The organism is Streptomyces sp. NPDC002104, assembly GCF_053593795.1.
The window spans coordinates 1-55,512 of the sequence record NZ_JBSFDF010000041.1; the positions used below are offsets into that span (position 1 = coordinate 1).

Sequence of the window (55,512 nt, forward strand, 5' to 3'; positions counted from 1 at the left end):
GACGATGTCGGGGGTGACCGCGGTCAGATCCTGCCAGAGCGGCTGGGATCGTGCGGGCCCGGCGAGATCCGAAAGGGACGGCCCGGGCCGCAGCGGCCGGTCCCGGTCCCGGTCCCGGTCCCGGTCCCGGTCCCGGTCCCGGTCCCGGTCCCGGGTCCGGGTCCGGGTCCGGTGTCAGCCGGTCACGTTCGCCACGCCCTTCTTCGCCGTCGCCCACGCCGTCTCCGACGAGACTCCCTTGCGCTCGACCTCGCTCAGCGCGTTCGTCAGCTGTTGCATCACGTTCTGGTCGTGCACGCCCAGCACCTGGACCGGTGACTCCTTGGCCGCGTCACCGAAGATCCGGCCGATGGGGGCGCCCGAGAAGTACGGGTCCTTCGCGTCGGCGATCTTGGCGATGGCGCCCGTCGAGGAGGGGAAGTTGCCCTGCTTCTGGAAGACCTTCGCCTGCTGCTCGGGTGCGGTGAGCCACTCGATCAGTGCGTACGCCTCCTTCTTGTGCTTGGCCGCACGCGGGATGGTGAGGTAGGAGCCGCCCCAGTTGCCCGCGCCCCCGGGCAGCTTGGCGACGTCCCACTTGCCCTGGCCCGCGTCGCCGGCCTGGCCCTTGACGTAGCCGAGCATCCAGGCCGGGCACGGGATGGTGGCGAACGAACCGGCGGCGAAGGCCTGGTTCCACTGGGGGGACCACTGGTCGAGCTTGGCGCTCAGGCCGGCCTCGGCCGCCTTCACGGAGGTGTCCCAGGCCGTCCTGACCGCCGGGTTCGTCTCGTAGATCATCTCGCCGGCGGCGTTGTAGTACCGCTCCTTCTCCTGGCCGATCATGACCCCGTAGAGGGAGCCGACGCTGTCCAGCCAGGCGCTCTGGGCGGGGGCCTTCTTCTTGTACTCCTTGCCCAGCTCCAGATAGCCGTCCCACGTCGACCACCTCTTCGCGAGCTCCTCGCGGTCGGTGGGGAGGCCGGCCTGCTGGAAGAGGTCGGTGCGGAAGCACATGGCCTCGGGCCCCACGTCCGTGCCGAGGCCGAGGACCTTGCCGTCCTTCGTGGTCGCCGCGGACCACTTGGCCTCGGCGAACTGGCCCTTGAGCTTGTCGGCCCCGTACGCCGTCAGGTCCTGGAACTTGTCGGCCTGCTGCTGGGCGACGGACGCGATCCGGCCCACCTCGACGCCCTGCACGTCCGCGAGTCCGCCGCCGCCCGCGAGGCGGGTCTGGAAGGACTTCCAGTAGTCCGCCTCGTCCTGGGTGTCGCTCTGCTTGACCGTCACACCGGGGTGCAGCTTCTGGTACTCCTCGTACAGCCCGGCCTCCTTGTAGCCGAAGGATCCGAAGAGGTCGACCGTGAGGGTGACTTCTCCGCCCGCGCCGTCCGAGGAGTCCGGCGAGGCGCCGGATCCGCAGGCTGCGAGGAGGGCCCCGGTGAGAACGACGGCGCCGAGGCGGGCCGTGGCCCTCCTGGCGGCTCGGGCGATGGGCATGGGAAGCCTCCCTTGACTTCGGGATAGACGCCGGCGACGGCGTCCGAGCGCTTGAGAGCGCTCTCAATTCGTGCGTCTGGAGCGTCCCCCACCGCCCCCTCCCCGTCAAGACTCGAACACATAACAGCTTGGTGCCTGGCCCAATTGGCCTGCGAGCATGCTCCCTTGACACTGAGGTTTCAGGAGATTTACGTTCCATGGCACTTGAGAGCGCTCTCGAACGCGCTCTTCCCCCCACGTGATCGAGGTGCAGTTCCGTGCGAACCTCCCTCTCCAGACCCGCCGCGGCGACCCTCCTGGCCCTCGGCCTGGCCGCCCTCGGCCTGGGCCCCGCCGCCGCGCCCGCGGCCGCCGCCACCATCCCCGCGGGGTCCGGCAGTTACACCGATGTGCGACCCGCCGGTACGTCAGGACCCACGACGAACACCGGTGCCCCCGTCACCCCCAAACTCACCGCCGCCGCCCGGGACAAGCCGGTCCCGACCAACGACTGGTGGACCTCGCTCGCCTACCAGCGCTACGGCGACAACCCCTACTCCACCCCCATGTACGGCCACCCCCTCACCTACCAGGCCAAGGCCTCCGGCCTGGAGGTCGGCTACCCCACCACGCCCGCGATCGTCGGCGACGGACGGCAGTACGAGTACGCCCACAAGGCCGACCTCACCGTCGGCCTCACCGGCCTCAACTCTCCCGACACCAAGGCCGACGCCTGGTCGGACTGGACGGTCACCCCGTACTGGGCGGACGGCACCCGCACGTTCCGGGCCACCATCGGCCACGGCATGCCGTTCGTGTACGCCAAGGGCTCCGGCGGCGACGCCCGCATCACGACCGCCTCCACGCCCACCGTCTTCGCGGACAACGGCAACGTCCTCGGCATCACGGTCGCCGGTCACCACTACGCCCTCTTCGCCCCGACCGGCGCCGACTGGACCGTAAACGGGACCACGATCACCGCCGGACTCGCGGGCAAGGACTACTTCTCGCTCGCCGTCCTGCCCTCCGCGGACGCGCTCGCGACCTACCGCAGGTACGCGTTCAGCTTCGTCACCGGCTCCCAGGTGGCCTGGCAGAACGCCGGCGGCGACGTCCGGGCGACCTACACGCTGACCACCGAGGCGAAGGAGGGCACCGAACGCGGCACGCTCCAGGCCCTCTACCGCCACCAGTGGCTGCACACCACCGACGCGCTCACCCCGTACACGTACGTCTCACCGCGCGGCACCATGAAGGTGCGCGAGTCCGCCTCCTTCACCACCAGCCAGAAGAACAACGGCGTGCTGCCCGCCCTGCCCGCCTCCAGCGGCGTCGACCGGGCCCGGCTGACCGGCTATCTCAACGAGGTCGCGAACGCCTCCGACCCCTTCTCCGGGGCCGTCGACACCTACTGGACCGGCAAGGCGCTCGGCCGTCTCGCCCAACTGGTGCCCGTGGCCGACCAGATCGGCCAGAGCGCCACCCGCGACAAGCTCCTCGGCCTGATGAAGGGCCGGCTCCAGGAGTGGTTCACGGCGGGCGGGGCGAGCGGGTTCAGTTACGACAAGGACTGGAAGACCCTCACCGGCTACCCGGCCTCGTACGGCAGCGACACCGAACTCAACGACCACCACTTCCACTACGGCTACTACGTGTACGCCGCGGCGATCGTCGCCCAGTACGACCCGGCCTGGGCGGCGGACTCGGCCTGGGGCGCGATGACCAGGCACCTGATCCGCGACACCGCCAACCCGAGCCGCACCGACTCGGCCTACCCCTTCCTGCGCGGCTTCGACGTGTACGCCGGCCACAGCTGGGCCTCCGGCCACCAGGGCTTCGCGGCGGGCAACAACCAGGAGTCCTCGTCGGAGTCGGTCAACCTCAGCGCCGCTCTCGTGCTCTGGGGCGCGGCGACCGGCGACACCTCGCTCCGCGACCTCGGCAGCTACCTGCTGACGACGGAGTCCGAGGCGATCACCCAGTACTGGTTCGACGCGAACGAGCAGGTCTTCCCCGCCTCCTACACGTACGGCACGGTCGGCATGGTCTGGGGCAGCGGCGCCGCGTACTCCACCTGGTGGACCGCCAACCCGGAGGAGATCCACGGCATCAACGTCCTTCCCGTGACCGGAGGTTCGCTCCACCTGGCCCGCGAGAAGGCCGCCATCGCGCGGAACATCGCCGAGATGGAGCGCCAGAACGGCGGGCCGGCCCAGGAGTGGCGCGACCTGCTCTGGGAGTTCGAGGCACTGAGCGATCCGGCTTCGGCGAAGGCCAAGTGGGACGGGGCGAACGGCAATTACACGCCCGAACAAGGGGAGTCCAAGGCGCACACCTACCACTGGATCAGTACGCTCGGCGCGCTCGGCGCACCGGACATGACGATCAGCGGTGACCTGCCCACCTCCGCCGTCTTCACCAAGAGCGGCACCCGCACCTACGTCGCGCACAACCACGGAGCCACCGCCCGTACGGTGACCTTCTCGGACGGCAAGTCCCTGTCCGTGCCCGCCCGTTCGACGGCCACGGGCACCGGTGCCGGAAACCCGGACCCGGACCCGGATCCGGAGGAGCCGGGCCCGTCCACCGGCAACACCTTCCGCCTCAAGAGCGGCGGCGTCCTCACCACCTCCACCACCGACCCGGCCGGCGCGGACACCCTGGCCTCCGCCGACGGCGTCAACCGGGACGGCGCCCCCTACCGGCCCACCGTCTACGAGGCGAAGCAGGTCACCGGCAAGCTCTCCGCCGGGGGCGCCACCGCGTTCCGCCTCCGGGTGGACGCCGGCACCACGGTCGGGCTCGCCCCGCAGGTCCGGGTCAGCTACGACCTGACCGGCGACGGCACCTTCGACCGCACCGAAACCTTCCGCTACTTCGCGACCGACCCGGTCGCCGGCTGGGAGGAGTACACGCAGGCGGTCGGCGCGCAGGCCGTCACCGGCAGCCTGGGCGAACTCAAGAACGGCACCGTCCGCCTGGAGATCTGGAACGCGCTGGGCAACAGCACGTCGCAGGTGCAGACGGGCACCGACGCGGCGGTGCTGAGGATCCCGTACGTGTAGCACGGGCGGGCACGACCGGTGCGGCGGGTCTCAGGCCGAGGCCCGCCGCACCAGCATGGTCGGGGTGATCACCGAGTCGGGTCCCGCACCGTTCGAGCCGTTCGAGCCGTTCCCCGTACGGTCGAGACCGCGCAGCAGCAGCCGTGCCATCAGCCGCCCCTGGCCCTCGATGTCCTGCCTGACGGTGGTCAGCGGCGGGTCGGTCTCCTTGGCGACCGGATCCATGTCGTCGAACCCGACGACCGCCACCTGCCCGGGCACCGCGATCCCGCGCTCCCGCAGGACCCGTAGGGCCCCCGAGGCCATCAGGTCGTTCGCGACGAACACCGCGTCCAGGTCGGGCCGCCGTTCCAGCAGCTCCGCCATCGCCCGCGCCCCGCTCTCCACCGTGAAGGCGCCTTCGGTGACCAGCGTCGGGTCCATGTCCAGCAGCACGTCCCGGTAGCCGTCGAGGCGGTCGATCGCCGACGTCTGGTCGGCCGGCCCGGAGATGTGTGCGATCCGCTGCCGCCCGAGGTCCCGCAGGTACTGCACGGCGACCCGGGCCCCGCCCCGGTTGTCGGCGTCGACGTACGGCACGGCCCGTTCACCGGGGCCGGCGGTCCAGCCGGGCCGGCCCCCGAACACGGTGGGGATCCCCGCTCGCCGGGCGATCGCGGGCAGCGGGTCGTCCGTGTGCAGGGAGAAGGCGAGCGCGCCGTCCACGTGCCCGCCGGACAGGTACCGGGTGATCCGGTCGAAGTCGCCCGGGCCGTCCACCAGCAGCAGCACGAGCTGGGTGTCGTGGGCGGTCAGCTCCTTGCTGATGCCGCGGATCTGCTGGGAGAAGAAGGGGTCAGAGAAGATCCGCACCTCCGGCTCCGCGATCACGACGGCCACCGCCCCCGTCCGCCGTGTCACCAGCGTCCGGGCCGCGTGGTTGGGGACGTAACCGAGCTCGTCCACCGCCCGGAGCACCTTGTCGACCAGCGGTTTGCGGACTCCGTCGCCCCCGTTGACGACCCGCGAGGCGGTGGCCCGGGAGACCCCCGCGCGCGCCGCGACGGCTTCCAGGGTGGGGCGGGACCCGGGGGACTGCTCGGGCAAGGCGGTCGCTCCTCGTCGACGGGGGCGGCGACGCGCAAGGTGGTGCGGACCTGCGCCGTCGCCGGATCGTCTACAGCCTAGCGCCGGGACGGCCGGACGGCTGAGAGCGCTTCCAATTGGCTGCCGCCCAGCTCACCGCGGGCAGGGCGCCGCCGACGGCGGCCTGGGAATGCGGCCCGCTCAACCGGTGTAGGGCTGCCACATTCTGACCGTCGTCGCCGGATTGCTCGCGGAATTCGACTTGTGCGTCACCAGGCACCGGTACTGCCTGCCGAAGTGAACGACACGGTCGTTCTCCGCGTACTGCCGGTTGACCTTCCACTCCGAAAATCCTGCTGCCATGGAACGCCACCTCTCATCGGGCCGGCCGACTGCCGCCCGCATGAAGCATCGCACCCTCCTGAGCAGGGCGGACACCAGATGGTGTCGGCCGGCCCGATTCCGGATGCGGCAGACCCGTAGCGCACGCGGACAGGTCTGGACCAAGCTCGGGGCATGGATCTGGAGTTGAGGCACCTCAAGATCGTCAGTGCCGTCGCCGACGCCGGCAGCCTGACCCGCGCGGCCACCGTGCTGGGGCTGACCCAGCCCGCGCTCAGCACCCAGCTCAAGCGGATCGAGCGGGCGCTGGACGGGCCGCTCTTCGTCCGGGGACGGGAAGGAGTACGCGCCACCGCGCTCGGGGAGCTGGTACTGGAACGGGCGCGCGTGCTGCTCCCGGCCGTGTGCGCGCTCCAGGAGGAGGCGGTGCGCTTCGCCCGGCAGCCGACGGCCGGCTACCGGCTCGGGGGAACGCACGGGCCGCTGCTGGGCGGGCTAGTGGACCGGATCGTCCGGCAGGAGCCCGGCGTGCCGGTCACCACGTACACCTCCTGGTCGGAACGGGAGGTGGCCGACGGCGTGGCCGCCGGCAGGCTGGACTTCGCCCTGGTCGGGGTGTGCGGGGAGAGCGCCCCGCCGGGGCGGGGGCTGCTCGCCTGGAGGGAGGTCGCGCGCGATCCGGTGCACGTGATGCTGGCCGAGGACCACCCGCTGGCCCAGCGGCCGTGGATCGAGCTCGCGGAACTGGCCGCCGAGGCCTGGACCGACGTACCGGGCGACGGGTGCTTCGGCGACTGCTTCGCGGCGGCGTGCGTGCGGGCCGGGTTCACCCCGGCCTGCGTGTACGAGACGGACACGGCTTCGTGCGTGCACCTCGTCCAGGTCGGGCGGGCCGTGGGGCTGTGCCGGGCGACCTTCCATGCGACCCCCGGGCTGGTGACCCGGCCGCTCGCCGGGAACCCGCTGGTCTGGCGGCACCTGCTCGGCTGGCACCCGGCGGCGCAGCCGGCCGCCCGCACGGCGGCGGTGCTGCGCCGCGCGCGCGACGCGCACACGCAGGCACTGGCCCGGTCCTCGGCGGCCGTGGTGCCCGCCGCGCGGCCATAACGCCGGGGGAGGGGCCAACCGGCATCTCCCGCCGGAGCGTTCGGATTCCTACGGTGTCGCTGACCCCCACCGAACCGAGGAGATCCCGCATGCTCACACGACACGCCCGCGCGGCGTGTACCGCCCTGGCCGCCGCCGGGCTGCTGCTGGCCGCCACCGGCGCCGTCGCCACCGCCGCCCCCGCCCACTCCGCCGGCTCCGTGCGCCCGCAGAAGTCGGCCGCCGCCACCCTGCGCGCCGCCGACGCTCCTCCCGAACTGCTCGCCGCCATGCGGCGCGACCTCGGCCTGACCCCCACGCAGGCCGAGGCGCGGCTGGCCCACGAGGCCGAGGCGGGAGCGACGGCCGCCCGGCTCCAGGCCCGGCTGGGCGCGGCCTTCGCCGGAGCCTGGCTGGACGGCGCCGACGCGAGCACGCTGACCGTGGCCACCACCCGGGCCGCCGACACCGCGGCGATACGGGCCACCGGAGCCCGGGCGAAGCTCGTCGGCCGCTCCCTCGCCGACCTGGACACCGCGAAGGCCGTCCTGGACCGGGCGGCCACGGCCGGGACCCCGGTCCGCTACGTCGACCCGCGCGGCAACACCCTGGTCGTCGAGGAGACCCGGCCCGGGGCTGCGGCCGCCCTGCTGGCGGCCACCGGGACCGACGCGGCACTGGTCACGGTGGTCCGTACCGCCGGGGCCCCGCGCCCGCTGTACGACCTGCGCGGCGGGGACGCGTACTACATGAACGGCAGCGGCCGCTGCTCGGTGGGCTTCCCCGTCACCAAGGGAACGGTGAACGGCTTCGCCACGGCCGGCCACTGCGGTCGGGCGGGCACCACCACCAGCGGGTTCAACCAGGTGGCCCAGGGCTCCTTCCAGGCCTCCGTTTTCCCCGGGAACGACATGGCCTGGGTGGCGGCGAACGCCAACTGGGCCTCCACCCCCTACGTCAAGGGCAGCGGCGGGGCGAACGTGCAGGTCACCGGCTCGGTGCTGCAACCCGTCGGAGCCTCGGTGTGCCGCTCCGGATCGACCACGGGCTGGCACTGCGGGACCATCCAGCAGCACAACACCAGCGTCACCTACCCCGAGGGCACCATTTCCGGCGTCACCCGCACGACGGTCTGCGCCGAGCCCGGTGACTCCGGCGGCTCCTACCTCTCCGGCAGCCAGGCCCAGGGCGTGACCTCGGGCGGCTCCGGCGACTGCTCCAGCGGCGGGACCACCTTCTTCCAGCCGCTGAACCCGATTCTCTCCGCCTACGGGCTGACCCTCAAGGTCACCGGAACCGACCCGGGCCCCGGCCCCGGCCCGGGTGACCCGGAGCCCGGAGGCACCTGGAAGGCCGGCTCCGTCTACGCGGCCGGCGCCACCGTCACGTACGGCGGAGCCGGCTACCGCTGCATCCAGGGCCACCAGGCCCAGACGGGCTGGGAGCCGCCCGTGGTCCCGGCCCTCTGGCAGCGGCTGTAAACCACCCGGTACGAGAGCGGGCGCCGTGGCTGCCAAGGGGGGAGCCACGGCGCCACCCGTTCCGCCCGTGGTCCGTGACGCGACGGACCACGGGCGGAACGGGTCAGGGGCGGAACGGATCACAGCCGGAACAGGTCACGGGCAGAACGGACCACGGGCGGAACGGGTCAGGGGGCGCCGGGGCCGGTCCGCACGGTCGTCCAGCTGCCGCCCTTCACCGCGTACACCGTCAGTTGGCGGTTGACCGTGTCGCCGTACGCGTCGAAGGCCACCCGCCCGGTGACGCCGTCGAAGGACAGTCCCGACACGGCTCGCGGCATCTTCGCCCTGGCGTCCGCGGGGAGGGTCCCGCCGTGGGCCGCCACCACGGCCTTCACCGCCTCGATGACGGCCCAGGTCGCGTCGTACGCGTAGGGCCCGTACGAACCGGCCGCCTCCGGGTACCCCGCCTCCCGGTACCGCGCGAGGAAGTCCCGCCCCTTCTCCAGGGCCTCGGCAGGAACGCCGATGCCCGTCGCGAGGTCACCCTCGGCCTTCGGGTTCGCCGTCAGGTACTGCTGGTCGAAGATGCCGTCGCCGCCCATCAGGGGGACGGTCACCCCCGCCTGCCGCAACTGCCCGGAGAGCCGCCCGGCGGCGTCGTAGTAGCCGCCGAAGTACACGGCATCGGCGCCGGAGGCCCGGATCTGCGGGGCCAGGTAGGAGAAGTCGTCCTGCGCGGGATCGACCCGGTCCTTCCCCACGACGGTTCCGCCGAGCTTCGTGAACGCCGCTCCGAGCCCGGACGTGAGGCCGGTGCCGTAGGCGCTGCCGTCGTCGATGACGTAGAGCTTGCGCTTCCCGGCCTCGCCGTGGAGGTACCGCGCGGCGAACGGCCCCTGGTCCACGTCCGTGGCGACGGTCCGGAAGTAGGTGGTGTACGGGCGGGACTTGGAGCCCTTGGCCCAGTCCGGGCCCAGGGTCAGCACGGGGTCGGTATTGGACGGTGAGACGCTGACGAGGTTCGCCCGTCCGAGCGGCTGCGCCATGGTCTTGGCGACGGAGGAGGTGAGCGGCCCGACCACGCCGAGGACCTTCGCGTCGTCGACGAACCGCGAGGCGTTCGGCCCGCCCTTGGCGGGAGCGGCCTCGTCGTCCAGCGCCTTGATCTCGAAGTTCACGCCGGGTACGTGCCCGGTGCGGTTGGAGGTCCTGACCGCCAGGTCGGCGGAGTTCTTCATGCCGACGCCCATGGCCGACAGGCCGCCGCTGAGCGGTGCGTCGAGCCCGATGACCACGGTGACCGAGGAGGCCGCGGCACCGCTGCCGGACCCCCCGCCACCGGGCGGGGTGTCACGGGTCAGCTTCCAGGTCAGAACGGAGCCGGCGGCGAGCGTGACCAGGGCGACCCCCAGAACGGCGGAGCGCCGCGTCAGGGTGCGCCGCCGGGCGGACGCACCCCCGTCCCGCCCCCGCTGGTCCGCCCGGCCGAGCGAGATCAGATCCTCGGCCGGGGGCACGGCCACGGGCGGGCCGGTCGGCCGCTCCGGTACGGGCAGGCGGCGCGTCCCGGGCGCGGGCGCCGGTTCCTCGGCCGTGGGTGTCGGCGGGGAGGAAGGCACCTGGGAATGGGACGGGGACGGGGACGGGGACGGCAGGTCCGATTCCCGATCGGCCGGGGTCGCAGCGTCCTCGGTCGCCGCCTCCGTGGCGGGCGGCGGTACGGGCCCGCGCGCGACGGCCTTCGCGGTCGGGTCCGCCCGGGACCGGGAGGACCGCAGCGCCGACGCCAGCAGCTCCGCGGCCTCGACGGCGCCGACGCGTTGCGCCGGGTCCTTCGTGAGGAGCGCGTCCAGCACCGGTGCCAGCGGGCCGGCATGGGCCGGCGGCCGGTGGGGCCGGGTGAAGACGGCCACGGCAAGGGCGTGGAGCCCGTCGGCCTCGAACGGCGGGCGCCCCTCGATGGCGTGGTAAAGGGTGGCGCCCAGTGCCCACAAGTCGTTGGCGGGGGTCGGGCGCTTGCCCTCCAACTGCTCCGGGGGCATGTAGTGCGGGGTGCCGATGACGGTCCCGCTCTGACTGAGCTTCGTCGTGGCGTCCGCGAGGTGGGCGATGCCGAAGTCGGTGAGGACGACGCGGTCCTTGGACAGGAGCACGTTGTCGGGCTTGATGTCGCGGTGGATGATCCGTGCGCCGTGCGCCTCGGTGAGCGCGCCGAGCAGGGCTGCCCCTATCTCCGCCACGCGCCGCACGGGCAGCCGGCCCTGATGGCGGATGGCCGCGGCGAGGGACTGCCCCCGGATGAACTCCATGACGATGACGGGGGCGCCGTGGTGCTCGACGACGTCATGGATCGTGATGATCCCGGGATGGCTGAGAGTGACCGCCGCGCGGGCCTCCCCGGTGAAACGCCTCAGCAGCGTCGCGCGGTCCCCGTCGTCCAGCCCCGCGGGGAACAGGATCTCCTTGATGGCGACTTCGCGTCCGAAGAGCTGCTGGTCGAGGCCGCGCCAGACCCGGCCCATGCCCCCCTGGCCGATGGGTTCGACCCGTTGGTACCGGCCGGCGATGAGTTCGGAGTTCTGCTCGGTCACGCGCACACTCTAGGACCTGTTGGACCTATCGGGTGAGGGAACCGTGGCCTGATCCCGCACCCTGGACGGATGCGCACGAGGAGGCGGCCGGGGCGGCCGGAATCCTGGGACAGCGGCCCGCCCCGTGCGCCTGCCGACCCGGGATCAGACGGTGCGCCACCGTGCCATGGCCCAGGAGAACAGTCCGAAGAGCACCAGCCCCACGGCGACCGCCACCAGCAGCCACGGACCCGCCGGGGTCGTGGTGAACGACCGCAGGGTGTCGTCCACGCCCTTGGCCTGGGCGGGGTCGTAGCGCCGTGCCGCGTAGACGAGGAAGCAGCCGGCCGCGGTGCCCACGAGTCCCCGGGCCAGGCCACCGCTCACCCCGAGGAAGTCCACGGCCTTGCGCCACCGTGCGGAGGCACCTCCCATGGACAGGTGCTTGCGGAATTTGCGCCGCGCGGCCTGCACCGCGATGACCACGCCCGCGATCGCGATCGCGACCCCGGCAACGCCCACCAGCCATTGTCCGGCGGGCAGTTCCAGGGCCTTGGCCGTCATGTCGCGCGACTGTTCGTCCCCGGAGCGTCCGCCGCCCGTGGGGAAGGTCAGCACGGAGAAGGCCACCACGCCGTAGAACACGCACCGGCCGGCCGAGGCCAGCCGCTTCAGGGGCTTGTCACCGTCCGGTCCGGCGGCCCCGAACAGGGCCTCCGACAGACGCCACAGCGCCATGCCCACGAGGCCGAGGCCCACCGCCCAGACGAGGACGGCACCGAAGGGCTTGCTCGAGATCTCCTGGAGGGCTCCGTGCCGGTCGGCCTCCGAACCACCGCCTCCCAGGGCGATGCGCAGGGCCAGCGCTCCGATCAGTACGTACAGCACTCCGCGCGTCGCCAGCCCGCTGCGCGCGGTGATCTCCCGGCCCCGGCCGCCCTGCGAGGCGGTGCGTGCCGCCTTGGACGCGGCATCGGATCCTCCGCGCGCCGCCTGTTTTCCCATCACCGTTCCCGTCACCGTCAGATCTCGCCGCGCCAGGAACCCGTCGCGGTCCCCCGCGATTCGATGAAGAGCTTGAATCGTTTCAGATCACCCGCCACCTGACGTTTGACGAAGCCGAGCTTGTCGGCAGACTTCTCGGCGAGGCCTTCCGGCGCCCAGTTCATGTGCAGGACGACCTTGGTGGTGGTCGCGTCGATCGGCTGGAAGGTGACGAGCCCGGCCTGGCGGGCCTCCCCGTCGACCGTCATCCAGGCGACGCGCCGGTCCGGGAACTGCTCGGTGATCTGTGCGTCGAACTCGCGCTGCACGCCGTTCACGTTCGTCACCCAGTGGGTGAGCGTGTTCGTGCGCTGGTCGATCCGTTCGACCCCCTCCATGAAGGCGGGGAAGTCCTCGAACTGTGTCCACTGGTTGTAGGCCGTGCGTACAGGGACGTTGACCTCGACGTACTCCTCGACGTGCGACATGCGCACCCCTTCCGTGTCGTCAGCAGCCCGCACCCTCAGGTGCGGGTCGTCCGTCAGGACGCTCGAAGGGCGGTTACCCGGGCTTGACGTGCCCATGCGCGGACCGCGCACCCCGGGAAGGCTGCGCGGCCTTGCGCCACCTTGCGTGTACGGACGAGCACCCAGGGCACACGGGGGACATGACCGTACTCAAGACAAGCGTCCTCGTCCTGGACTGCGCCGAGCCCGAACCCCTGGCCAGGTTCTACGCCGAACTGCTCGGAGCGGAGGCCGGTCCGTGGACCGGGGACGGGGAGCTGATCCTCGTCACGGGCAGCTCCGGTGTGGCGCTCCTCGGGATCCGGCGCGATCCGAACCACCTGCCGCCGAGCTGGCCGGCGCCGGACGGCTCCCAGCAGGCCCATCTGCGGATCCTGGTCGCGGACGACGCCCTCGACGAGGCCGAGCGCGAGGCCGTGTCGCTCGGCGCGCGCCCGCTGGCGGCCGAGGAGGACGGCAGCGGGCCGGACGTCCGAACGACGCTGCGCCGGTTCAGTGATCCGGCGGGCCACGCGTTCGTCCTCGCGGCCGTACGGGAGGACCCTGCCGGCGGCGGCGCCGGCCGGTGACGTGCGGCGGGGTGCCCACCCCCTGACGGCGGCACGCTCAGGGGGACGCGGGCGGGTCCGCCGGCGCGGGTGCGCGCCACATGGGCCAGAGGGTGGGTCCGTCCTGCGGGAGGCGGAGTTCGCCGGTGACGCGGAAACCCAGCCGTTCGTAGAAGGGGACGTTGGCGGCCTTGCTCGACTCCAGGTAGGCGGGTTGCCCGAGCCTGTCGCAGTCGGCCAGTTGCTGGCGCAGCAGCGCCGACCCGACTCCCGTCCCCTGGAGCCCCGGGTCCGTTCCCACGGACGGCAGGTACCAGTGCGGGGTGTCCGGATGGGCCTCGTGCATGACGTTCTGGACCTCACCGGCGCGTGCCATCCCGCGGAGACCGAAGACGCGTACGTAGTGGGGGAGCGCCGCCAGCTCTCCCCGCGCGGAGGTCTTCCAGTGCCCGGGACCCGACCACAGCGCGGCCGCCAGCAGGCGCCCGTCGCCGGTGGCGGCGACCCGGACGCCCCCGGCGCGGGGGCGCTGCTGGCGCTGGGAGAGCTCGAAGTAGCGTGCGATCCGGCGCTCCCGGTCGTCAGACGCGGGGACCATCCACGCCATGACCGGGTCGTCGGAGAAGGCGCGGGCCAGCAGGGCGGCGACCGCCCCGGACTCGGAGGGCCGGGCGAACCGGATGCCGTACCCGGCGATGGGCGGTGTCGTACGGGTGCTCATGGGGCCACGCTAGGCAGCGGCCCGGTGCTTCCGCGGTCGCGCACGACGGACACGCCGCACGGACCACCCGACGACGCCACGGGCACGGCCACGGGCACCGCCACGGGCCGCTACGGCCAGGGCCACGGGCAGCTCGGCGCGACCCTGCTGAAAGCATTGCGGCGCGCGACGCGGAAAGCGGCGTTCGAGGCACCCGTGACCTTCGATCCAGGGGGCGTGAATGCTCCGAAACCTTCCCCCGAAAGGCGTACGAGCGGCCACGCAGGGTGAGTTCCGGGCCCCTGGCCGGTGACCCGCCCCACAGGACCTAGGTCACATACGAGGCGGGATAGTAGTCCTTAAACGTCCCCTACCCACCCCCGCGCACCACCCCCCACCTGCGAGGACATCCACCCGCCCCCTCGGGGGTCGTTGCGCCCCGGCTGCGAGGACCACTAGTAAGAGGGGTCGTTGCCAGGCGGGCTCTACCCCCGTAGAACTGGATGAGTCGCAAGACGGACGGAGGAGCCCCCGGGTTCACCCCCGAGACCTCCCGCCCGCCGACGATCCCCTCTCCTTCACGTGAGTGGTTCACGCACGCTTCCGGTGCGTATGCGACCGTCCCTGTCCCCGTTGAAAGGTCCGTCCGTGTCCAACGCCGTCATCCGCCGCATCGCCGCTTCGAAGAAGACCCTCGCGGGTACCGTCCTCGCCCTGGGTGTCGCCGGTTCCATGCTGGCCGCGGTTCCCGCGCAGGCCGCCCCGATGAGTGCCAAGGCGATCGCCCAGCAGATGATCAAGGACCCGGCACAGTTCGCGGCGTTCAACAACATCGTGTCCCGCGAGAGCGGCTGGAACCACACCGCCACCAACTCGGCCTCGGGCGCCTACGGCCTGGTCCAGGCCCTGCCGGCCTCGAAGATGGCCTCGGCGGGCTCGGACTGGAAGACCAACCCGGCCACCCAGATCAAGTGGGGCCTGGACTACATGAACTCCCGCTACGGCAGCCCCCAGGGCGCCTGGACCTTCTGGCAGAACCACCACTGGTACTAAACCACCAGCGGATCACGCGGACACACGACGCTCGGCCGGACATCCCGGCCGAGCGTTTTCGCATGCCTGGACGCCGATGGAGGCCTCAGGGCCGCGCTTCGCGCCTCTCGGCCCGGTCGACCAGACGCGAGAGCTCGGTCCGGGAGCGCACTCCGAGCAGGGCGAAGACGTTGCGCAGGTGGTGGTCCACGGTGCGCGGGCTGACCGAGAGGCTCAGCGCCACCTCGCGGTTGGTGGCGCCCTCGGCGACACGGCGCGCGATGCGCAGCTGCTGCGGAGTCAGGACGGCCAGTCCACCCGTGGGCACCGGGGCCGGGGCGTCACCGGTCGCCCGCAGTTCGCCGCGGGTCTGCTCGGCCCACGCCGGGGCCCCGCAGTGCTCGAAGGCGACCAGGGCGTCCCGCAGCCGGTTCTTCGCCTCGGCCGGACGGCGCCGGCGCCGCAGCCACTTTCCGTACAGCAATTGGGTACGGGCCCGCTCGAAGTCGCCGTGCACGGCCTCGTGACGGGTCAGCGCCAGGGTGAAGAACGCGTCGGCGGTGTCGTCCGGCGGGGCGATCAGTGCGCGGCACCGGGCCAGTTGCGCCGGCGCCTGCGGGTCGGCGCCCTGGGCCGCCCACAGGGCGAACGCCTCGACGGCCACCCTCGCCTCCACCGCGGCCCCGGACTGCACGGCGGCTTCGACGAAGCAGGGCAGGGCGAGCATGCGGACGGCGAAGTGGCCGCGCCCGGGCCCCGGCCGGGTCAGCGGGCCGAGCCGGGCGGCGGCTTCGAAGGGCCGGCCGCGGCACAGGTCCGCGCGCGCCGAGGCCCATTCGGCCAGCGTGACGGTTTGGAGCAGTCCGTGCGGGCGGGCGATCTCCACGGCGGCTCCCGCATGGGCGGCGACGGCCGCCGCGTCGTCCTCGACCGAGGCGACCAGGGCCAGGATGGCGTGCTGGCCGGCGGCCACGTTGCGCTGCCCGGCCCGGTGGGCGGCGCGCAGGCCCTCCTGCGCGTGGCTCCGGGCCCGTGCGTGCTGGCCGGCCCGTAGTTCCGCGTACGCGAGGTGTTCGAGGATCCGCGGGGTGAGCGAGGCCAGTCCCCGGGACCGGGACACGGCCAGCGCCCGCGCGTTGGCCCGGCAGGCCGCCGGTATGTCGCCGAGCACCAGCGCGGCCACCCCGGCCCGCATCAGACGGGTGGGATCGTCGTCGTCCCGCGCACGGTCGAGGACCCGCCGCAGGGGCGACGCGGCCTCGGCCAGGTGCCCGTCGAGCGCCGTACGCAGTCCGGCCCGGTAGTCGCGCCTCGGATCCTGCGGGGGAGAGGGGAGCGGGGGCCCGGCGAGGACGGGGGCCCCGGCGTGCTCCGGGGCTCCGGCGTGCTCCGTGGTTCCGGCGCGTTCCGGGGCTCCGGCGCGTTCCGGGGCCTCGGCGAGGGCGGCGAGGCAGGCCACGGCGTCGCCCGCGGCCCACGCCGCGTCCATCGCCTCCATCCTGGCTTCCAGGGCCGCCTCCGCGTCGGACGGGTCGAGCCGCTCGGCAGCCATGAGCAGCGCCTGATAGGCGTCGCCGACGGGCCCGTCCCGCAGGGCCATGCTGCCCCGGACGAGTTCCGTGCGCCCGTGCACCGTGTCGGGGGAGGCGCCCTCCCGGGTGGCGGCCAGCAGCCGGCGCGCCCTGCGGGTGTGCCCGGCCAGCCGGGCGTAGTCCGCCGCCGCGGTGAGACGGGCGGTACGGACGTCCTCCTGGGCGGTGAGTTCCGCGGCCCTGGACAGGGCGGCCGAGCGTTCCATGCCCGACGTCGGCGTGCCGGGAGCGGAGGCCGCGACGAGGCCGGCCGCGAGGGCGGCGTCGGGTCCCTGCGCGGCCAGGGCGAGGTGGAGCAGCCGGCGCAGCCGGTGGCGGTCGGCGTCGAGGGCCGAGGCGAGCAGCGCGTGGGCGGCCCGGCGCCGCGAGGACGGCGCGCCGGTGTAGACGGTCCGCCGCAGCAGGGACCCCGCGAAGGTGATGCGGTGCCCGTCGTGGTGCACCAGCCCGGCCGCCTCGGCCGGGTCCAGCGCGGCCGGGTCCAGTCCGGCCGCGCGGGCCGCGCGCAGGACCAGGGCGGCGTCGGCGTCCGCCGCGTCGGGGTCGGGTTCGTGCGCGGCCGCTGCCAGCAGCAGGAGCTGCCGGGTGGCGGACGGCAGCGGGGCGAGGCGGCCGCCGAAGGTGGCCCACAGGGCGCCGCCGTCCACGAGGGGGCGGGGCAGCCGCCGCCGGCCACCGAGCTGATCCGGTGTCAGGCGCCGGGTGAGGGCCGTCAGGACGGCGGGGTTGCCCTCGGCCTCGGCCAGCAGCTCCGAACGTACGGAAGGGTCCAGGACCCCACCCGTGAGGTCACGGAGCAGGGCGGCCCCCGCGCCGTCGTCGAGCGGGCCGAAGCGGAGCACGGGCAGCCCCGCGAGGCAGGGATCGGCCGCCCGGTGCTCCGCGGCCGAGAGCAGGAGCCCGATCGGGCGCGCGGGATCGGGGCGCCGCGCGGCCGTGCCGAGGACGGCCCGCGAGGGCGCGTCCCACAGGTGTACGTCGTCCACGCAGACGAGCAGCGGCTCGTCCCCGGGGACGTGCCGCCTCAACAGGTCGGGTAGATGAGGAGGTTCCGTCGGCCCGGCCGGACGGACCGTTCGGAACACGGTCGGCGCCGGCACCGAACCCCCTGCTTCGGCCGCCGCGCACAGCAGTGCGCGTACGCCGTCGTAGGGTCGGGGCTCGCGGGTCAGGGCCCGGGGGCGCAGGACCGGCCCGCGGGTGAACTCGTCGCCGGCCCAGGCGAGAAGAGCGCTCCGGCCCAGTCCCGGCTCGGCCACGAGCAGCAGCGCCCCGCCGTGTGGGGGCCGGAGCCGCTGCGACAGGGCGGCCACAGCCGCCAGTTCGGCCGTCCGGCCGTGGATCCGGCACGGACGTGCCCCAGTCGTGTGTCCGGTCACGCCGGTGAGGTTACTGCCGTGTAAACCATGGCGGAAGACCGGACGCGGCAGGTGGGAGACCGGAGCGGAACGGCCTCCCGCCTGCCGGGGGTGGATCAGGAGGTGTGGGGGCAGTTGCCCCGGTACTCCTCGATGGCCGGGTTCGGGGCCGGGAGCGGGCAGAGGAACTGCTCGTAGCGGGTGTCGTTGTCGATGAACCGCTTCAGCCACGCGACGCTGTACTTCGCGATGGTGGTGTCCGGGCTGTTCGGGGTGAAGTGCGTGGCGTTGTTGAGTTCCAGGTACGCCTTGTCGAGCGAGCCGGGCAGGCTCGTGTAGAAGGGCTCGGAGTGGGTGGCGACCGGTGCGACCGTGTCGCCGTCGGCCCCCACGATCAGGGTCGGGGTCTTGATCTCGGGCCAGGACTTGTCGGTGTTCCAGCCGGTGAGCGCGATCGCCGCCTGCAGCGAAGTCCGGCTCTTGGCGGCCTCCAGCGTCCCGCCGCCGCCCATGGAGTGGCCCATCACGCCGAGCCTGCCGCTGTCGATCCTGGTGCGGACGCTGCTGCGCTCCGTGAGGTAGTCCAGGGCGGACAGCAGCTGGCGTCCCCGGCTGTCGGGCTGGTCGAGGGTGGTGAGCGTGTCGATGGTCAGGACGACGAACCCCTGGGAGGCCAGCCGCGGGCCGAGCCAGGCGATCGACGACTGGTAGGCGGTGAAGCCGGGCGAGATCACCACGGCGCCGAAGGTTCCGTCCGCGGTGGACGTGGGGTAGTAGAGGGTGCCGCCGCCGAAGCCGGTGACGCTCAGGGAGGAGACGCTGGTCTGGGACACCGCGTAGGAGCCGCGGAGGGCCTCGATGCTCGCCTCGGTCGGCGCGGGGCCCCGCTCGTAGGGGTTGGCCGCCGAGGCGTGTGCCCCGGAAGCCGTGCCCGTGGCGATCGCGCCGATGGTCACGAGCGCCGCCAGTGCGGACACGAGCGAACGGAGCCGCCCCCCGCTGCCGGCGCGGCCTGCGCTGTTGAAGTGGTGGTGATGGTGCTGCTGCACGACGGAGTCGTCCTCTCGGTCGTGGCGGAGCCGGCCGGGCGCGGGTGGTGCCCGGCCTCGTGCCGAGGCCCGTACCGCCCGCCGATGAGCCGGCTCCGCCGCTTGAGCTGGCCGGACCACTGTCAGCGCGCACCCCACGGGCCCACATCGGCGGAATCACCGGCCTCTCACCGACACCCGCGACCACCGACCGTCGCCCGAGCCCCACGGCCGAGGCCGCCTTCCGGCGGGCGAGGTCGGCTCCGCGCGGGCCAGGCCGGCTTCGCGTGGGCCAGGCCGGCTGCTCCTTACCAGGCCGGCTCCCCACGGGAGATTCCGATTGCCCCGGGCACGGCTGGCTCCGCGCGGGTGAGGCTGGCATCCCGCAGGCGAGGTCCGTTCCCGCGAGCGAGGCCGGCTGCCTGCGTACCGGGCCGGCTCACCGCGCGCTATGCCCACTCCCCGCGTAGGAGGCGCGCTCCCCACGGAAGGTTCCGACTGCCCCCTCGGGTGAGGCCCGCTCCGCGCGGGTGAGGCCGGCGTCCAACCGGTGAGGCCCGTCCCCCGGAGTAGGCCGGCTGCCCGCGTAACAGGCCGGCTCACCGCGCGCTATGCCTACTCCCCGCGTAGGAGGCGCGCTCCCCACGGAAGATTCCGGCTGCCCCTCGGGTGAGGCCGACTGCCCCGGGGTGAGGCCCGCTCCGCGCGGGCGCGGCCGGCATACCTCAGGCGAGGCCCGCTCCCCTGGAGGAGGCCGGCTGCTCCCCGGCGTGGCCGGGCCCGGCCCCGTCGGTCAGCCGCCCGACAGGCGGTACGCGTCCCGCGCCAGGGTCAGGGCGATCAGGTCCCGGGGGCGGGAGAGCGACTTCGACGTCAGGTGCTCCAGCCGGCGCAGCCGGTTGAAGACCGTGTTGCGGTGGCAGTACAGCCGGCTCGCCGCGCGGCCCGCCGAACCCTCCGCCGACAGCCAGGCGTCGAGGGTCTCCAGGAGCATCGCCCGGTCCGCCGGGTCCAGGTCCAGCAGGGGACCGAGCACCGCCTGGACCAGCTCGGCCGACAGCTCGGGCTGGCGCACCACCAGGGCCGTGGGCAGCCGGTCGGCCAGCCGTACCAGTACCCGTTCGTCCTGCCCGCAGGTCCGCAGCGCCGTCTCCGCCAGCCGCCGGGCCCGCCCCAGCTCGGCCAGCCCGTCCACCACCGGGCTGATGCCGCCCGGCCCCGGGCAGCGGTCCGCGAGTTCCGCCGCCAGATCGGCCGGCGAGGAGTCGCCCAGCGCCACCACGGCCAGCTCCCGCTCCGTCCGCATCCGCCAGAACAGCCGCATCCCGCCCGCCGCCACCACCCGGTGCACCGCGTCCGCCCGGTCGGCCGGCAGCACGACCACCGCGTACCGCCCCTGCTCCGGGAGGTCCAGCGCCAGCGCCACCTGGGCCGCCAGGGCCGGCGCCGTGTCCCCCTCTAGCAGGGCGTCCAGCAGGGCCTGCGCCCGCTCGTCGCTGCGCCGGCGCATCTCCACCTCCGCGGTGCGGTACGCCTCCGCGGTGGCGGCCGCCTGCTGCTCGATCCCCGCCCACATGGCCCCGGCCGCGCGCGCCAGGACGGGCAGCGCCTCCGGCTCCTTCTCGGTGACGATGTCCAGCAGCGCGTCCCAGGTGAGCCGGCCCGCCCTGCGGTACGCGTAGAGCAACAGGTCCAGCGGGAGCCCCTGTTCGGCCCGGCGCCGGCCCAGTTCCTCGGCGTACGCGAGGTCCTTGCGCGGGACGGAGCGGGATGCGGCGAAGGCCTCGATCCCGTAGTGCATGGCCTCGCTGACCTGCTGCCAGTGCTCGTCCCGCGGAACGGCCAGGTCGAACAGCGGCGAGTGCTTCGCCAGATCCCTGATGAGCTGGTCGGTGAGGCCCGGGATGTCGGCGATGAGTACCTCCGCCGCCGACACCAGGACCGACCACTCCTGCTCCGTGCGCGTTCTGCGTCCACCCATGGCCGCTGAGGATGTCACCCCGCCTCCGCCGCCGTAAGGGGCGCGCGCGACAGGTCTGTGCGCGTGCACAACACGCTCCTGTCCGGGCTGGTCATCGGCAGCGATTCCGCTTCCGGCCGTGGACGCCCGCCCCGGGCCGGTGCTGGTCTGTGCGCCAGCACAAGGCCGCCCAGAGGAACCAGAGGAAGGAGAGGACGTGGGTTCGCTGCACGTGCGTGAGCTGTCCATCGGCTACGGGCCGGTCCGGGCACTGCGCTCCGTATCGCTCGACGTGCCCGCCGGCGCGGTGGTCGTCGTACTCGGAGGGAACGGCGCCGGGAAGTCCACGCTGCTGCGCGCGGTGTCCCGGACGCTCGGGTTCCACCGGGGAGCCGTCACGGGCGGGAGCATCGCCTTCGACGGCCGGCCGCTGGACGGACTCACCCCGGACCGGGTCGTCGCCGCCGGCGTGGTGCAAGTACCGGAGGGTCGCAAGGTGTTCACCCGGATGACCGTCGCCGACAACCTGCGCGCCGGGGCCCTGGGAGGGCGCGCGGGATCCCGCGCCGACACGGCCCGTTCCCTGGCCCGGGTGCACGAACTGTTCCCCGTACTGGCCCAGCGGGCGCGCCAGCGGGCCGGGCTGCTGTCCGGCGGCGAGCAGCAGATGCTCGCCCTGGGCCGGGCCCTGATGGCGCGCCCGCGGCTGCTGCTGCTCGACGAACCCACCCTCGGGCTCGCTCCCAAGATGGCCGCCACCATCGCCGAGACCATCACCGAGATCAACGCCTCCGGCGCCTCGGTGCTCCTCGTCGAGCAGAACGCCGCCCTGGCGCTGCGGCTCTCCTCCCACGCCTACGTCCTGGAGGTCGGCGAGGTCACCCTCGACGGCCCGGCCGCCGAGCTGGCCGCCTCGGACGAGGTACGGCGCCGCTACCTCGGCATCACCGACGAGTCCGCGCCCGAGGCGGCCGGCGCCGGGGCACGGCGGGAACTGCGCAGGTGGACGGCATGAACGCGAACGCCTCCCCGCCGCCGAACGCCTCTCCGCCGAACGCCTCCCCGCCCACGAAAGCATCCCCGCTGCCACACGGCTCCCCGCCCAGCAGCAGCTCTCCGCCGCCGCTCACCGTCACCGACGTCACCGTCCGCTTCGCCGGACTGACCGCGCTCGACGCGGTCTCCTTCACGGTGGACCCCGGCAGCGTGCACGCCGTCATCGGACCCAACGGAGCCGGCAAGTCCACCTGCTTCAACGTGCTGTCCGGGGTGTACCGGGCCACCGGCGGAAGCGTCCGCTTCGGCGCCGCCGAGCTCACCGGCCTCGCCCCGCACGCCGTCGCGGCCCTCGGCGTCGCCCGCACCTTCCAGAACCTGGCGCTGCCCCCGCACACCACCGTCGCCGACAGCCTCATGCTGGGGCGCCACCGGCTGATGCGGACCGGCTTCCTGGCCGCCGGCCTGCGGCTGCCCGCCGCCGCGCGCGAGGACCGCCGGCACCGCGAACGGGTCCGGGAGATCGCCGAGTTCGTCGGCCTGGAGGGCGACCTCGCGGCGCCCGCCGGCTCCCTCCCGTACGGAAAGCAGAAACTCGTCGAACTCGCCCGGGCCCTGTGCATGGAACCCCGGCTGCTGCTCCTCGACGAACCCGTCGCCGGCATGACCGCCGACGAGAGGCGGCGCACGGCCGCCGTCATCGCGGGCGTCCGCGACGGACTCGGCATCTCGATCGTGCTGGTCGAACACGACATGGGGGTGGTGATGCGGCTCGCGGACGCGGTGACCGTACTCGACTTCGGCAGGCGCATCGGCGGCGGGACACCGGCGCAGGTGCAGAACGACCCCGCGGTGGTCCGCGCGTACCTCGGAGAGGAGGAACCGGCCGCATGACCACCTTCCTCGAACTGCTCCTCGGCGGGCTCTCCATGGGCTCCGTCTACGCCCTGATCGCCCTCGGCTTCGTGGTCATCTTCAAGGCCACCGAAGTGGTCAACTTCGCCCACGCCTCCCTGCTCCTGGCCGGCGGGTACGTCACCGCGACCCTGCACGAGGAGCTCGGATTCTGGGGCGCGCTCCTGGCCGGCGCCCTCTCGGCGGCCGCGGTCGGGGCGGCGATCGAGTTCCTGGTGATGCGGCGCTACCGGGGCCAGGACCAGAGCGTGCTGGCCATCGTCACCATCGGCGTCGACATCCTCCTCATCACCGACCTCACCCGGCGCCTGGGCACCGACGTGCTCCCGCTCGGCGACCCGTGGGGCGACCGCGTGGTCCACCTCGGCGCCGTCACCGTGCCCCAGACCCGGATCGCCGCCATCCTCACCGCCGGACTGCTGATCACCGTGTTCCTGCTCGTGTTCCGGCACACCTCCTGGGGCGTCGCCATGCGCGCCGCCGCCGAACAGCCCGAAACGGCCGCGCTGATGGGCGTACGGCTGGGCCGGGTCTCGCTCGCGGCGTGGGCCGTGGCCGGGGCGCTGGCCGCCGTCGCCGCGCTGTTCCTGACCGTCTTCCCCACGCCGGGACTGGAGCGGGCCACGTCGCTCGCCGCCCTGAAGGCCTTCCCGGCCGCGATCCTCGGCGGTCTCGACTCCACCTCGGGCGCCCTGGCCGGCGGCCTCATCGTGGGCGTCACCGAGGCACTGGCCACCGGCTACCAAGGCCAGTTGACCTTCCTCGGCCGGGGCATCGGCGACCTGGCCCCGTACCTGGTGATGGTCGCGGTCCTGCTGATCCGTCCCGCCGGACTCCTCGGCACGAAGGAGCTCGCCCGTGTCTGACACCCGCAGCCCCGTGCTCCACCCCGAGGCCGTCGCCCCCGCGGCCGCCACCCGGCCGCGGCCGCTCACCGCCCGCAACGCGGCAGCGCTGGCCGCCTGCCTGGTGCTCCTCGCGCTGCCCTTCTACCTCGACCGGTTCTGGCTGCAGGCCGGACTGTTCGCCATCGCGGCCGCCATCGGGGCCATCGGGCTCAACCTGCTCACCGGAGCCACCGGCCAGCTGTCGATGGGCCACGCCTTCTTCCTCGCCGTGGGCGCCTACGGGTACTGCGCGCTCGCCGGGGACGGCAGCACGGCGGGCGGTCACACGCTGGTCGGACTCGGCCTGCCGAGCTGGCTCGCCGCGATCCTGGCCGTCGCCCTCGCCGGGGCGGCGGGCGGCCTCTTCAGCCCCATCGCCGGGCGCCTGCGCGGCGCGTACCTCGGCATCGCCACGCTCGCGCTGATCTTCATCGGCCAGCACGTGCTCTTCAACGCCACGAGCATCACCGGCGGCTTCAACGGCCGGGCCGTGGAGCCGCTGTCCCTCCTCGGGTTCACCTTCGACGACACCGAGACCGTCATCGCCGCCGTCCCGTTCCAGTCCGCCGAGAAGCTCTGGTACGTCGCCCTCGCCGCCCTCCTCGGCGGTGCGCTGTTCGCGCGCGGAGTCCTGCGGGGCCGGCCCGGCCGGGCCATGAACGCCCTGCGCGACCACAGCATCGCCGCCGGGGTGATGGGGGTGCCGGTCGCCCGGTACCGGGCCGCCGTCTTCGTCCTGTCGTCCATGTACGCGGGGCTCGCCGGCGTCCTGCTCGCCCTGGTCTTCCAGCGCACGGTGCCCGACTACTTCGGCATGGTGCTGTCCCTGGAGTACCTCGCGATGATCGTGATCGGCGGCCTGGGCACCGTCGCGGGCGCCGTCGTGGGCGCGGTCTTCGTCTCCCTGCTGCCCCAGCTCCTCACCCGCTACAGCGAAGCCCTCCCGCTGGTGTCCGCCCCCGGAACGGGCGGGGTCTCGCCGGGCGAGGCCTCCCGCTACCTGTACGGAGCGGCCGTCGTCGTGGCCGTCCTGTTCCTGCCGGGCGGTCTGACCGGCATCACCCGGACCCTCCGGACCCGAACCCGCACCACACCCCCGAAGGAGCGAACGTGAACAGCAGAAGGCACGCCGCCGCGGTCCTGGCGGCCGTACTCGTCCTGACCGGCGCCGCCGCCGGGTGCAGCAGCAAGGCCAAACCCGCCGGGGGAGCCGGCGGGGACAAGCCCGCCGCGGGCGGGGTCAAGGCCGGGGCCGGGGTGAGCGACAAGACCATCAAGCTCGGCGCGCTCACCGACATGACCGGGGTCTACGCCTCCCTCGGCAAGAGCGTCACCCAGGCCCAGCAGCTGTGGGTCAAGCAGACCAACGCGGCGGGCGGCATCTGCGGCCGCACCATCGAGCTGACGGTCCGCGACCACGGCTACGACCCGCAGAAGGCCCTCGCCGCCTACACCGAACTGGAGCCCTCGGTGCTGGGCTTCGCCCAGTTCATCGGCTCCCCGTTCGTCGCCGCCGTCAAGCAGCGGGTCGACGGCAAGGACAAGGGACTGGTCATCCCGCAGGCCTGGTCCGCCTCCCTGCTCGGCAGCCCGTACATCCGTACCGTGGGCGCGACGTACGACATCGAGACGATCAACGCCGTCGGTTTCCTCCTCGACCAGAAGCGGATCGCCTCGGGCGACAAGATCGGGCACGTCTACTTCGAGGGCGACTACGGCGAGAACGCCCTGACCGGTTCCAAGGCCATCGCCGCGGAGGCCGGCCTGACCGTCGTCGAGCAGAAGATCAAGCCGACCGACAACGACATGACCGCCCAGGTCGCCGCCCTCAAGCAGGCCGGGGTCAAGGCCGTGGTCATCAGCGCCGGCCCCCGCCAGGCGGCCTCGCTCGTCGGAGTCGCCGCGGCCGGCGGCTGGAACGTGCCCTTCGTCGGCAACAACTCGGCCTTCGCACCGCAGCTGCTGGCCACCCCGGCGGGCGCGGCCCTGCAGAAGGACTACTACGTTGCCTCCTCGGCCCTGCCGATCGGCTCGCCCGAGGCGGGCCCGGCCGCGCTGGCCGCCGCGTACAAGGCGGAGTACCCGGACGCCGGCCTGGACAACGGAGTGGTGGCCGGATTCAGCGCCGGCGCGCTGTTCGGGGAGGTGCTGAAGAAGGCATGCGCCGACAAGGACCTGACGCGCGAGGGGATCCGGGCGGCCCTGCTGAGCCTGAAGTCCTACGACAACGGCTTCGGCATCACGCACGACTTCTCGGACCCGAAGGCCCCCTCCACCCGGCAGAGCGTCATCCTGAAGCCCGATGCGACGGTCCCGGGCGGCATGAAGGTGGTCAAGGAGGCCACCGCGGCGCCCGCCGCGACGAAGTTCACGCCCGCTTCCTGAGGACGGGCGGGACACGGGCGCCGCCGCCCCGACCCCGACCGGTGTCGGGGCGGCGGCGTCCGTGCGCCGGCCGGCGACCGCTTCGTCTCCCGATGAAACGCTCGGGGCGCCTTCGCCCAAGTACTGGACGAGGGGACCGTCCGGGTTCCCGCACAGGGGAGGATCCGGGTGCTCAGCGCAGGACAGCGAAGGCCAGTTGGAGGAAGCCCGATGAACGAGAGGCCCAGTGGTATCGAAAGGCCCGGCGGTTTCGATAGGCCCAGCGGTTTCGAAGAGCGCCTCAAGGCGGCGCTCATCGCACGGCTACCGGAGGCGCAGCCCGCGCCCCCCGAGCCGCCCGGCCGGGGATCCGGCCGGCGATACGGCGTCCGCTGGCCGTGGGCACCGCGCAGCCAGAGGCGGTCGCCGTGACGGCCCCGCCGGCGGATTCCCTACGGGCGCGCCGTGAAGAGCGCTTCCGTGAATTCCGTGACCTCGCTGAAGCCGAGCCGGCGGTAGAGGCGAATGGCGGTGGCGTTGTCCGCACGGACGTTCAGCCCGATGTGGTCCACGGTCCTCGCCAGCCGTCGGCACAGCTCGGCGACGCAGGCGCCGCCGGCGCCCTGTCCGCGGACCCGCGGATGCGTGGTGACGTTCCCGACGGCGGCGACCCGGGACGCGGGCGAGTGCACGTGGACGCCGGCCACGGCGACCAACTGTCCGTCCTGCCGGGCACCGAGGTACTGGCCCGTGTCGAGCATGCGGTCGTCGAACCAGTTCCCCGGATACGCCTGCGCGAACAGTTCGAGCAGCTCGGGGAGGTCCTCGCGGCTCAGCGGGGCGGGCCGCCACGGTCCGGCGGGATACCCGTCGGCCAGGCCGGGCTCGGTGAGCGCCATGCGCAGCAGGGTGGTGCGTGACTGCGCGGTGTATCCGGATTCCAGTACCTTCGCGGCGTTTCCGGTCAGATGGCCGAGGAAGCGCCGGGGGAGTACCGGCAGCAGCGCCTCGGCCAGCTCCTCCAGGGCGGCCGCTTCCCCGGGCCGGGTGAACCCGAGCAACGTCGGTACGTCACCGACGGTGTAGAGCAGCGCCACCGGTCCGTCCGGGGAGACGGTGTACCAGCTGGTGTGGGACCACGGCAGGCCGTCGAGGTCGCCGAGTTCCATCAGGTTCATGGCCGGGTCCCGTTCGAAGCGGGCGGCGAGTTCCGATCGGTCGTGAAGGCTGTGCAGGATCACCCGCACAGAGTACGGCGGGCCCGGGCGCGCTTCGACGGCGAGGTGGGGGCGGGGCGCGTGGCGGTGGCGGACGCGGTGACGCCGGACGCGGCGACGCCCCGCACCGAGACGGTGCGGGGCGTCGGCCTGCGGTGGTTCAGAGGGGACGGATGTCCTCGGCCTGCGGGCCCTTCTGGCCCTGGGTGACCTGGAACTCGACCTTCTGGCCCTCCTGGAGCTCACGGAAGCCCTGGGCGTTGATGTTGGAGTAGTGGGCGAAGACGTCGGGGCCGCCGCCGTCCTGCTCGATGAAGCCGAAGCCCTTTTCCGAGTTGAACCACTTCACGGTTCCGGTAGCCATCATTTGCTCCCTGTCGGGGACGAGGGTCCTCGCTTGTGAGGACCCTTGGGTGTGGGTTGCTTGCCCTGGTCCTCCGACGCTTGGTGAAGCGGTACTTCGGACACACGACTGCCGATCACGAGGCATGATCTACCCACTTGCACGAGGAGGGCAAACCGATGATCGGTTTGCCCTGGATCGGGCACATCGGCTGCGGCCGATCGAGCCCGCCACCGCCGGACCGAGGATGATCAACAAGCCCGTGACCTCCTGCACATAGGCTGGTGCCCATGGAGTCGTACACGATGGGACAGGCCGCCGAGCTGCTGGGCGTGAGCGTCGACACGGTGCGGCGGTGGGCGGACGCGGGCCGCTTCCCGACCCACCGGGAGGGAACCCGGCGCATCGTGGAGGGGCCTGCCCTCGCCGCGTTCTGCGTGGAGGTCGCCCACGAGGGCGCCGATGACGAGGACACCCCGTACACCTCGGCGCGCAACGCCTTCCCGGGGATCGTCACGGCGATCACGCTGGGCGACGTGGCGGCGCAGGTGGAGGTCCAGGCGGGCCCGCACCGGGTGGTGTCGCTGCTGACGCGGGAGGCCGTGGAGGAGCTCGGCCTGCAGCCGGGCGTGACCGTCACCGCACGGGTGAAGTCGACCAGCGTGCACGTCGACCGCGACTGACCGGAGGCGCTGCCTCAGGCGCGGCGGACCCGCCAGAGCCATGCCGTGGTGCCGGCCAGCAGGACGAGTGTCGCCAGGTTGGCGAGGTGGGCCGCGGTGTCGCCCGTCGGTGCGGCGGCGAACAGCTTCCAGAGGGCGATGGCGAGGGTCGGCAGGACGGCCGTGAGCAGAACCCCGGTCCACTTGTGGGCCGGGGTCCAGTGCACCGAGGTGCACAGGAGCACCGCGCCGATGACGCGGAACAAGGTGCTCAGGAACGTCGTGGCGTCGCTGTAGGGGAGCACCGTGACGACGAGGAAGGGGACGGTCAGCATCAGGAGCGGGACCAGGGGGTGCACCCTGCCCTGCCGGACGGGCGTGCCGGCGTCGCTCCGGGCCGGGGCCCCGACGGCCCCGTGGCCCGCCTCGGCCAGTGCCGTCGCCGCGATCGTACGGGGGTCGCCCAGCTCCGCCAGCACCTCGCCGATCGTGACGTCCGGACGTTCGGCGCGCGTCACCTCGATGTGTTCGGCCAGGTCGGCGAGGAGTTCCCGGCGGCGGTCGGCGGGCAGCGCGGAGGCCTCGCGCTCGACGGCGCAGAGGTAGTCGCGTACGGGATCGGCCGAGGTCTTCATGCGGGGTCTCCGGTGGCGTGGTGCGGGATGGCGAGGAAGTCGTCGACGGCGTCGCGGAAGCCGGGCCAGACCCGGGCGAACTCGTCGAGCGCGGCCCGGCCGCTGTCGGTGAGCGCGTAGTAGCGACGGGGTGGTCCGGAGGCGGACTCCTGCCACGTGGTGGTGACCAGGTCGTCGCGGCGCAGCCGGGAGAGCAGCGGGTAGACCGTGCCCTGGCTGGTGGCCAGGGTGCCGGAGTCCTCCAGGGCCTGGAGGAGCTCCACGCCGTACCGGGGGCGGTCCCGCATCAGTGCGAGCACGCAGTACTCCAGGACACCCTTGCGCAGCTGGGCGGCGGCCCGGGCCTGCTTGGTCGAATCACCTGGTTCCATGCGATGCAAGATACCTGGCGAGGCAACCCGCTGAACAGGGGGGGTGAACTGGCGGGCCACGCGCCCGTGTGGCTGATACTTGATCACGTGACGGGGGGAAGCACGGCCGTGGGGCAACCGGTGAGGAGCTGGTTCACGGCCAGGTCGGAGGGTGTGGGTGATCGCATGGGCTCGTCGGTGACGTCGGGAGCCGTGGCGCGTGAGGACAGGTTCGACTGGTTCTGCGAGACGGTGTCCAGCGACGTGATGCCGGTCATGCTCAGCACCCGGCACACGGCCGACTTCCGGGCCACGATCACGGACCTGGACCTCGGCGTGGTGCGGCTGTCCTCTGTGGCGTGCTCACCGGTCGTCTCCCGCCGCACCCCGGCCCACGTCCGGCGCGGCGATCCCGAGCACCTGCAACTGGCCCTCGTCACCCAAGGTGCCTTCCGGATCTCCCAGCGGGGAAACGAGTCCGTCGTCGCCGGGGGACTCGTGCTCACGGACACCTCACGGCCGAGCGAAGGGCTCAGCGCGGGCGGGCAGGGCGGGGCGGTCGTGCTCCAGATGCCCCGCCCCGCCGTGGCGCTGCGCCCGGACCGGGTGGACCGCCTCCTCGCGCGGGGCCTGGCCGCGGACAAGGGGTCGGGGGCGGTCTTCGCCGACTTCCTGCGGACGCTGCTCGCCCAGGGCCCGCACTGCCGGCCGGAGGAACTGCGCCGGATGGGCTCCATCGCCCTCGACCTGGCCACCGCGTGCCTCGCGCAGCAGCTCGGTGACCTCGGTGAGGCGCCCGCCGAGGCGCGCGCACAGGAGACCCTGCAGCGGATCCACCGCTTCATCGGGGACAACCTCGGCGACCCGGACCTGACTCCTCAGGCCATCGCCGACCGGCACGCCATGTCCCTGCGGGGCCTTCACGCCCTCTTCGCCGGCCAACCCCGGAGCGTCGCGGCACACATCCGCGAAAGCCGGCTGGAACGCGCCCGCGCCGACCTCGCCCGCAGGGAGCGCGGTGCTCAGCCCGTCCAGGCGATCGCGGCACGCTGGGGATTCTCCAGCGCCACCGCGTTCAGCCGGGCCTTTCGCGAGGCCTACGGGATCACCCCCACCGAGCACCGCGCGGCCTGCCGGGCCGCCCCCGCGGGGTGCGATCTCCCGGGGTGTTAGCTTCCTCCCCATGAGGGACGATCAAGATCATCAAGCCGGGACCAGAGCTGCCTACGACGGGGTCGTCGAGCTGTACGCGTCGATGTTCGCCGACCGGCTGGAGACGCATCCCTTCTCGCGAGCCATGATCAACACCTTCGCCGAGCTGGCCCGCGCGACGGGGAACACGCGCGCGGCCGACGTCGGATGCGGCCCCGGACATCTGACCGCGATGCTGCACGAGCTGGGACTGGACGCCTTCGGGCTCGACCTCTCGCCGGCCATGGTCGACCACGCCCGCCGGGCCCACCCGGCGCTGCGGTTCGAGGAGGCGCGCATGGAGGCGCTGCCCGTCGAGGACGCCGCGCTCGGCGGCGTACTGTCCCACTACTCGATGATCCACACACCGCCCCCGGAACTGCCCGCGCTGCTCGCCGAGCAGGTGCGCGTCCTGGCGCCGGGAGGCCTGCTCCTGGCCTCGTTCTTCGGGACCGGCGGCCCGGAGCCCGTCCGCTTCGACCACAAGGTGACGCCCGCCTACAGCTGGCCGGTGGACCGCTTCGCCGATCTGCTGACCGGAGCCGGCCTCGTCCCCTTCGCCCGCCTGATCCACGACCCGGCCTCGGAGCGCGGATTCCTGGACGCCCACGTGCTGGCCCGCCGCCCGTGAAGCCCGCCGTCCGTGAAGCCCGCCGCCCGTGACGAGGGCGTGAGTTGGACCACAACGCCAAGGCCCCCAGCAGGCAGTTCCCGGTGTTAAGGTTTTGTTTGATCGATCTCGATCGCAGGATTGTTACTCCCCGAGGACATCATCTTCGTCGCCCCGCGACGTCAAGGCGGTGCGCCGCTTGAGGGGAGGCAAGGCCTGGGTGGCGCCGTTGGCGCGACCCGGGCCTTTTTTGTTGCCCGGATCCGGGCGGGAGAGATCGCGAACCGAAGCAGGATGGCAAGAGCCCCAGGATGCAAGGACGCATCATGAACACACCCGTAGCCGGACCCGGCACGCTCGCGGAGCAGATCCTCCGCGGCGTCGGCGGAGCCGAGAACATCGAGAGCCTCACGCACTGCGCGACGAGGCTGCGCTTCCAGCTCCACGACGGGGCGAAGGCCGACGCCGCAGGGCTCGACGCCCTCTCCGGCGTCATGGCCACCGTGCCGCAGTCCGGTGACCGCCTCCAGATCGTGATCGGCGGAGCCGTCGCACGCGTCTACTCCGAGATCATGAACCTGCCGTCGATGGCGGGCGGCGGCGCACCCCGCCCGCAGTCCGACGCCGACGTCAAGGCCTCGATGCGGGCCAAGAGCCGCGGCCGCTACGCCTGGGTCGACAACTTCTTCGAGTACCTCTCCGACTCGTTCCGCCCGCTCATGGGCGTCCTGCTCGGCTCCTCGCTGATCATCGCGATCGCCTCCGTCCTCGACGCCCTGGGCTTCGTCGACTTCCGGGCCGCGGACAAGTCCGCCACCTGGGTGTTCGTCGACGCCATGTGGCGCTCGGTGCTGTACTTCCTGCCGATCATGGTCGCGTACAACGCCGCCAAGAAGCTCAAGGTCGACCCCTGGGTGGGCGCCGCGGTGATGGCCGCGGTGATGACCCCGAACTTCACGGGCATGCTCAACCCCAAGTCCGGTATCCCGGGCATCACCTGCACCACCAACGGAACCCTGGGCACCCAGGAATGCGTGGCCCACGTGTTCGGGCTGCCGATGCAGCTGAACGACTACGGCGGCCAGGTCTTCGTGCCGCTGCTGATGGTGGCCGTGCTCGCCCTGGTCTACAAGGGACTGCAGCGCATCTTCCCGGAGACCGTGCACCTGGTCTTCGTGCCGTTCTTCAGCATGCTGATCATGATCCCGATCACGGCCTTCCTCATCGGTCCGATGGGCGTCTGGGCCGGCAACGGCCTCGGTTCGGGTCTGTCCTGGCTGAACGGCAACGCCCCGATCGTCTTCGCGATCATGATTCCGCTGCTGTACCCCTTCCTGGTCCCGCTGGGTCTGCACTGGCCGCTGAACGCGCTCATGCTCGTCAACATCAACACCCTCGGCTACGACTTCATCCAGGGCCCCATGGGCGCGTGGAACTTCGCCTGCTTCGGCGCGACCGCGGGTGTGCTGCTGCTCTCGATCCGTCACCGCGAGAAGGAGATGCGCCAGACCTCCGTCGGCGCCCTCGCCGCGGGTCTGCTCGGCGGCATCTCCGAGCCCTCGCTGTACGGCATCCACCTGCGCTTCAAGCGGATCTACCCGCGCATGCTCGTCGGCTGCCTCGTGGGCGGCGTGATCGTGGGCGTCCTGGGCGGCGTGGACACCAAGGCCTTCGCCTTCACCTCCCTGCTGACCATCCCGGTCTTCTCCCCGATGGGCACCTACGGCATCGCGATCACGGCGTCCTTCTTCGTCTCGATGGCGCTGGTGTACTTCTCCGACTTCCGCACCCCGCAGGACCGCATCCAGGCCAACGCCGAGCGCGACGCCGCAGAGGCGGCCGCCCGCGGCGAGGTCACGGTGGCCGATGAGCGCGAGCTCGTCACCGTCGGCGCGGCGGCGACCACCGCGGACGCCTCCACCGGCACCGCCGCCCCCGCAGCCGCGGCCGGTACCCCCGCCGCCGGCCCCACCGCCACCCCCGGCAAGGGGACCGAACTCGCCGCGCCGGTCGCGGGCCGCGTCGTCGGCCTCGACGAGGTCGGTGACCCCGTCTTCGCCTCCCGCGCACTCGGCGAGGGCGTGGGCATCGAGCCCGCGGACGGCCGCATCGTCGCCCCGGTCGACGGCGAGCTGATCATCGTCGCCGCCACCGGACACGCCTTCGGCATCCGTACCGCGGACGGCATCGAGGTGCTCATCCACATCGGCATCGACACGGTGCAGATGAAGGGGGAGGGCTTCGACGTCCGCGCCGAGGCCGGCCGGCAGGTCACCGTCGGCGACCTCCTCGTCGAGGTCGACCTCGACGCCGTACGCGCGGCGGAGCACCCGACGGTCACCCTCATGACCGTCACGAACACCGCCGACCTCACCTCCGTCGAGCCGCACACCGGGCGTACCGTCGCCGCCGGCGCCCCCGTGGTCACCGTAAGGCGCTGACCAACGGCCACCGGTCCGCCGCGGGCACGTGCCACCTCGTGGGGCACGTGCCCGCGCCGTACCGGTTCGGGGGAGAGGGCGGTGGCGCAGGGGTGGCGGACAATGCGGGATCATTGGGCAGTACCGGACCGCGAACGAGAAGGAGAGCAGGCGTTGAAGGCGCTGCGTGTCCTCAATAACAACGTGGTCCTCGCGCGCGACGACAAGGGCCAGGAGGTCATCCTCACCGGGCGCGGCATCGGCTTCAGCTCCCGTCAGGGCAAGCCCGTCGACCCCGCGCTGATCGTGCGCGTCTTCGTTCCGGCGGACGGCCGCGACCCCGACCACCTGAGCGAGGTCCTCGCCCTCATCGACGAGGAGGTCCTGCGGGCCGTCGTGATCGCCCTCGACGAAGCCGGCATCGAGGGCCGCGAGTCCACCCGGCCGACCCTCGCCATCGCCGTCGCCGACCACGTCGTCGGCGCTCTGGACCGGGCCGCCCGGGGCATCGTCATCGAGTACCCGCTGCGCGCGGAGGTGCAGGCCCTGTACTCCGAGGAGTACGCCCAGGCGCAGCGCCTGCTCGCCGCCATCAACGAGCGCGTCGACACCCGGCTGGAGGAGTCGGAGGCGATCGCACTCGCGCTGCACCTGGTCAACGCCGGGTTCGCCACGGGCGACCTGTCCTTCACCTACACGATGACCGGGGTCATCCAGCAGATGCTCGCCGTCGTGAGGGAACGGTACGGACTGTCCGTCTCCCAGGAGTCCATGAGCGCGGCACGGTTCATCACGCACGTGCGCTACCTCTTCGTACGGATCCAGCAGCACCGGCAGCTGAAGGGGCACGAGACCACGATCGGCGAGGGCATCCGCCGGCACTACCCGGAGGCGACCCGCACCGCGCAGCAGCTGGCGACGATCGTCGAGCTGCGGCTGGGGCAGCACCTGAGCGAGGACGAGGTCTCCTACCTCGCACTCCACGTGGCCCGCATGACCACGGAGCCGGACGGCACCGCCGCGTAGTCGGCGGACGGTGCCGGTCCGGCTCGGCCTCACCTCAGATGCCGGGTGAAGAACTGGGCCGCGACGTCCCCCGCGAACTGCGGGACGCCGGTGTGGCCGCCCATGTTGGCGTGCAGGGACTTCTCCTCGGAGCCGAAGGCGTCGAACAGGTCCAGTGCGGCCTGCCGGTCATTGCCCTCGTCGTCCCACTGGAGCAGGACGTGCAGGGGAACGGTGACCTGCCGGGCCTCCTCGAACAGGGCGCGGGGCACGAAGCTCCCCGCGAAGAGGCAGGCGGCCGCGATGCGCGGCTCGACCGCCGCCAGCCGGATGCCGATGGACATCACCCCTCCCGAGTATCCGACCGGGCCGCCGAGCCCGGGCAGCGACAGGAGGGCGTCGAGGGCGGCCTGCCATTCGGGGACCGCCTTGTCGACCAGGGGGAGGACGAGGGCGTCGACGATCTCGTCGCCGACGGGCTCGCCGGCCTCCATCGCCCGGCGCAGGTCGGCGCGGGCCTGCTCGACGGCCGGCCAGCGGGGCCGGTCACCGCTGCCGGGAAGTTCGATGGTGGCGGTGGCGAAGCCGTCCGCCGCGGAACGCCGGGCCCGGTCCACGAGCCGGGGGTACATCCTGCGCAGCCCGAGGGGAGGGTGGCCGAGCAGGATCAGGGGCGCCGGGGCGGCTGCCGGTGAGGCGGTGGGCGTCCACAGGATGCCGGGGATCTCACCGAGGGTGAATTCGCGTTCGAGGACGCCTTCGTCGAGGCGCCGCTCGGAAGTGACGTGCATGGTCGTGCCTTTCGGGAGTGCACTGGTTCGGCGCTCCCGGACGACCTGTCTACCGTCCGACCGTGACCCCGCAGGGGAGCACCCATGTCGATACTGCGTTCACGGGTACCACCTCCTCGATGCTTCACACGGTCTCCGGGAACGTACCAGTGGCCGCCCCCGGCCGCCAACGCCTTTTCGCGAGGCCGGCGCCCGCGCTCACGTCCGCCCGCAACGGCTCACTCCGGCGCCGGCGCCGGTGCGCCGCCGCGCCGCCGGAGGTCCCGTACCGCCAGGGCCGCGCCCCGGCCGTCGCCCACCATCGCCCAGAGCCCGAACGGGACGGCCAGCCACCGCCAGGCGGTGTGGAAGTGCGTGAGCACGGCGACGACGAAGACGGCCTGGGCCGCACAGAGCGCGAGGTTGCCCAGCAGACGCAGCGCCGGATGCGCTCTCCTGCGGAACACCTCCTCGAAGAAGGTCTTCTCCATGTCCCCACCCCTCATTTCCTTCAGTCCCGGGGGCATCCCCGGACGACGACAGGCACACAGTAGCGGCGTACGCGAACCCCCACTGGCCTGGCCGTTCGTCATCCGGGGCGGCCCGCACCGTCACGCGCGGCCGGCCGGATCCCGGGCCGTGTCCCCGAGGTCCTCCGCGGACCCCGGCTGGAGGGGCACCGCGGCCGAAGGGGCTGCCGCGGCCGGTGTGCGGCGGCTGCCGGCCCAGGCCGCCACGGGCTGGGTGTACCGGGCCGTGAGCGGGCCGATCACCACGAGGATGAGTACGTACGCCGTGGCGAGCGGGCCCAGGCCCGGCTCGATGCCGGCCGTGACGGCGAGGCCGGCGATGACGATGGAGAACTCGCCGCGGGCCACGAGCGTGCCGCCGGCCCGCCAGCGTCCCTTGACCCCGATCCCGGCCCGCTTCGCGGCCCAGTACCCGGTGGCGATCTTCGTGCCCGCCGTGACGACGGCGAGGGCCAGCGCGGGCAGCAGCACGGGAGGGATGCTCGCCGGGTCGGTGTGCAGGCCGAAGAACACGAAGAACACGGCGGCGAAGAGATCGCGCAGCGGACTCAGCAGGGTGTGGGTGCCCTCCGCCACCTCACCAGAGAGGGCGATCCCGACGAGGAACGCGCCGACGGCGGCCGAGACCTGGAGCTGCTGGGCGATGCCCGCGACGAGCAGGGTCAGGCCCAGGACGACGAGGAGCAGTTTCTCCGGGTCGTCACTGGAGACGAAGCGGGAGATCAGCCGCCCGTAGCGGACCGCGACGAACAGCACCGCTCCGGCGACTCCCAGGGCGATGGCCAGGGTGAGGCTTCCGGCGGCGAGGCCGACCCCGGCGAGGAGGGCGGTGATGATCGGCAGGTAGACCGCCATCGCGAGGTCTTCGAGGACCAGGATGGACAGGATGACCGGGGTCTCGCGGTTGCCGACCCGGCCCAGGTCCCCCATGACCTTGGCGATCACCCCGGAGGACGAGATCCAGGTGACCCCGGCCAGCACGACGGCGGCGACCGGGCCCCAGCCCATCAGCAGGGCCGCGACCGCGCCGGGGACCGCGTTCAGGCCGAAGTCGACCAGCCCGGCGGGGTATTGGGTCTTGAGGTTGGAGACCAGGTCCGAGGCGGTGTACTCCAGGCCGAGCATGAGCAGCAGGAGGATCACGCCGATCTCGGCGCCGATCGCGACGAACTCCTCGCTCGCTCCCATGGGCAGCAGCCCGCCGGTGCCGAACGCCAGGCCGGCCAGGAGGTAGAGGGGGATGGGAGAGAACTTCAGCCGGCCTGCGACCCGGCCGAGCAGGCCGAGGCCGAGGATGATCGCGCCGAACTCGATGAGGAACAGAGCGGAATGCACCGGCGTCACTCCCGTCCGAGTATGGAGGCGGCCGCGTCGACGCCCTCGCGGGTGCCGATGACGATGAGGGTGTCCCCGCCCGCCAGGCGGAAGTCCGGCGCGGGCGACGGGTGGGCCTCCGCGCGGCGCAGTACGGCCACGATCGACACGCCGGTCTCGGTCCGCATCCGCGTCTCGCCCAGCGTCCGGCCGTTCCAGTACGCATGCCCGGACAGCTCGAACCGCTCGGCCACCAGGCCGAGATCGGTGGTGTGCAGCACGTTCGGGCTGTGATGGTCGGGCATCAGCGCGTCGATCAGCGAGGCCGTCTCCGGCCCCGTCAGGCGCAGCGACTGGGCGCAGGCGTCGGGGTCGTCGGCCCGGTAGACGTTCACGCTCCGCGTGCCGTCCCGGTGCGCGACCACCGACAGGTGGCGGTGCTCGCGGGTGAGGAGGTCGTACTGGACCCCGATGCCGGGCAGTGGAGTGGTGCTCATCCGTGGAGCAGGCACAGCTGTCCCCTCTCGTGTTCGTTCCGTACGTGCCGGCCGCATCGGCGCCGGCCCTGCCAGAGGCCGGAGGAGCCGCCCGGCGTGTCCATCGTGTCACTTTCGTCCCGGCGGAGTTCAGGCCGTGGACACGGAACCGGGCAACCCCCGGGCCGCCGCCGGGGCTTCGGGCGCCCTCGGGTGCCCCGTTGCTTCCCCCGGAGCCCCGGCGGTGGGATGTTTACGGGCTGGAGCGGCCCGCAGTCGCAGCAGGGCCTCGGAGAGGGAGCGAAGTGGACACCACGACACGCCGGCAACGCCACACGGGCGAGGGCAGAACCGCCGGAACGGCGCCGAGGGCCGGCGCACACGGCACGGCGCGGCGCCGCTGGGCCGCGGTGACCGCCGCGGTGACGGCCATGACGCTACCCCTGACCCTCGGGGCCGCGGGAGACGCGGGCGCGGCGGGCGCCCGCACGATCGTCTTCGCCCGCTACACGGCGTCGGCGCCGACGGAAGACCTCTACGCGATCTCCCCGGGCGGTGGCACCTCCGTCAAACTCACCCACACTTCGACCATCAGCGACGTGATGCCGAGTTGGTCCCCGGACGGCACGCGCGTGGCCTTCGTCCGCTACGGATCGGGCGGCGCCATCGACGGCATATGGACGATGACGGCCGCGGGCGGCGAGCTCAAGGCCGTCCCCGGCACCAAGGGCGCCTCGGATCCGGCGTGGTCCCCGGACGGCAAGCGGCTCGCGTACGCCAAACCGGTCGGCTCCCAGCGCGAGATCTACGTGGCGGGCGTCGCCGGCACGTCCGCGACCCGGCTCACCCACACCGGGGCGGACGACCTCCACCCGACGTGGTCCCCGGACGGGAAGTACCTGGCGTTCAGCCGCGCGGACGCGAGCGGGCACAGCAGGGTGATGCGGATCCGGCTGTCCACCCTGACCGAGACCGCGGTAACGGGCGCGAGCTCCCACGACTGGACGCCCGACTGGTCGGCGGCCGGCCGGATCGCCTTCAGCCGGGTGGACTCCTCCGGCTTCGCGCACCTCTACGTCGTCCGCCCCGACGGCACCGGAGTCCACCGCATCACCGCGGCCCGGGCCCATGACAAGAGCCCCTCCTGGTCCCCGGACGGCAGCCGTCTGGTCTTCACCAGGGGCGGAGGGGACGACGCGGACCCGGAGCACCTCTACCTGGTGAACGCGGACGGCACCGCACCCACCCAGCTGACCAAGACCGCCTCCCATGACCTGGAGGCCGACTGGCGCCCGTAGGGTCCCCGGCCGACGACGGACGGCCGTCCCCGTCACGCCGAGGACGGCCGTCCGGTCCGGGCCCGTTCAGGCCTGTTCCGGCCCAGGTGGTCCGCCGCGGATCCACCTCTCCTTCTATCTCCAATCCTCGTTGTTCCTAGAATGGCCGGGTGGAGGACATCGATGTGATCGCGGCGTTGCAGGACCCCGTCCGCCGCCGCCTGTACGAGTACGTGGTGGCGCAGGGCCGTGAGGTCGGCCGCAACGAGGCCGCGGAGGCGGCCGGGGTGACGCGGACGCTCGCCGCGCACCATCTGGACAAGCTGACCGAGGTCGGCCTCCTGGAGAGCGGCAGTCGCCGCCTCACGGGCCGCTCGGGCCCGGGCGCCGGCCGTCCCGCCAAGGTGTACACGCGGACGCGTGCGGAGTGGGGGGTTTCGCTGCCCGCCCGCGACTACCGCACCGCCGCCGAACTGCTCGCCGAGGCCGCCGAGCAGGCCGGCCTCGATGTCGGACTCCGCGCCGCGGCGCGCCGCCGGGGCGAGGAGCTGCGCGGCTCGGCGGCGCCCTGCGGCGGCCTGGAGGAGGCCGTGGAGACGCTGACCGCCCGGGGCTACGAACCGCACCTCGAAGCTGCTCGGCCGCCCGACGGCGCGCCCGGGGCCGCCGGCCCGGACGACCCGGCCGCCCGGGTCGTCCGCATGCGCAACTGCCCCTTCCACGCCGTCGCCGAACGTTTCCCGCCGCTGGTCTGCGGCATGAACCTCGCCCTGCTGGAGGGGATGCTCGGCGCGGACGGTCCGGTCCGTGCCCGCATGGACGCCCGCCCCGGGGAGTGCTGCGTGGTGCTGGAAAACTCTAAAAACAATGAACATTGACATAGAAAACCCGGGCGTGCTGGGATGAGGCCATGACCGCATCCACACAGCCGGCCGTGCCCGCCCTCCCGCCTGCCTTCCATCTCGCGCAGCTGAACGTCGCGACCCTCCTCCACCCCCTCGACCACCCGCGCCTGGCGCCGTTCGTCGAGATGCTCGACTCGGTGAACGCCGCTGCCGACGCCGCGCCCGGCTTCGTGTGGCGGCTCGTGGCGGAGGGGGCCGGCGACGCCACCGATCTGCGTCCGGCGGGGGAGGACGTCATCGTCAACCTGACGGTCTGGGAGTCCCGGGAAGCCCTGTGGGACTTCGCCTACCGCAGCGGGCACCTGGAGGCGATGCGGCGGCGCCGCGAATGGTTCGAGCGGCACGTGGAGGCGCACCTGGCGCTCTGGTGGATCCCCGCCGGGCACGTCCCGACCGTCGAGGAGGCCCTGGAGCGACTGGCGGACCTGCGCGCCAACGGCCCGTCTCCGCGCGCCTTCACCTTCGCGTCCTCCTACGACGCCCCCGCGGCCGCTCCGGATCCCTCGGCCCCGGCCGGGCGGGTGGCGGCAGGGTCGCCGTGATGCGCCCGCCCGCCCCGCGGAGCGCCGCCGCGGCCCGGCCTGGGGCGTGGACCAGCCGTCGGCCGCCGTAGCCGCCGACGCGACCCGGCGTACGGCCGGGGACCTCAGGCGCGCGCGGCCGCGGCGGCGACGATCCAGTTCCTGAACTCGACGGCGTAGTGCCGCAGGTGGTGGTCCAGGACCTCGTCCGGGCAGGTGACGGGGAAGTAGACCGTCAGGTGCGCCGTGAAACCGTCCGCGGTGTCACCGAACTGGATCAGCGCCCGCCCGACGACCGTGCCGTCGGCCAGGAAGAGGTTCGAGGACATCTTGCGCGGAAACTCCGACTCGGGGAGGAGCTCCTCCGCGTCCGCGGCCCAGGCCAGAGCGTCCGTTCCCCAGCCGCCCATGTAGAAGTCGGCGACGTGAGGGCCGATGTTCTCCACCACGCGTGCACCGATGGAGTCGGTGCCCATGAGGTAGTGCTCCGGGTGGGCCGCGAGCAGGGCGTGCTCGTCACCGGCGAACGCCTTGTCCATCCAGGCGAGGAACTCGCCCGAGGTCAGGCCCTTCGCCGCGAGCACGGTGGTGCCCCCGGTGAACTCGCCGCCGGAGGCGAGTGCGCTCTCGCGCAGGAAGGCGTTGCCCGCCTCGATGTCCGCGGCCAGGAGGTCGAGGAGCCCCTGGCGTCCCAGCAGCGTCCGGAAACGGTCCACGGCGCGGCGGGCGTAGAACAGCTCGAAGTCGTCGATGCTCCCGGCGCCGGCGGGACCGGTCTCGAGCGTCACGGTGACGGCCTGGTGGGTCTGCTGGTGGGTCTGGTTGTCGGTCATGATCGAACCCTCCGATAGAATGCGAATGTGAATTCACATTCGCATAACGAGAGTACGCCGAGGGGTGCACCCGTTGTCAAAGGCCCTGCTGAGAGCGCCGCGGATACCATGCGGGACATGACCGATCAGCCGCAGCGCAGCCCGGCGCCCTTCCGGGAACCCCAGCAGGCCCGCAGCGCCGCGACCCTGGCCCGCGTCCTTCGGGCGGCCGAGGAGATCGCCTCCACGGACGGCCTGGAGGAGATGACGATCGCCGGCGTCGCGGAACGCGCCGGCGTGTCCGTCGGCACGATCTACCGCCGCTTCGAGGACAAGGAACAGCTGATCACCGCTCTGTCCGAGCGGATGCTGGAGCGTCGCGAGGAGTACGTGGCCGAGCGGCTGCGCACGGCCGAGCCCTCGCTCGCCGGCGTCATGGACGCCTACGCGCACGCCCTGCTGCAGTCCTTCGCCGACAGCAGCAGCCTCTTCCCCGAGCTGCTGCGCACCCGGGGCAGCAGGGCACTGGACCGTGGGGCCCGTACCATCACCGAACTCCACCGTCTCCTGCTCGAGGCCGCAGCCCCGTACGCCGACCAGATCCGCCGCACCCCGCCGCAGGAGGCGCTCGACACAGCGGCCCGCGCCCTCCTCGGCGCCTGCTTCCACAACTCCGTGCGCCCCGACGCCGCCACCGGCGAAGCGGACAGGCGCCGTTACGCGGACGAGCTCGGCGACATGGCCATCGCCTACCTCCTCACCCCCGACCGGCGCCGCGGCACCCGCACCTGAGCCGACGCACGCCCGGGGCCGGCCCGCCCCTCTGCCGGCCACGCCCCCGGCCAGGCGGGCGCGGCCCCCGGCGAGGGGCGGGTCGGACCTCCGTCAGCCGACCAGCCGGGTCCTGACGAGGTACTCGGCCTGTTCGGACAGCTCCGCGCGCCGGGCCCGCTCACCGGTGGCCTCGATCTCCTTGCGCAGGGCGAGTTCCGTACGCAGCACCGTCGTCCTCGGGACCGGTACCCGCTGGCCTGGCTTCTCGGTGAACGGCTGGAGCTCGCCCGCGAGCGCGTGCGCGTCGTCGGACGTACCGCGACGCAGTGACAGGAACACGCGGGCGAGCCAGTCGGCGGAGATGGGCACCATGAAATCAGTCATGCAGGTGCAACGACGCGGTCGCTCCGCCGTGGCGGACAACCGCCCGACCGGCCGAGTGCCACCGGGGGTCGTGGGCCAACGGGGTTCCCGGCCGGGTCATGGCCGGGTCAGTGCCTCCTGCCGCCGTGGAGCTCCAGCCGCACCCCGTCGGACCGCTGGAACCGTTCGCCGAAGTCGCGGTCGTGCGAGACCGCGACCACCGCGCCCGGATAGACCGCGAGGGCCTCTTCCAGGTCCTCGACCAGGTCGAGTGCGACGTGGTTCGTCGGCTCGTCGAGGACGAGGAGGTCCGCGGGACGGGTCACCAGCCTCGCGAGCTGCAGACGCCGCTGCTGGCCGGCCGACAGCCCGGCGACCGGGACGTGCAGGTCCCCCTCGCGGAACAGGCCCAGCGCGAGGAGCCGTTCGGCGTGCTCCTGCGGCAGCCCCGGCCGCCCGGCCGCGAAGGCGGCGAGCAGCGGGAGCCTCGTGGCGCGCGCCGGCAGCTCCTGCGGCAGGTACCCGATCCGGGCGGGGCGGCGCACCGTGCCCGCATCCGGTTCGAGGTCGCCCGCCAGGACGCGCAGCAGCGTCGTCTTGCCCGCCCCGTTCGCGCCCGTGACCAGGAGCCGCTGCCCGGGCGCGATGGCCACCCGGCCGTCCAGGCGCAGCCGTTCGCCGACGGCCACGCCGTCGAGCTCCGCGAGCGGACGGTCGGAAGGAGACCCGGTGCCCGCCGCGACGGGCGGCGCCGTGAAACGCAGCGGTTCGGGCGGCGCGGCCACGGGATGGCGCCGCAGGTGCGCCAGCCGCTCCCGGACGGACCGCACTTGCCCGCCGAGCTTGGCCTCGTGCGAGCGGCGGTGCTTGCCGAAGCCCTGCCCCGGGTCCTTGCCGCTGCCGGCCAGGCGCCTGCCGGCGGCTTCGAGCAGTTCCTCGGTACGGGCCACCTCCGCGAGCCAGTCGGTGTGCTCCTGCTCCGCCCGGCGCCGGGCCGCCGCCTTCGCGGCGCGGTGGCCCGCCCAGCCGTCGCCGTAGCGGTGCACCGTGCGCGCGTCGCGGTCGACCTCGAGGATCGTGGTGGCGACGCGCTCCAGGAAACCGCGGTCGTGGGTGACCGCGACGACCGTGCCGCGGTGCGCGCGCAGGCGCTCCTCCAGCCACCGCACCGCGGCCGCGTCGAGATGGTTGGTCGGCTCGTCGAGCAGCAGCAGCTCGGGCGCGGCGGCCAGTACGCAGGCGAGCGCGAGGCGCGACCGTTCGCCTCCCGAGAGCGAGCCGAGTACCCGCTCGCGGCCGATCCCGGCGAGCCCGAGTCCGTGCAGGGAGGCGTCCACCCGGGCGTCCGCCTCGTATCCGCCGCGCTCCTCGTAGGCGATCAGCAGTTCGCCGTACGCGGTGAGTTCCTCCTCCGAGGCCGCGCCGAGGCCTTCCTCCGCCGCCCGCAACAAGCGCTCCATGTCGCGCAGTTCGGCCAGTGCGCGGTCGACGGCGTCCTGCACGGTGCGGCCGGGGCCGAGGTCGAGGGTCTGGGCGAGGTGACCGGTGCCGCCGGGGAACGCGACGGTGATCGCCCCGGCATCCGGCACTTCGACCCCGGCGAGCAGCCGCAGCAGGGTGGACTTGCCCGAGCCGTTCTCGCCGATGACGGCGGCCCTCTCGCCCGGGCGGACGGTGAAGGAGACCTGGTCGAGCACGGTCCGGGTGCCGTAGGACTTGGTGACGTCCTTGACGGACAACTGCGCCACGGCGGCAGCGGGTCGATGAAGAGGGGTGCGGTCGCGCATATGACGTTCCCTGGGAAGGCGAAGGGTCCACGGGCGGCGGAAGCGGCGGCGTCGGCCGTGCCGGGACTCAGAGGAAGAAAAAGGAAGCCATGGCCGCACCATAACAAGACGATGCGTCTCGTCTCCACGCAATTATTCGTCTGGCACCGTCCTGGGGGCCGCGTTTCACTGGAGGTGCAGGCAGGACCGCAGCCGGCGCGCCCCGGGAGGTTCCGTGAACACGCACACACCGCCCCGCTTCGACCCCACCCGGGTTCCCCACCTGCTGGGCCCCTTCGCGCCGGTCAGCGAGGAGGTCGACGTCGCCGACCTCGAAGTCACCGGCGCGATCCCACCGGAGCTGGACGGGCTGTACCTGCGCAACGGCCCCAATCCCCGGTTCACCCCGATCGGCTCCTACCTGTACCCCATCGACGGGGACGGCATGCTGCACGGGATCTGGCTCTCGCAGGGCCGCGCACGCTACCGCAACCGCTTCGTACGCACGGCCACGCTGGAGGCCGAGGAGCGGGCCGGGCGGGCCCTGTGGGGCGGCGTGGAGTCGATGATCATGCCGGACGCCGACCAGGTCGGACCCGAACTCGCGGGCACCTTCCGGGAGATGCCCGACATCAACGTCGTACGGCACGGCGGGCGGCTGCTGGCGCTCGCCGAATCCGCGTGCCCCTACCGGGTCGGCGAGGGCCTCCGGACGCTCGGCCGCGAGGACTTCGACGGCGCGCTCCCGGCCGGGATCACCGCGCACCCCAAGATCGATCCGGTCACCGGCGAGATGGTCGTCTTCTGCTACGGCCTCGAACCGCCGTACCTGACCTGGTCGGTCATCGGCCGCGACGGCGCGCTCACCCGCGGGCCCACACCGATCGACGGCGTGGACGAGCCGATGATGATCCACGACATGGCCCTGACCGCACGCTACGCGGTCATCGTCCTCGCACCCGCCTTCTTCGACTTCGCCGCGGCCATGGCGGGCGGCTCGCCCCTCGCCTGGCGGCCCGAGCGCGGCACCCGCGTGGTCCTCGTCCCGCGCGACGGCGCACCGCCCCGCTGGGCCGCGGACGAGGCGTTCTGGCTCTGGCACACGGTGAACGCGTACGACGACGGCCCGGGCGCGGACGCCCCGGTGGTCCTGGACTACGTGCAGTGGAGCCGGCTGACCGTCGGCGCCGACGAGGGACCCGCCCAGGCCCCCGTGAGCGGTGGACTCGTACGGGCGCGCATCGACCCGGTGGCCGGCACCATGGCCCGGACCCCGCTGGACGACTCCCGGGTGGAGTTCCCCCGCATCGACGACCGGCGCATCGGGCGGCGCCACCGTTACGCTGCACTGGCCACCGGGACGGGCCGCACGGACCTGCTGCCCGGCGAGTACGACGCCGTGCGCTTCCACGACACCGAGACCGGCACCGCCCGCGTCTGGGACGCCGGGGACCTGTCCGTCGGGGAGCCCGTCTTCGCGCCGGTGCCGGGCCGGGATTCCGAGGAGGACGGCTACTGGCTGACCTTCGCCACCGACCGCACCGACGGGTCCGCCTGGTTCCTGGTCCTACCGGCCCAGGACCCGGCCTCCGGCCCCGTGGCCCGCGCCCGCATCCCGGTCCGGGTGCCGCTGGGCCTGCACGGCTCCTGGCTGCCGACGGACGGCGGCTGAGCCGCGCCCGTGGCCTCGACGCGGCGGCATGCCGCCCGGCTGGGCCGAACGAGGGCGGTCGGTTGCCGCGAACGGCGCAGTATCGGGCACCGGCCAGGCCGTGAATCGGATGAGATGCCTACCGTGGCGGAACACATCGTTCGCGGAGCGTGCGGAGGGCCCCATGTCCCGAAGGAGCCGCTGGGTAGCAGGCGCCTGTATGAGCACGGCCGCCGTCGGCCTGCTGGTCACCGGGAGCACCCTCGCCCCGCCGCCGCGACACGCCTCCGGCGGTGAGGCCCGGACCGACATCGCGGTCGGCGCCTACCTCCACTACGGCTCGCCCGGCGTCGACAGGATGGAGGAACTCTCCCACTGGCTCGGGGGTACCGAGGTACGCGCGGGACACACCTACCTGCCGGGCGACACCTGGGCCAACATCGAGGGGGCGCCCGATTCCCTCCGTAGCTGGGCGCGCTGGCGCAGAGCCGGAGCCGACCGGCTCTTCGTCCTGAACGTGCCCATGCAGGAACGCAACGAGGCAGGCTTCTCCGACGCCCGGGTCGCCGAGCTGATCCGCGCCGGTGCACGGGGCCGGCACGACCACCACTTCCAGCGGCTGGCGAAACGGCTGGTCGCCCTCGGGGTGCCGGACACGGTGATCGTGCTCGGCTGGGAGATGAACGGCTTCAACTACAGCCACCGATGCCGGCCCGACCCCGAGAACTGGAAGGCGTACTGGCGGCGCATCGTGGGCGCCATGCGTACGGTCAAGGGCCAGCGGTTCCGCTTCGACTTCGCCCCCAACCGGGGGAGCGACGCCATCGCCTGGACCCGGTGCTACCCCGGGGACGACGTGGTCGACATCATCGGCATGGACTCCTACGACCAGCCGCCCGGCAACTCCTTCGAGGAGCAGGTCACCCAGCCCTACGGACTCCAGCAGCAGGTCGACTTCGCGAGGGCGCACCGCAAGCGCATCTCGTACCCCGAATGGGGGCTGTTCCGCAACGGCGACAACCCCGACTACATGCGGGACATGCTGGGATGGATGGCCGAACACCACCCGCTCTACCACAGCATCACCGACTACTGCCCGCACGGAGTGTGGCAGTGCCGCGAGAACCCGCGCTCCGCGAAGGTGTTCCAGGAGTTCCTGGCTCCCTGAACAGGACGGCCGGGGAACGCGACAGCCGGGGAACGCGACGGCCGGGGAACGCGACGGCCGGGGAACGCGGCGGCCGCGCGGGCCTCAGCGGCCGGCCTGCGCGCCGTGCAGCAGCAGGACGTTGCCGAGCGACCTCGAACCCGTCGGATCCGAGGGGCGGTTGACGATGCCCGAGCCCGCGGTGACCATCACGCTCGATCCTCCGCCGTCGAGGTTCAGCGCCTCCCGGGCACCCAGGGACTTCATCAGGCGCGCGGCCGCCGCCACGCCCAGGCCCTCGCTCCACCCGGCCCGGCGCCCGTCCACGACGACCAGCAGCAGCCGCCCCCGGTCGTCGACGCCGATCATGGAGCGCGGGTTGCCGCGCACCACCCAGTTGTAGGTGAAGGTCTGGTCGTCCCCCTCGCGGATGATGCCGTCGGCGAGCGCGTTCACCGCGATCCGCCCGTCCCGCACCAGCGTCGGGCCGACCTGGAGGATCGTGGTGTCCGCGGTGAGCGGGACGGTGTGCCCGGCGCCGTTCAGGACCCGCTGGGTGATGCCCAGCCGGGCCCCGGTGCGGGCATGCGCGAGCAGCCACTGCGCGCTCTCGCCGATCGCCTGCAGGGTGGAGCCGCCCGCGGGCGGCTTCGCCCCGCGCGTGCGGTGCACCGCCGTGACCCGGTCGTCGCGGTCCAGGACCACCTCGGCGCCCGCGCCGGCCGGCGGGGTGCTCCACTCCGGGGTGAAGCGGACGAGCTCGCTCTCATCGGTGCACTTGACGTCGTGCTGCGGACGCTGGGTGGGCCGGTCCCCGCCGACGCCCCCGCAGTTCCAGATCTCGCCGGGAACCCGGTTGACGCCGTCGATCTCCCGCGTGGAGCCGCCCGCCCGGACCGTGATCCGCGTGGTGTACGTGTCGACGTCCAGGTGCCGGCCGCCGCCCGTGATCCTGAAGCCCCCGCGGCCCTGGGTCGCGGCGCCCAGCAGCCGCCCGTCCTTGACGTAGAGGCCGAGCGGCGCGCCGGCCGCGAACCACTGGGCGTTGACGCCCGCGAGCGCCCCCGCGGCGGCCGCCAGGTCGGGCAGCTTCTCAGGGACGTCGATGCTCGGCCCGAAGTCACTGTCCAGACGGCCGGTGAACCGCTCGAAGTCCACCCGCAGCACGAACACCCGCTGGAGGGCGTCGGCGTCCGTACCGTCCTGCGCCGTGTACCGGGTGTCCCCGGCGAACCCGGCCGCCCGGACCCGGGCGAGCGCGGCCGTCGCCGCCGGCTGGTCGGCGTACCGGCCGATCCGCACGGTCCAGCCCAGGGTGCCGGCCGGGCGGTCGGCGAAGGCGGGGACGAGGACCCGCTCCACCCGGGGTGCGAAGCCCTTGGCCCGCAGCGCCGCGGCCAACCGGTCGGCACGCTCTTCGGGGCCGAGGGCCGCGGTGGCCCGGTCGTAGGGGCCGTCGGCGGCCGAGGGCTGGTTCACGTGGACGGTCCAGACGTCGTCGGCGTCCGTCCGGCCGAGGACCATCGACGTCCGGGTGACCCCGGGGGCGATCACGGTGGACTGCCGGGACTCGGGAAACGGGAGCGTGACCGGCGGCTCGGAAGCGGCGGCCTGCCCCGGGCCCGGGGCCGCGCCCGGCCGTTCGGCCGCTCCGGTCGCCGGCGCCGCACCGAGAGCGGCGAGCGCGCACACGGCGAGGACGGCGACGGACGACACGGCGAAGTGCGGTGGCTGACGCATACGGCTCTCCCTGAAGGTGAGTGGTGCGTCAGTCCAGTGCAGGAGCGACACGTGGCAGCCGGCGCAACACGGTTCGCCACGCGCATGAATTCCCCGGGAACGAGCCAGGAGCCGCGGCTACCCGTCCTGCGTCCGGCGCCCGGTCCAGGCCACCAGTTCGCTGACGCGCTCCAGGCTGCCTGCCTGCAGGCAGGCCACCCGGGACTCGGGGAAGGCCGCCGCCGCCAGGCGGGCCAGCGCATCACCGGGAAGGACCTGGACGAAGAGGCCGGCCCCGCGTTCACGGAGCACGCTGGTCGCCTCGTGCCAGCGGACCGGACGGGCGATGGACCGTACGAGATCGTCCCGGACGGCGTCGGCCGTACGCAGGGTGCGGCCCCCCACGTTGCCCGCGTAGGGGGCCGAAGGGCGGATCACCTCCACCGTCGCCATGTGCGCGGCCAGTTCGGCTTCGGGCGCCGACATCAACGGGCAGTGGGCGGGGACCGACACCGCGAGGCGAACGGCCTTGGTCGCGCCCCGGGCCAGAGCGAGCGCGAGGGCCCGGTCGACGGCCCGGTCGGTGCCCGAAACGGCGATCTGCAGCGGGGCGTTGACGTTGGCCGGGTAGAGGGGATCGGCGGGCGTGCTGACGGCCCGCGCGATGGCGACGACCTCGGGCTCCGGGAGGCCGAGGACCACCCCCATGCCATGACCGGCGGGATGGGCACGCTCCATCGCGGCGCCCCGGACCCGCACTGCGCGGGCCGCGTCGGCGAGGCTCAGGGCGCCGCACGCGACGGCCGCCGAGAAGGCGCCGATGGAGTGGCCCGCCACGAAGTCGGGGCGCACGCCGAGCGCGCTCAACGCCCGGAAGCTCGCCGTGGACGCACTGAACAGGGCCAGCTGCGTGGCGGCGTTGGAGCGCAGCGCCTCGGCCGTGTCCAGGCCGCGGACGTCCTCGCCGACGGCTTCGGAGATCTCGTCGAGGGTCCGGCCGACCGCGGGATGGCCGGGCAGCTCGCGGAGCATGCCGGGGCGCTGCTCGCCCTGGCCGGGAAAGAGCAGGGCGCAGGTCATCGGGGCTCCGGAGCGGACGGGGCCGCCCAGGGATCGCTGACGAGGAGGGGCCCCAGATCTGTGCGCAGCAGCACCCGGGCTTCGCCGCGCGCGAGTTCGGCGGCGGCGACGCCGCCGTACGGGGTCTGGAGCTGGAGGTCGACGCGGACCGGCAACCGGGCCAGGAACGCGAGGAGGCGGGCGGCCTCGGCGGGCGGGACCGGGTCGGGGGTGTCGGCGACCAGGTCGAGGTCACTGGCCGGGGTGGCCGCGGCGACCCCGGCCGCGAGCTCGAAGGCCGCGCTCCCGCCGGGCCCCCAGGCACGCACCCAGGCGGGGCGGGCCGACCGCTGGAGTGCGGCGAGGGCGTGGAAGACGGGCAGGTCCCGGGCGACCGGACGGGCGCGGTCCAGCAGGTCGGCCGGGGTGAGGACTTCGGCGACCGCGGTACGGGGCACCCGCGCGGCCCAGCGCAGGGAGCGGGTCGCGCCGCGTACGCCCACGGGCAGGAACTCCCGGTCGCGGAGGTCACGGCGTACGACGACCCAGGGCGCCCGGTGCAGTGCCTCGCGCAGGGCGACCCGGTCGGCCGCGGGGCCGACGGGCAGGACCCGGGCCGGGTCGGAGATCCGCAGCAGAGCGTGCGGCGCGGGGTCACCGGCCACCGGGCCCGGCCCGCCCATCCTCAGGCCTCCCAGCTCGCGGCGAGCCGGCGGCGTGCCTCGACGGACGCGGCGCGCGCCACCCGTGCCTCCGGGGAGGCGAGACGGGAGGACAGGTCCCTTGGGCCGCCGCGGGCGTCGGCCACGGCCTCGGCGAGAGCCGCACGCACCGCCTCGGTGCTCGAATCCCCGGGCAGCAGACGGTGCAGGGCGCCCAGCTTGGCGAAGGACGCGCCGTCGTAGGCCGTGGCGGGCACCTTCGCTGCGGCCTCGTCCAGCTCGGCCAGGGTGCGCCGCGTGATGCGTGCGGTGGCCTGCTTGCTCATCACCTGGACCTGGACGGCCTCGTCGTCCAGGGCCACGATCCGGTTGGCCTGGAGCCCGTGCGAGAGGAACGCGCCGGAGATGGCGTTGCCGACGACGAACGCGACGACGGGGTGCCCGGCGAGGCGCGCGGTGGCGTAGGCGTCGACCGCTCCGGCGAGCGCCTGGTGGATGCCGACGAGCTCCTCGCGGTAGCCGTAGGCCTGACTCGGGACGTCCACCACGGCGACGAGGGGCCGCTTGGCCTCCGCCGGCAGGTCCGCGTCGGCGCCGACGACCGCGCGGATCTCGGCGGCCAGGTTCCACCCCTCCTCCAGGCCGACCTCGCCGTGACGGGCGCGGGGGAAACGGCCCCCGGGGTCGGGCACGACGGCGAGGAACCGGGCCCCGGCTCCGCCCAGCGGGGCCGTCGCCGAGAGCACGGAGCCGATCGGGCCGGCATCCGCGGCGCCGGTCAGGCGCTCGAACCAGGTACGGCCGCGGGAGGCGCGCGCGTCCCGCGCCGGGGTTGCGTCGGTGGTCACTTGGAAGCTCCGTTCACCAGGTCGCGCAGGTCTTGCGGGGTGGGCCTGCCCGCCGTGTCCACGGCGGCCAGGAGGGCGAGGGCGGCCTCGGCCCGCGCGCTGCGGGGGGTTGGCGCGGGCCCGGCGGTGAAGACCGCGCGCACGGCGGTCCGCAGGGCGGCGATGTCGTCGTCCACCAGGGTGTCCGCGAGGCGCACCGCCGTGCGCTGCGCACCGCCGGCCATCGCCCAGATGCCCGCACGGTCCTTGGAGTCCAGCTCGGCGACGCCGGCTTCCTGCTCGACCACCTCGGGCCCGTTGAGGGCGAGCCGGCCCTGCCGGGTCATCACCAAATGGGAGCAGAGCCCGGCGGCGATGCCCATGCCGCCGTAACAGCCGACCATGCCGGCGACGACGCCGACGACGGGTGTGTACTGCCGCAGCCGGACGATCGCGGCGTGGATGTCGGCGATGGCGAGCAGCCCGAGGTTCGCTTCCTGGAGGCGGATGCCGCCCGTCTCCAGGAGGATCACGGCGCGCATCGGGATGCCGTTCTCCCAGTCCCGCGCGGCCAGTTCGAGGGAGCCGGCCAGCTTGGCGCCGCACACCTCGCCGATGCCGCCGCCCTGGAACCTGCCGTCCAGTGCGACGACCACGGCGCGTTCGCCGTCGATGGTGCCGCGCGCGACGACGGCGCCGTCGTCCTCCTGCGGGACGATGCCCTGGGGAGCCAGGTGGGGTGATTCGAGACGGTCGAAGGGGCCGATCAGCTCGCGGAAGGTGCCCTCGTCCAGGACGGCGCGGGCCCGGTCGCGGGCCGGCAGCTCGGTGAACGCGTCGGGAAGGGTGACCCTGTTCACTGCGTCGCCTCCATGGCCTGGGCCAGCCGCAGCGCCACCGTGCCGGGCGTGGCGCCGAAATCGTTGATCTGGACCGTGGCGGCCAGGTCGGTACGGGCGAAGAACCGTTCCAGCACGGCCTGCCAGATGGTGTCGAAGCCGTCCACGCTGGTGCGCAGCGCCACGGTGATCCCGCTGTCGGCGGGCTCGACGAGGATCTCGAGGTCGCCGGACCCGACGACACCGACGTGGGCGCGCCGGACCGCCGGCACGGTGCCGGGGAAGGTGTAGAAGAGCTGTTGCATCTCAACTCCTGGGAAGAGTGGTGGAGCCGTTCGTGGAGCCCGTCGTGGTGCCGGTCGCGCTGAGGGCGTCGGCGTAGAGCGCCGCCGCGAGCAGGTCGGCGGAACCGCCGGGCGACAGGCCGAGCCGGGCCATCCGGGCGTCGAGGCGCCGGAGCGCGGCCCGGCCCGGCCCGCTCGCGCAGCCGCCGGCCGTGAGCACCGCGCGCGCGCCCTCCTGGGCGGCCGCCAGGCCGGCGGGACCGCCCCGGTGCAGGAGGCAGGTGTCGTCCAGGGAACCGATGACGGTGAGCAGCGCGTCGAGCCGGGCGGAGGCCTCGTCGGCGCCGGCGGCCCGCGCGTGGCGCAGGGCGCCGAGGGCCAGGCGTACGTGCGGGAACCCGGCGACGGCCTCGGCGCGGGCACCGCCACCGCCGTAGCGGATAACGGCCAGCTGGCCGTTCGAGGGGCCGGTGACCGGGGCGGACGGGTCGGGGTGGGCGGCGATGGCGCCGGCCGTGGCGCACAGGGCGTCGGTGTACGAACGGGCGTCGGGGAAGGGCCGGGCATCCCCGACGGACGGCGCGTTGGGGAAGGGCCGGGCATCCCCGACGGACGGGGCGTCGGCGAAGGGACCGGCATCGGCGAAGGACAGTGCGGCCCTCTCCGGCGCCGGCGTCAGGGCGGCCGCGCCCGTCAGGAGACCCAGGGCCCAGATCGCCCCGCGGTGGGTGTTGACCCCGCCGGTGGCGGTCAGCATCCGGGCCTCGGCCAGTCGCCCGATACGGGCCAGCTCACCCCGCAGCCCGGCCGTGGGCCGGCCGAGCCGGGCGGCGGCGCAGGCCATCTCCGCGAAGGAGCCGCGCAGCGATGCCGCCGACTTCAGCAGCAGGCCGAGGTCCATGTCGTGGTGCGCGCCCGAGCCGCGACCGTCGACCAGACCCGGCTTGGGGGTCAGTTCGGCCTCGGCGACGAGGGATTCACCGGCCAGCCGGGCGAACCGGTCCGCGGACCGCTCCGTGCGTCCGTGCGCGGGCCGCTCGGCGTCCGCGTGCGCGGGGGCGCACAGCGGCGTGGGGGAAAGGGGCGGAGGATTCACCGGGTCACCAGCTACGGAACTTCGCGGGCGGGTTGTACAGCCCGCCGGACCAGGTGACGAGGTCCTCGACCGAGCGGGCCGCGAGCAGCGAGCGCTTCGCGTCGGCCGGGTTGACCCCCAGGTCGGACGGCAGGGCGATCAGGCCGTCGCGCCGCAGGCGCTCCTCGCGGGCGACGTCGTGCTTTCCGGCGATCGGGCTCACCCCGGCGACCGCGGCCAGTGCCTCGCGGCGTTCCTCCAGGTCGCGTGCCTTGTAGAGGTAGGCGATGCCCTCCTCCGTGATGACGTGGGTGACGTCGTCGCCGTAGATCATGACGGGTGCGACGGGGAAGCCGGCGTCCTGGCCGACGGAGACCGCGTCCAGGGTTTCCACCAGCTTGGGGACACCGCCCTTCCCGAAGGTCTCCAGGGTCTGCACGACGAGCTTGCGGCCGCGTTCGATGCCGTCCTCGGTGCGGGCCATTTCGAGCCAGGCGGGGGAGGCGTGGCGCCGGCCGCGGGCATCGGATCCCATGTTGGGGGCGCCGCCGAAGCCGGAGAGCCGGCCGTGGGTCACGGTGGACGAGTTCGCGTTGCGGTCGATCTGGAGCGAGGAGCCGATGAACATGTCGGCCGCGTAGAGACCGGACGCCTGGGCGATCAGCCGGTTGGAGCGGAGGTAGCCGTCCTGGCCGGTGGCGAAGACGTCCGGGCGGGCACGGCAGTACTCCTCCATGCCGACCTCGCCGCCGAAGGCCACGATCGACTCGACCCAGCCCGACTCGATGGCCGGGATCAGGGTGGGGTGCGGGTTGAGCACCCAGTTCTTGGCGATCTTCCCGCGCAGGCCGAGGGACTCGCCGTAGGTCGGGAGCAGCAGCTCGATCGCGGCCGTGTCGAAGCCGATGCCGTGGTTGAGGGAGGTGACCTGGTGGCGTTCGTACACACCGCGGATGGCCATCATCGCCATCAGGATCTGGACCTCGGTGATGAGCCGGGGGTCGCGGGTGAACAGGGGCTCCACCTGGTAGGGCCGGTCGGCGACGACGACGAAGTCGACCCAGCCGCCGGGGACGTCGACCCGCGGCAACTGGTCCGCTCCGTCGACGAGTTCGTTCACCTGGGCGATGACGATGCCGTCGCGGAAGGCGGTGGCCTCGACGATCGTGGGGGTGTCCTCGGTGTTCGGCCCGGTGTACAGGTTCCCGTCGCGGTCGGCGGAGTTGGCGGCGACCAGGGCCACGTTGGGGATCAGGTCGACGAAGAAGCGCCCGTAGAGCTCCAGGTACGTGTGGATCGCGCCGATCTCCAGCTTGCCGTCCGCGAGGAGCTGGGCGACACGGGTGGACTGGGCGCCGGCGAAGGCGAAGTCGGTCTTCGTCGCGATGCCGTCCTCGAAGAGGTCGAGCTGCTCGGGCCGGGAGAACGAGGAGATCAGCAGGTGCAGGCCGTGGACGCGCGCGGGGTCCACCGCGGCCAGCGAACGGCTGAGGAAGTCGGCCTGCTTCTGGTTGTCGCCCTCCAGGACGACCTTGTCCCCCGGCGTGACGAGGGCTTCGAGGGCCTCGACGGCCTTGTCGGTGGGGATCACCTTGCCGGAGGCGATGCGCGCGGTGTTCCGCAGGCGCTGCGCCTTGTCCTGGCGCCGGGTGTCCCAGGCTGTGGGCTGAGTCATGAGTGGGTTCCTTGCGTACCGGGTTGGTGTGCCGGGCGGGGGAGCGGGCCGCGTGCGGGGATCCGCGCGCGGGCGGCTCACACGTGCTGGGGAAGCAGGGCGATGACGACCGAGAGCGAGGCGATGCCGGCCAGCGTGGACAGCAGCAGGGTGGATCCGGCCACCTTGGGCCGGACTCCGAAGTTCGCGCCGAAGACGAGTCCGAAGAAGCCGGAGGGGATGGCGGTCAGCAGCACCGCCTGCGTGGTGTTGATCGTGTCCAGGCCGAACAGCAGGCACAGGCCCCACACGAACAGCGGCATGAGGGCGTTCTTCATGACGACGCCGTAGGCGACGTTGGAGGTGAAGGACACCTTCTGCGCGGAGAGCACGAGGCCGGTCAGGAACAGCGCGGCGCCGGCGCCCGCGGTGCCGATCGGGGTGAGGGTCTTCTCGATCAGCGTCGGCATGTGCACGCCGCACAGGACCAGGACGAAGGCCAGCATCGGCGCCCAGAAGATGGGCTTGCGGACGGACTTGCCGAGCGCGCTGCCGAAACGGGAGAGCGTGCTCCCGGGAGCGTCCGGCCCGAGCTTGTCGTCCTCCAGCAGGGCGAGGGTGAGCGGCGAGATGGTCATCGATCCCAGGGCGATGCAGATCGCGACGGCGATGGCCCCCGTGTCGCCGACGACGGCGGCGGCCAGCGGCAGTCCG

General features: G+C 73.2%; 52 protein-coding genes (1 of these 52 only partly in view). 21 read left to right on the forward strand and 31 right to left on the reverse strand.

Annotated features, from left to right (window positions below):
• Positions 1-174: 174 nt before the first annotated feature.
• Positions 175-1,479, reverse strand: a complete 1,305-nt coding sequence (locus ACWCP2_RS27995; RefSeq protein ID WP_450911346.1) for an ABC transporter substrate-binding protein — start codon at positions 1,477-1,479, stop codon at positions 175-177.
• A gap of 257 nt (positions 1,480-1,736) precedes the next feature.
• On the opposite strand from ACWCP2_RS27995, the gene ACWCP2_RS28000 reads away from it, so the two are divergent.
• Positions 1,737-4,523, forward strand: a complete 2,787-nt coding sequence (locus ACWCP2_RS28000) for a glycosyl hydrolase (RefSeq protein ID WP_450911347.1) — start codon at positions 1,737-1,739, stop codon at positions 4,521-4,523.
• Between the two features lie 30 nt (positions 4,524-4,553).
• On the opposite strand, the gene ACWCP2_RS28005 is transcribed toward ACWCP2_RS28000, so the two are convergent.
• Both ACWCP2_RS28005 and ACWCP2_RS28010 read right to left on the reverse strand, forming a co-directional pair.
• Positions 4,554-5,609, reverse strand: coding sequence for a LacI family DNA-binding transcriptional regulator (locus tag ACWCP2_RS28005; RefSeq protein WP_450911348.1), 1,056 nt, complete (start codon positions 5,607-5,609; stop codon positions 4,554-4,556).
• Positions 5,610-5,789: 180 nt separating this feature from the next.
• The gene (locus tag ACWCP2_RS28010) at positions 5,790-5,951 is read right to left on the reverse strand and encodes a carbohydrate-binding protein (RefSeq protein WP_450911349.1); all 162 of its coding nucleotides are present in this window, start codon (positions 5,949-5,951) and stop codon (positions 5,790-5,792) included.
• A gap of 153 nt (positions 5,952-6,104) precedes the next feature.
• On the opposite strand from ACWCP2_RS28010, the gene ACWCP2_RS28015 reads away from it, so the two are divergent.
• Together ACWCP2_RS28015 and ACWCP2_RS28020 are read left to right on the forward strand one after the other, a co-directional pair.
• Positions 6,105-7,037 (forward strand): LysR family transcriptional regulator, encoded by a 933-nt coding sequence (locus ACWCP2_RS28015; protein WP_450911350.1) that lies wholly within the window; start codon positions 6,105-6,107, stop codon positions 7,035-7,037.
• A gap of 89 nt (positions 7,038-7,126) precedes the next feature.
• Entirely contained in the window at positions 7,127-8,497 is a 1,371-nt protein-coding gene (locus ACWCP2_RS28020; protein WP_450911351.1) for a carbohydrate-binding protein, read from the forward strand.
• Between the two features lie 167 nt (positions 8,498-8,664).
• Here ACWCP2_RS28020 and ACWCP2_RS28025 read toward each other — a convergent pair whose 3' ends face one another.
• From ACWCP2_RS28025 to ACWCP2_RS28035, 3 genes are all read right to left on the reverse strand, one after another.
• A complete protein-coding gene (locus ACWCP2_RS28025) occupies positions 8,665-11,070 on the reverse strand; it encodes an ABC transporter substrate-binding protein (RefSeq protein ID WP_450911352.1) in 2,406 nt (801 codons plus the stop codon).
• A 144-nt stretch (positions 11,071-11,214) separates the two neighbouring features.
• The gene (locus tag ACWCP2_RS28030; protein ID WP_450911353.1) at positions 11,215-12,054 is read right to left on the reverse strand and encodes a DUF1206 domain-containing protein; all 840 of its coding nucleotides are present in this window, start codon (positions 12,052-12,054) and stop codon (positions 11,215-11,217) included.
• A 17-nt stretch (positions 12,055-12,071) separates the two neighbouring features.
• The gene (locus ACWCP2_RS28035; protein ID WP_450911354.1) at positions 12,072-12,521 is read right to left on the reverse strand and encodes an SRPBCC family protein; all 450 of its coding nucleotides are present in this window, start codon (positions 12,519-12,521) and stop codon (positions 12,072-12,074) included.
• Between the two features lie 179 nt (positions 12,522-12,700).
• Here ACWCP2_RS28035 and ACWCP2_RS28040 point away from each other — a divergent pair, with 179 nt between their 5' ends.
• On the forward strand, positions 12,701-13,129 hold the full coding sequence (locus tag ACWCP2_RS28040; RefSeq protein WP_450911355.1) for a VOC family protein: 429 nt from the start codon (positions 12,701-12,703) through the stop codon (positions 13,127-13,129).
• A 37-nt stretch (positions 13,130-13,166) separates the two neighbouring features.
• Here the strand turns inward: ACWCP2_RS28040 and ACWCP2_RS28045 are convergent, their stop codons facing one another.
• Positions 13,167-13,829 (reverse strand): GNAT family N-acetyltransferase, encoded by a 663-nt coding sequence (locus ACWCP2_RS28045; RefSeq protein ID WP_450911356.1) that lies wholly within the window; start codon positions 13,827-13,829, stop codon positions 13,167-13,169.
• 627 nt (positions 13,830-14,456) lie between these two features.
• Here ACWCP2_RS28045 and ACWCP2_RS28050 point away from each other — a divergent pair.
• Positions 14,457-14,861 (forward strand): aggregation-promoting factor C-terminal-like domain-containing protein, encoded by a 405-nt coding sequence (locus ACWCP2_RS28050; protein WP_450911357.1) that lies wholly within the window; start codon positions 14,457-14,459, stop codon positions 14,859-14,861.
• An 85-nt stretch (positions 14,862-14,946) separates the two neighbouring features.
• Here the strand turns inward: ACWCP2_RS28050 and ACWCP2_RS28055 are convergent, their stop codons facing one another.
• The 3 genes from ACWCP2_RS28055 to ACWCP2_RS28065 form a co-directional block, all read right to left on the reverse strand.
• Entirely contained in the window at positions 14,947-17,811 is a 2,865-nt protein-coding gene (locus tag ACWCP2_RS28055; protein WP_450911358.1) for a LuxR C-terminal-related transcriptional regulator, read from the reverse strand.
• A 95-nt stretch (positions 17,812-17,906) separates the two neighbouring features.
• Positions 17,907-18,767 (reverse strand): bis(hydroxyethyl) terephthalate hydrolase, encoded by an 861-nt coding sequence (gene bdeA / locus ACWCP2_RS28060; RefSeq protein WP_450911407.1) that lies wholly within the window; start codon positions 18,765-18,767, stop codon positions 17,907-17,909.
• 844 nt (positions 18,768-19,611) lie between these two features.
• A complete protein-coding gene (locus ACWCP2_RS28065) occupies positions 19,612-20,799 on the reverse strand; it encodes a PucR family transcriptional regulator (RefSeq protein WP_450911359.1) in 1,188 nt (395 codons plus the stop codon).
• A gap of 196 nt (positions 20,800-20,995) precedes the next feature.
• Between ACWCP2_RS28065 and ACWCP2_RS28070 the strand changes: the two genes are divergently transcribed.
• Genes ACWCP2_RS28070 through ACWCP2_RS28090 form a run of 5 tightly spaced genes read left to right on the forward strand, consistent with a single transcriptional unit; the run spans position 20,996 to position 25,961 of the window.
• Entirely contained in the window at positions 20,996-21,793 is a 798-nt protein-coding gene (locus ACWCP2_RS28070) for an ABC transporter ATP-binding protein (RefSeq protein WP_450911360.1), read from the forward strand.
• The gene (locus tag ACWCP2_RS28075; protein ID WP_450911361.1) at positions 21,790-22,668 is read left to right on the forward strand and encodes an ABC transporter ATP-binding protein; all 879 of its coding nucleotides are present in this window, start codon (positions 21,790-21,792) and stop codon (positions 22,666-22,668) included. Before ACWCP2_RS28070 ends, ACWCP2_RS28075 begins: the two co-directional genes overlap by 4 nt.
• Complete coding sequence (locus ACWCP2_RS28080; protein WP_450911362.1) at positions 22,665-23,555, forward strand: branched-chain amino acid ABC transporter permease; 891 nt, start codon at positions 22,665-22,667, stop codon at positions 23,553-23,555. The genes ACWCP2_RS28075 and ACWCP2_RS28080 overlap by 4 nt, the downstream gene beginning before the upstream one ends.
• On the forward strand, positions 23,548-24,690 hold the full coding sequence (locus ACWCP2_RS28085; RefSeq protein ID WP_450911363.1) for a branched-chain amino acid ABC transporter permease: 1,143 nt from the start codon (positions 23,548-23,550) through the stop codon (positions 24,688-24,690). Before ACWCP2_RS28080 ends, ACWCP2_RS28085 begins: the two co-directional genes overlap by 8 nt.
• Complete coding sequence (locus ACWCP2_RS28090; protein WP_450911364.1) at positions 24,687-25,961, forward strand: ABC transporter substrate-binding protein; 1,275 nt, start codon at positions 24,687-24,689, stop codon at positions 25,959-25,961. Before ACWCP2_RS28085 ends, ACWCP2_RS28090 begins: the two co-directional genes overlap by 4 nt.
• A 431-nt stretch (positions 25,962-26,392) precedes the next feature.
• On the opposite strand, the gene ACWCP2_RS28095 is transcribed toward ACWCP2_RS28090, so the two are convergent.
• Both ACWCP2_RS28095 and ACWCP2_RS28100 read right to left on the reverse strand, forming a co-directional pair.
• Entirely contained in the window at positions 26,393-27,181 is a 789-nt protein-coding gene (locus ACWCP2_RS28095; RefSeq protein WP_450911365.1) for a GNAT family N-acetyltransferase, read from the reverse strand.
• Positions 27,182-27,317: 136 nt separating this feature from the next.
• The gene (locus tag ACWCP2_RS28100; RefSeq protein WP_243336897.1) at positions 27,318-27,521 is read right to left on the reverse strand and encodes a cold-shock protein; all 204 of its coding nucleotides are present in this window, start codon (positions 27,519-27,521) and stop codon (positions 27,318-27,320) included.
• Between the two features lie 269 nt (positions 27,522-27,790).
• On the opposite strand from ACWCP2_RS28100, the gene ACWCP2_RS28105 reads away from it, so the two are divergent.
• Positions 27,791-28,183 (forward strand): TOBE domain-containing protein, encoded by a 393-nt coding sequence (locus tag ACWCP2_RS28105; RefSeq protein ID WP_450911366.1) that lies wholly within the window; start codon positions 27,791-27,793, stop codon positions 28,181-28,183.
• A gap of 14 nt (positions 28,184-28,197) precedes the next feature.
• On the opposite strand, the gene ACWCP2_RS28110 is transcribed toward ACWCP2_RS28105, so the two are convergent.
• The 3 genes from ACWCP2_RS28110 to ACWCP2_RS28120 all read right to left on the reverse strand — a co-directional run bounded on the left by ACWCP2_RS28110 (position 28,198) and on the right by ACWCP2_RS28120 (position 29,425).
• Complete coding sequence (locus ACWCP2_RS28110) at positions 28,198-28,797, reverse strand: HAAS signaling domain-containing protein (protein WP_450911367.1); 600 nt, start codon at positions 28,795-28,797, stop codon at positions 28,198-28,200.
• Positions 28,794-29,168: a PadR family transcriptional regulator gene (locus ACWCP2_RS28115; RefSeq protein ID WP_450911368.1), complete on the reverse strand. Its 375-nt coding sequence runs from the start codon at positions 29,166-29,168 to the stop codon at positions 28,794-28,796. The genes ACWCP2_RS28110 and ACWCP2_RS28115 overlap by 4 nt, the downstream gene beginning before the upstream one ends.
• Before the next feature lie 83 nt (positions 29,169-29,251).
• Positions 29,252-29,425 (reverse strand): hypothetical protein, encoded by a 174-nt coding sequence (locus ACWCP2_RS28120; protein WP_450911369.1) that lies wholly within the window; start codon positions 29,423-29,425, stop codon positions 29,252-29,254.
• Here ACWCP2_RS28120 and ACWCP2_RS28125 point away from each other — a divergent pair.
• The 4 genes from ACWCP2_RS28125 (at position 29,415) to ACWCP2_RS28140 (ending at position 34,394) form a co-directional block, all read left to right on the forward strand.
• The gene (locus ACWCP2_RS28125) at positions 29,415-30,320 is read left to right on the forward strand and encodes an AraC-like ligand-binding domain-containing protein (protein WP_450911408.1); all 906 of its coding nucleotides are present in this window, start codon (positions 29,415-29,417) and stop codon (positions 30,318-30,320) included. The two genes, ACWCP2_RS28120 and ACWCP2_RS28125, sit on opposite strands and share 11 nt — an antisense overlap.
• 10 nt (positions 30,321-30,330) lie before the next feature.
• Positions 30,331-30,969: a class I SAM-dependent methyltransferase gene (locus tag ACWCP2_RS28130; RefSeq protein ID WP_450911370.1), complete on the forward strand. Its 639-nt coding sequence runs from the start codon at positions 30,331-30,333 to the stop codon at positions 30,967-30,969.
• A 305-nt stretch (positions 30,970-31,274) separates the two neighbouring features.
• Positions 31,275-33,389 (forward strand): glucose PTS transporter subunit IIA, encoded by a 2,115-nt coding sequence (locus ACWCP2_RS28135; RefSeq protein WP_450911371.1) that lies wholly within the window; start codon positions 31,275-31,277, stop codon positions 33,387-33,389.
• A gap of 153 nt (positions 33,390-33,542) precedes the next feature.
• Positions 33,543-34,394, forward strand: coding sequence for a PRD domain-containing protein (locus tag ACWCP2_RS28140; protein WP_450911372.1), 852 nt, complete (start codon positions 33,543-33,545; stop codon positions 34,392-34,394).
• Between the two features lie 29 nt (positions 34,395-34,423).
• Here ACWCP2_RS28140 and ACWCP2_RS28145 read toward each other — a convergent pair whose 3' ends face one another.
• The 4 genes from ACWCP2_RS28145 to ACWCP2_RS28160 form a co-directional block, all read right to left on the reverse strand.
• Positions 34,424-35,164: an alpha/beta hydrolase gene (locus tag ACWCP2_RS28145; RefSeq protein ID WP_450911373.1), complete on the reverse strand. Its 741-nt coding sequence runs from the start codon at positions 35,162-35,164 to the stop codon at positions 34,424-34,426.
• Positions 35,165-35,382: 218 nt separating this feature from the next.
• A complete protein-coding gene (locus ACWCP2_RS28150; RefSeq protein WP_450911374.1) occupies positions 35,383-35,634 on the reverse strand; it encodes a hypothetical protein in 252 nt (83 codons plus the stop codon).
• Positions 35,635-35,754: 120 nt separating this feature from the next.
• Positions 35,755-37,008 carry a cation:proton antiporter gene (locus ACWCP2_RS28155; protein WP_450911375.1) on the reverse strand — a complete coding sequence of 418 codons (1,254 nt, stop codon included), beginning with the start codon at positions 37,006-37,008 and terminating at the stop codon, positions 35,755-35,757.
• 5 nt (positions 37,009-37,013) lie between these two features.
• Positions 37,014-37,484 (reverse strand): cation:proton antiporter regulatory subunit, encoded by a 471-nt coding sequence (locus ACWCP2_RS28160; protein WP_450911376.1) that lies wholly within the window; start codon positions 37,482-37,484, stop codon positions 37,014-37,016.
• Positions 37,485-37,894: 410 nt separating this feature from the next.
• On the opposite strand from ACWCP2_RS28160, the gene ACWCP2_RS28165 reads away from it, so the two are divergent.
• From ACWCP2_RS28165 to ACWCP2_RS28175, 3 genes are all read left to right on the forward strand, one after another.
• Positions 37,895-38,761: a hypothetical protein gene (locus ACWCP2_RS28165; RefSeq protein ID WP_450911377.1), complete on the forward strand. Its 867-nt coding sequence runs from the start codon at positions 37,895-37,897 to the stop codon at positions 38,759-38,761.
• A gap of 149 nt (positions 38,762-38,910) precedes the next feature.
• Positions 38,911-39,618 carry a helix-turn-helix transcriptional regulator gene (locus tag ACWCP2_RS28170; RefSeq protein WP_450911378.1) on the forward strand — a complete coding sequence of 236 codons (708 nt, stop codon included), beginning with the start codon at positions 38,911-38,913 and terminating at the stop codon, positions 39,616-39,618.
• A 32-nt stretch (positions 39,619-39,650) separates the two neighbouring features.
• Positions 39,651-40,187 (forward strand): DUF3291 domain-containing protein, encoded by a 537-nt coding sequence (locus ACWCP2_RS28175; protein WP_450911379.1) that lies wholly within the window; start codon positions 39,651-39,653, stop codon positions 40,185-40,187.
• 104 nt (positions 40,188-40,291) lie between these two features.
• Here ACWCP2_RS28175 and ACWCP2_RS28180 read toward each other — a convergent pair whose 3' ends face one another.
• The gene (locus ACWCP2_RS28180) at positions 40,292-40,999 is read right to left on the reverse strand and encodes a hypothetical protein (RefSeq protein WP_450911380.1); all 708 of its coding nucleotides are present in this window, start codon (positions 40,997-40,999) and stop codon (positions 40,292-40,294) included.
• Between the two features lie 117 nt (positions 41,000-41,116).
• On the opposite strand from ACWCP2_RS28180, the gene ACWCP2_RS28185 reads away from it, so the two are divergent.
• The gene (locus ACWCP2_RS28185; RefSeq protein ID WP_450911381.1) at positions 41,117-41,770 is read left to right on the forward strand and encodes a TetR/AcrR family transcriptional regulator; all 654 of its coding nucleotides are present in this window, start codon (positions 41,117-41,119) and stop codon (positions 41,768-41,770) included.
• Between the two features lie 93 nt (positions 41,771-41,863).
• On the opposite strand, the gene ACWCP2_RS28190 is transcribed toward ACWCP2_RS28185, so the two are convergent.
• Positions 41,864-42,136, reverse strand: coding sequence for a hypothetical protein (locus tag ACWCP2_RS28190; RefSeq protein ID WP_450911382.1), 273 nt, complete (start codon positions 42,134-42,136; stop codon positions 41,864-41,866).
• A 107-nt stretch (positions 42,137-42,243) separates the two neighbouring features.
• Entirely contained in the window at positions 42,244-43,902 is a 1,659-nt protein-coding gene (locus tag ACWCP2_RS28195; protein WP_450911383.1) for an ABC-F family ATP-binding cassette domain-containing protein, read from the reverse strand.
• Between the two features lie 214 nt (positions 43,903-44,116).
• Here ACWCP2_RS28195 and ACWCP2_RS28200 point away from each other — a divergent pair, with 214 nt between their 5' ends.
• Complete coding sequence (locus ACWCP2_RS28200) at positions 44,117-45,553, forward strand: carotenoid oxygenase family protein (RefSeq protein ID WP_450911384.1); 1,437 nt, start codon at positions 44,117-44,119, stop codon at positions 45,551-45,553.
• 199 nt (positions 45,554-45,752) lie between these two features.
• Positions 45,753-46,700: a glycoside hydrolase family 26 protein gene (locus ACWCP2_RS28205; protein WP_450911385.1), complete on the forward strand. Its 948-nt coding sequence runs from the start codon at positions 45,753-45,755 to the stop codon at positions 46,698-46,700.
• An 84-nt stretch (positions 46,701-46,784) separates the two neighbouring features.
• On the opposite strand, the gene ACWCP2_RS28210 is transcribed toward ACWCP2_RS28205, so the two are convergent.
• From ACWCP2_RS28210 to ACWCP2_RS28250, 9 genes are all read right to left on the reverse strand, one after another.
• Positions 46,785-48,419, reverse strand: coding sequence for a phosphodiester glycosidase family protein (locus ACWCP2_RS28210; RefSeq protein ID WP_450911386.1), 1,635 nt, complete (start codon positions 48,417-48,419; stop codon positions 46,785-46,787).
• A 117-nt stretch (positions 48,420-48,536) separates the two neighbouring features.
• Positions 48,537-49,478, reverse strand: coding sequence for an ACP S-malonyltransferase (locus tag ACWCP2_RS28215; protein ID WP_450911387.1), 942 nt, complete (start codon positions 49,476-49,478; stop codon positions 48,537-48,539).
• Positions 49,475-50,140, reverse strand: coding sequence for a malonate decarboxylase holo-ACP synthase (locus ACWCP2_RS28220; protein WP_450911388.1), 666 nt, complete (start codon positions 50,138-50,140; stop codon positions 49,475-49,477). Before ACWCP2_RS28220 ends, ACWCP2_RS28215 begins: the two co-directional genes overlap by 4 nt.
• 2 nt (positions 50,141-50,142) lie before the next feature.
• Positions 50,143-50,967, reverse strand: a complete 825-nt coding sequence (gene mdcE / locus ACWCP2_RS28225) for a biotin-independent malonate decarboxylase subunit gamma (protein ID WP_450911389.1) — start codon at positions 50,965-50,967, stop codon at positions 50,143-50,145.
• Complete coding sequence (locus ACWCP2_RS28230; protein ID WP_450911390.1) at positions 50,964-51,806, reverse strand: biotin-independent malonate decarboxylase subunit beta; 843 nt, start codon at positions 51,804-51,806, stop codon at positions 50,964-50,966. The genes mdcE and ACWCP2_RS28230 overlap by 4 nt, the downstream gene beginning before the upstream one ends.
• Positions 51,803-52,090 (reverse strand): malonate decarboxylase subunit delta, encoded by a 288-nt coding sequence (locus ACWCP2_RS28235; protein ID WP_450911391.1) that lies wholly within the window; start codon positions 52,088-52,090, stop codon positions 51,803-51,805. The genes ACWCP2_RS28230 and ACWCP2_RS28235 overlap by 4 nt, the downstream gene beginning before the upstream one ends.
• Before the next feature lies 1 nt (position 52,091).
• Positions 52,092-53,165: a triphosphoribosyl-dephospho-CoA synthase gene (locus ACWCP2_RS28240; RefSeq protein ID WP_450911392.1), complete on the reverse strand. Its 1,074-nt coding sequence runs from the start codon at positions 53,163-53,165 to the stop codon at positions 52,092-52,094.
• Positions 53,166-53,169: 4 nt separating this feature from the next.
• Positions 53,170-54,819, reverse strand: a complete 1,650-nt coding sequence (gene mdcA / locus ACWCP2_RS28245; RefSeq protein WP_450911393.1) for a malonate decarboxylase subunit alpha — start codon at positions 54,817-54,819, stop codon at positions 53,170-53,172.
• A gap of 77 nt (positions 54,820-54,896) precedes the next feature.
• Positions 54,897-55,512 carry the 3' portion of an AEC family transporter gene (locus tag ACWCP2_RS28250; protein ID WP_450911394.1) on the reverse strand. Its footprint extends 335 nt past the window's final position, so only the last 616 of its 951 coding nucleotides appear in the window; its start codon lies beyond the right edge, outside the window; its stop codon occupies positions 54,897-54,899.

Excerpts from the sequence above, each read along its gene's own strand:
- ACWCP2_RS27995 (WP_450911346.1), bottom strand. The coding sequence starts at position 1,479 with ATGCCCATCGCCCGAGCCGCCAGGAGGGCCACGGCCCGCCTCGGCGCC.
- ACWCP2_RS28185 (WP_450911381.1), top strand. The coding sequence starts at position 41,117 with ATGACCGATCAGCCGCAGCGCAGCCCGGCGCCCTTCCGGGAACCCCAG.
- ACWCP2_RS28195 (WP_450911383.1), bottom strand. The coding sequence starts at position 43,902 with ATGCGCGACCGCACCCCTCTTCATCGACCCGCTGCCGCCGTGGCGCAG.
- ACWCP2_RS28210 (WP_450911386.1), bottom strand. The coding sequence starts at position 48,419 with ATGCGTCAGCCACCGCACTTCGCCGTGTCGTCCGTCGCCGTCCTCGCC.
- mdcA (WP_450911393.1), bottom strand. The coding sequence starts at position 54,819 with ATGACTCAGCCCACAGCCTGGGACACCCGGCGCCAGGACAAGGCGCAG.
- ACWCP2_RS28010 (WP_450911349.1), bottom strand. The coding sequence starts at position 5,951 with ATGGCAGCAGGATTTTCGGAGTGGAAGGTCAACCGGCAGTACGCGGAG.
- ACWCP2_RS28105 (WP_450911366.1), top strand. The coding sequence starts at position 27,791 with ATGGAGTCGTACACGATGGGACAGGCCGCCGAGCTGCTGGGCGTGAGC.
- ACWCP2_RS28040 (WP_450911355.1), top strand. The coding sequence starts at position 12,701 with ATGACCGTACTCAAGACAAGCGTCCTCGTCCTGGACTGCGCCGAGCCC.
- ACWCP2_RS28020 (WP_450911351.1), top strand. The coding sequence starts at position 7,127 with ATGCTCACACGACACGCCCGCGCGGCGTGTACCGCCCTGGCCGCCGCC.
- ACWCP2_RS28080 (WP_450911362.1), top strand. The coding sequence starts at position 22,665 with ATGACCACCTTCCTCGAACTGCTCCTCGGCGGGCTCTCCATGGGCTCC.
- ACWCP2_RS28165 (WP_450911377.1), top strand. The coding sequence starts at position 37,895 with ATGACGCTACCCCTGACCCTCGGGGCCGCGGGAGACGCGGGCGCGGCG.
- ACWCP2_RS28235 (WP_450911391.1), bottom strand. The coding sequence starts at position 52,090 with ATGCAACAGCTCTTCTACACCTTCCCCGGCACCGTGCCGGCGGTCCGG.
- ACWCP2_RS28015 (WP_450911350.1), top strand. The coding sequence starts at position 6,105 with ATGGATCTGGAGTTGAGGCACCTCAAGATCGTCAGTGCCGTCGCCGAC.
- ACWCP2_RS28205 (WP_450911385.1), top strand. The coding sequence starts at position 45,753 with ATGAGCACGGCCGCCGTCGGCCTGCTGGTCACCGGGAGCACCCTCGCC.
- ACWCP2_RS28180 (WP_450911380.1), bottom strand. The coding sequence starts at position 40,999 with ATGACCGACAACCAGACCCACCAGCAGACCCACCAGGCCGTCACCGTG.
- ACWCP2_RS28045 (WP_450911356.1), bottom strand. The coding sequence starts at position 13,829 with ATGAGCACCCGTACGACACCGCCCATCGCCGGGTACGGCATCCGGTTC.
- ACWCP2_RS28035 (WP_450911354.1), bottom strand. The coding sequence starts at position 12,521 with ATGTCGCACGTCGAGGAGTACGTCGAGGTCAACGTCCCTGTACGCACG.
- ACWCP2_RS28215 (WP_450911387.1), bottom strand. The coding sequence starts at position 49,478 with ATGACCTGCGCCCTGCTCTTTCCCGGCCAGGGCGAGCAGCGCCCCGGC.
- ACWCP2_RS28135 (WP_450911371.1), top strand. The coding sequence starts at position 31,275 with ATGAACACACCCGTAGCCGGACCCGGCACGCTCGCGGAGCAGATCCTC.
- ACWCP2_RS28220 (WP_450911388.1), bottom strand. The coding sequence starts at position 50,140 with ATGGGCGGGCCGGGCCCGGTGGCCGGTGACCCCGCGCCGCACGCTCTG.
- ACWCP2_RS28115 (WP_450911368.1), bottom strand. The coding sequence starts at position 29,168 with ATGGAACCAGGTGATTCGACCAAGCAGGCCCGGGCCGCCGCCCAGCTG.
- ACWCP2_RS28130 (WP_450911370.1), top strand. The coding sequence starts at position 30,331 with ATGAGGGACGATCAAGATCATCAAGCCGGGACCAGAGCTGCCTACGAC.
- ACWCP2_RS28075 (WP_450911361.1), top strand. The coding sequence starts at position 21,790 with ATGAACGCGAACGCCTCCCCGCCGCCGAACGCCTCTCCGCCGAACGCC.
- ACWCP2_RS28120 (WP_450911369.1), bottom strand. The coding sequence starts at position 29,425 with ATGACCGGCATCACGTCGCTGGACACCGTCTCGCAGAACCAGTCGAAC.
- ACWCP2_RS28150 (WP_450911374.1), bottom strand. The coding sequence starts at position 35,634 with ATGGAGAAGACCTTCTTCGAGGAGGTGTTCCGCAGGAGAGCGCATCCG.
- ACWCP2_RS28065 (WP_450911359.1), bottom strand. The coding sequence starts at position 20,799 with ATGGGTGGACGCAGAACGCGCACGGAGCAGGAGTGGTCGGTCCTGGTG.
- ACWCP2_RS28110 (WP_450911367.1), bottom strand. The coding sequence starts at position 28,797 with ATGAAGACCTCGGCCGATCCCGTACGCGACTACCTCTGCGCCGTCGAG.
- ACWCP2_RS28175 (WP_450911379.1), top strand. The coding sequence starts at position 39,651 with ATGACCGCATCCACACAGCCGGCCGTGCCCGCCCTCCCGCCTGCCTTC.
- ACWCP2_RS28125 (WP_450911408.1), top strand. The coding sequence starts at position 29,415 with ATGCCGGTCATGCTCAGCACCCGGCACACGGCCGACTTCCGGGCCACG.
- ACWCP2_RS28190 (WP_450911382.1), bottom strand. The coding sequence starts at position 42,136 with ATGACTGATTTCATGGTGCCCATCTCCGCCGACTGGCTCGCCCGCGTG.
- ACWCP2_RS28145 (WP_450911373.1), bottom strand. The coding sequence starts at position 35,164 with ATGCACGTCACTTCCGAGCGGCGCCTCGACGAAGGCGTCCTCGAACGC.
- ACWCP2_RS28100 (WP_243336897.1), bottom strand. The coding sequence starts at position 27,521 with ATGGCTACCGGAACCGTGAAGTGGTTCAACTCGGAAAAGGGCTTCGGC.
- ACWCP2_RS28160 (WP_450911376.1), bottom strand. The coding sequence starts at position 37,484 with ATGAGCACCACTCCACTGCCCGGCATCGGGGTCCAGTACGACCTCCTC.
- ACWCP2_RS28030 (WP_450911353.1), bottom strand. The coding sequence starts at position 12,054 with ATGGGAAAACAGGCGGCGCGCGGAGGATCCGATGCCGCGTCCAAGGCG.